General features: G+C 60.4%; 54 protein-coding genes (2 of these 54 cut by a window edge). 24 read left to right on the top strand and 30 right to left on the bottom strand.

What is annotated here, in order from left to right; translation table 11 throughout:
• The 3 genes from B2J69_RS20630 to B2J69_RS20620 all read left to right on the top strand — a co-directional run.
• Positions 1-841 carry the 3' portion of an alpha/beta hydrolase gene (locus tag B2J69_RS20630; protein WP_081141875.1) on the top strand. The gene continues 56 nt to the left of window position 1, outside the view, so 841 of the gene's 897 nt are visible here — the last part of the coding sequence; the start codon falls outside the window, past its left edge; its stop codon occupies positions 839-841.
• A gap of 33 nt (positions 842-874) precedes the next feature.
• Positions 875-1,567, top strand: a complete 693-nt coding sequence (locus tag B2J69_RS20625) for a DJ-1/PfpI family protein (RefSeq protein WP_081141874.1) — start codon at positions 875-877, stop codon at positions 1,565-1,567.
• A gap of 456 nt (positions 1,568-2,023) precedes the next feature.
• Positions 2,024-4,735: a cation-transporting P-type ATPase gene (locus tag B2J69_RS20620; RefSeq protein ID WP_081141873.1), complete on the top strand. Its 2,712-nt coding sequence runs from the start codon at positions 2,024-2,026 to the stop codon at positions 4,733-4,735.
• A gap of 63 nt (positions 4,736-4,798) precedes the next feature.
• Here the strand turns inward: B2J69_RS20620 and B2J69_RS20615 are convergent, their stop codons facing one another.
• Positions 4,799-5,503 carry an SDR family oxidoreductase gene (locus B2J69_RS20615; protein WP_081141872.1) on the bottom strand — a complete coding sequence of 235 codons (705 nt, stop codon included), beginning with the start codon at positions 5,501-5,503 and terminating at the stop codon, positions 4,799-4,801.
• A gap of 105 nt (positions 5,504-5,608) precedes the next feature.
• Here B2J69_RS20615 and B2J69_RS20610 point away from each other — a divergent pair, with 105 nt between their 5' ends.
• The 7 genes from B2J69_RS20610 (at position 5,609) to B2J69_RS20580 (ending at position 12,058) form a co-directional block, all read left to right on the top strand.
• Entirely contained in the window at positions 5,609-6,499 is an 891-nt protein-coding gene (locus tag B2J69_RS20610; protein ID WP_081141871.1) for a LysR substrate-binding domain-containing protein, read from the top strand.
• A gap of 139 nt (positions 6,500-6,638) precedes the next feature.
• Positions 6,639-7,493 (top strand): alpha/beta fold hydrolase, encoded by an 855-nt coding sequence (locus B2J69_RS20605; RefSeq protein WP_081141870.1) that lies wholly within the window; start codon positions 6,639-6,641, stop codon positions 7,491-7,493.
• Positions 7,494-7,795: 302 nt separating this feature from the next.
• Positions 7,796-8,995 (top strand): M20 metallopeptidase family protein, encoded by a 1,200-nt coding sequence (locus B2J69_RS20600; protein ID WP_081141869.1) that lies wholly within the window; start codon positions 7,796-7,798, stop codon positions 8,993-8,995.
• 10 nt (positions 8,996-9,005) lie between these two features.
• Positions 9,006-9,854 carry a transporter substrate-binding domain-containing protein gene (locus B2J69_RS20595; RefSeq protein WP_174580928.1) on the top strand — a complete coding sequence of 283 codons (849 nt, stop codon included), beginning with the start codon at positions 9,006-9,008 and terminating at the stop codon, positions 9,852-9,854.
• Between the two features lie 6 nt (positions 9,855-9,860).
• Positions 9,861-10,586, top strand: coding sequence for an ABC transporter permease (locus B2J69_RS20590; protein ID WP_081141868.1), 726 nt, complete (start codon positions 9,861-9,863; stop codon positions 10,584-10,586).
• Between the two features lie 9 nt (positions 10,587-10,595).
• On the top strand, positions 10,596-11,282 hold the full coding sequence (locus B2J69_RS20585) for an ABC transporter permease (RefSeq protein WP_081141867.1): 687 nt from the start codon (positions 10,596-10,598) through the stop codon (positions 11,280-11,282).
• Positions 11,279-12,058: an ABC transporter ATP-binding protein gene (locus B2J69_RS20580; protein WP_081141866.1), complete on the top strand. Its 780-nt coding sequence runs from the start codon at positions 11,279-11,281 to the stop codon at positions 12,056-12,058. The genes B2J69_RS20585 and B2J69_RS20580 overlap by 4 nt, the downstream gene beginning before the upstream one ends.
• Before the next feature lie 6 nt (positions 12,059-12,064).
• Here B2J69_RS20580 and B2J69_RS20575 read toward each other — a convergent pair whose 3' ends face one another.
• The 4 genes from B2J69_RS20575 to B2J69_RS20560 form a co-directional block, all read right to left on the bottom strand.
• Positions 12,065-12,484 carry an ASCH domain-containing protein gene (locus B2J69_RS20575; protein WP_081141865.1) on the bottom strand — a complete coding sequence of 140 codons (420 nt, stop codon included), beginning with the start codon at positions 12,482-12,484 and terminating at the stop codon, positions 12,065-12,067.
• Positions 12,484-13,230 carry a molybdate ABC transporter permease subunit gene (locus tag B2J69_RS20570; protein ID WP_407944757.1) on the bottom strand — a complete coding sequence of 249 codons (747 nt, stop codon included), beginning with the start codon at positions 13,228-13,230 and terminating at the stop codon, positions 12,484-12,486. Before B2J69_RS20570 ends, B2J69_RS20575 begins: the two co-directional genes overlap by 1 nt.
• 50 nt (positions 13,231-13,280) lie before the next feature.
• Positions 13,281-14,198, bottom strand: coding sequence for an extracellular solute-binding protein (locus B2J69_RS20565; RefSeq protein WP_081141862.1), 918 nt, complete (start codon positions 14,196-14,198; stop codon positions 13,281-13,283).
• A 132-nt stretch (positions 14,199-14,330) separates the two neighbouring features.
• Entirely contained in the window at positions 14,331-15,227 is an 897-nt protein-coding gene (locus B2J69_RS20560) for a diguanylate cyclase (protein WP_081141861.1), read from the bottom strand.
• A 464-nt stretch (positions 15,228-15,691) separates the two neighbouring features.
• Here B2J69_RS20560 and B2J69_RS20555 point away from each other — a divergent pair, with 464 nt between their 5' ends.
• Positions 15,692-16,216: a phenolic acid decarboxylase gene (locus tag B2J69_RS20555; protein ID WP_081141860.1), complete on the top strand. Its 525-nt coding sequence runs from the start codon at positions 15,692-15,694 to the stop codon at positions 16,214-16,216.
• 61 nt (positions 16,217-16,277) lie between these two features.
• Here B2J69_RS20555 and B2J69_RS20550 read toward each other — a convergent pair whose 3' ends face one another.
• A complete protein-coding gene (locus B2J69_RS20550) occupies positions 16,278-18,038 on the bottom strand; it encodes a sensor domain-containing diguanylate cyclase (protein WP_081141859.1) in 1,761 nt (586 codons plus the stop codon).
• Between the two features lie 762 nt (positions 18,039-18,800).
• On the opposite strand from B2J69_RS20550, the gene B2J69_RS20545 reads away from it, so the two are divergent.
• Entirely contained in the window at positions 18,801-19,208 is a 408-nt protein-coding gene (locus B2J69_RS20545; RefSeq protein WP_081141858.1) for a DUF2382 domain-containing protein, read from the top strand.
• A 26-nt stretch (positions 19,209-19,234) separates the two neighbouring features.
• Positions 19,235-20,236 (top strand): YsnF/AvaK domain-containing protein, encoded by a 1,002-nt coding sequence (locus B2J69_RS20540; RefSeq protein WP_081141857.1) that lies wholly within the window; start codon positions 19,235-19,237, stop codon positions 20,234-20,236.
• A gap of 535 nt (positions 20,237-20,771) precedes the next feature.
• Here the strand turns inward: B2J69_RS20540 and B2J69_RS20535 are convergent.
• A complete protein-coding gene (locus B2J69_RS20535) occupies positions 20,772-21,329 on the bottom strand; it encodes a DsbA family protein (protein WP_081141845.1) in 558 nt (185 codons plus the stop codon).
• A gap of 289 nt (positions 21,330-21,618) precedes the next feature.
• Here B2J69_RS20535 and B2J69_RS20530 point away from each other — a divergent pair, with 289 nt between their 5' ends.
• The 3 genes from B2J69_RS20530 to ahr all read left to right on the top strand — a co-directional run bounded on the left by B2J69_RS20530 (position 21,619) and on the right by ahr (position 23,630).
• On the top strand, positions 21,619-21,888 hold the full coding sequence (locus B2J69_RS20530; RefSeq protein WP_094078544.1) for a hypothetical protein: 270 nt from the start codon (positions 21,619-21,621) through the stop codon (positions 21,886-21,888).
• A 114-nt stretch (positions 21,889-22,002) separates the two neighbouring features.
• Positions 22,003-22,596 carry a flavin reductase family protein gene (locus B2J69_RS20525; RefSeq protein ID WP_081141842.1) on the top strand — a complete coding sequence of 198 codons (594 nt, stop codon included), beginning with the start codon at positions 22,003-22,005 and terminating at the stop codon, positions 22,594-22,596.
• A gap of 17 nt (positions 22,597-22,613) precedes the next feature.
• Complete coding sequence (ahr, locus tag B2J69_RS20520; protein WP_081141839.1) at positions 22,614-23,630, top strand: NADPH-dependent aldehyde reductase Ahr; 1,017 nt, start codon at positions 22,614-22,616, stop codon at positions 23,628-23,630.
• A 36-nt stretch (positions 23,631-23,666) separates the two neighbouring features.
• Here ahr and gstA read toward each other — a convergent pair whose 3' ends face one another.
• Entirely contained in the window at positions 23,667-24,269 is a 603-nt protein-coding gene (gene gstA, locus B2J69_RS20515) for a glutathione transferase GstA (protein ID WP_081141836.1), read from the bottom strand.
• A gap of 250 nt (positions 24,270-24,519) precedes the next feature.
• On the opposite strand from gstA, the gene B2J69_RS20510 reads away from it, so the two are divergent.
• Positions 24,520-25,053, top strand: a complete 534-nt coding sequence (locus tag B2J69_RS20510) for a sterol desaturase family protein (RefSeq protein WP_081142245.1) — start codon at positions 24,520-24,522, stop codon at positions 25,051-25,053.
• Here the strand turns inward: B2J69_RS20510 and crtB are convergent.
• From crtB to B2J69_RS20475, 7 genes are all read right to left on the bottom strand, one after another.
• On the bottom strand, positions 24,992-25,921 hold the full coding sequence (crtB, locus tag B2J69_RS20505; RefSeq protein WP_081141833.1) for a 15-cis-phytoene synthase CrtB: 930 nt from the start codon (positions 25,919-25,921) through the stop codon (positions 24,992-24,994). The two genes, B2J69_RS20510 and crtB, sit on opposite strands and share 62 nt — an antisense overlap.
• Complete coding sequence (locus tag B2J69_RS20500) at positions 25,914-27,395, bottom strand: phytoene desaturase (protein WP_081141832.1); 1,482 nt, start codon at positions 27,393-27,395, stop codon at positions 25,914-25,916. Before B2J69_RS20500 ends, crtB begins: the two co-directional genes overlap by 8 nt.
• Positions 27,392-28,549, bottom strand: a complete 1,158-nt coding sequence (gene crtY / locus B2J69_RS20495; RefSeq protein ID WP_081141831.1) for a lycopene beta-cyclase CrtY — start codon at positions 28,547-28,549, stop codon at positions 27,392-27,394. Before crtY ends, B2J69_RS20500 begins: the two co-directional genes overlap by 4 nt.
• Entirely contained in the window at positions 28,533-29,822 is a 1,290-nt protein-coding gene (locus B2J69_RS20490) for a glycosyltransferase (RefSeq protein WP_081141830.1), read from the bottom strand. The genes crtY and B2J69_RS20490 overlap by 17 nt, the downstream gene beginning before the upstream one ends.
• Positions 29,819-30,853: a type 2 isopentenyl-diphosphate Delta-isomerase gene (gene fni / locus B2J69_RS20485; protein WP_081141829.1), complete on the bottom strand. Its 1,035-nt coding sequence runs from the start codon at positions 30,851-30,853 to the stop codon at positions 29,819-29,821. Before fni ends, B2J69_RS20490 begins: the two co-directional genes overlap by 4 nt.
• 34 nt (positions 30,854-30,887) lie before the next feature.
• The gene (locus B2J69_RS20480) at positions 30,888-31,745 is read right to left on the bottom strand and encodes a polyprenyl synthetase family protein (protein WP_407944762.1); all 858 of its coding nucleotides are present in this window, start codon (positions 31,743-31,745) and stop codon (positions 30,888-30,890) included.
• A 276-nt stretch (positions 31,746-32,021) separates the two neighbouring features.
• A complete protein-coding gene (locus B2J69_RS20475) occupies positions 32,022-32,609 on the bottom strand; it encodes a YtfJ family protein (RefSeq protein WP_081141827.1) in 588 nt (195 codons plus the stop codon).
• Between the two features lie 184 nt (positions 32,610-32,793).
• Here B2J69_RS20475 and B2J69_RS20470 point away from each other — a divergent pair, with 184 nt between their 5' ends.
• On the top strand, positions 32,794-33,006 hold the full coding sequence (locus B2J69_RS20470) for a MerR family transcriptional regulator (RefSeq protein ID WP_081141826.1): 213 nt from the start codon (positions 32,794-32,796) through the stop codon (positions 33,004-33,006).
• A gap of 31 nt (positions 33,007-33,037) precedes the next feature.
• Here B2J69_RS20470 and B2J69_RS20465 read toward each other — a convergent pair whose 3' ends face one another.
• The 4 genes from B2J69_RS20465 to glsB form a co-directional block, all read right to left on the bottom strand.
• The gene (locus B2J69_RS20465) at positions 33,038-33,742 is read right to left on the bottom strand and encodes a pirin family protein (protein WP_081141825.1); all 705 of its coding nucleotides are present in this window, start codon (positions 33,740-33,742) and stop codon (positions 33,038-33,040) included.
• Positions 33,743-33,874: 132 nt separating this feature from the next.
• On the bottom strand, positions 33,875-35,593 hold the full coding sequence (locus B2J69_RS20460; RefSeq protein ID WP_081141822.1) for a DUF2534 family protein: 1,719 nt from the start codon (positions 35,591-35,593) through the stop codon (positions 33,875-33,877).
• 46 nt (positions 35,594-35,639) lie between these two features.
• Positions 35,640-36,065 (bottom strand): DUF2946 domain-containing protein, encoded by a 426-nt coding sequence (locus B2J69_RS20455; protein ID WP_081141819.1) that lies wholly within the window; start codon positions 36,063-36,065, stop codon positions 35,640-35,642.
• 119 nt (positions 36,066-36,184) lie between these two features.
• Complete coding sequence (gene glsB, locus B2J69_RS20450) at positions 36,185-37,105, bottom strand: glutaminase B (RefSeq protein WP_081141816.1); 921 nt, start codon at positions 37,103-37,105, stop codon at positions 36,185-36,187.
• A 162-nt stretch (positions 37,106-37,267) separates the two neighbouring features.
• Between glsB and B2J69_RS20445 the strand changes: the two genes are divergently transcribed.
• A complete protein-coding gene (locus B2J69_RS20445) occupies positions 37,268-37,618 on the top strand; it encodes a cupin domain-containing protein (protein ID WP_081141813.1) in 351 nt (116 codons plus the stop codon).
• 1 nt (position 37,619) lies between these two features.
• Here B2J69_RS20445 and B2J69_RS20440 read toward each other — a convergent pair whose 3' ends face one another.
• On the bottom strand, positions 37,620-38,825 hold the full coding sequence (locus tag B2J69_RS20440; RefSeq protein WP_081141810.1) for a CynX/NimT family MFS transporter: 1,206 nt from the start codon (positions 38,823-38,825) through the stop codon (positions 37,620-37,622).
• Between the two features lie 417 nt (positions 38,826-39,242).
• Here B2J69_RS20440 and B2J69_RS20435 point away from each other — a divergent pair, with 417 nt between their 5' ends.
• The 3 genes from B2J69_RS20435 to B2J69_RS20425 all read left to right on the top strand — a co-directional run bounded on the left by B2J69_RS20435 (position 39,243) and on the right by B2J69_RS20425 (position 41,247).
• On the top strand, positions 39,243-39,719 hold the full coding sequence (locus B2J69_RS20435; RefSeq protein WP_033749031.1) for a YciE/YciF ferroxidase family protein: 477 nt from the start codon (positions 39,243-39,245) through the stop codon (positions 39,717-39,719).
• Positions 39,720-39,781: 62 nt separating this feature from the next.
• A complete protein-coding gene (locus B2J69_RS20430; protein WP_081141807.1) occupies positions 39,782-40,288 on the top strand; it encodes a ferritin-like domain-containing protein in 507 nt (168 codons plus the stop codon).
• Between the two features lie 56 nt (positions 40,289-40,344).
• Complete coding sequence (locus tag B2J69_RS20425; protein ID WP_081141804.1) at positions 40,345-41,247, top strand: manganese catalase family protein; 903 nt, start codon at positions 40,345-40,347, stop codon at positions 41,245-41,247.
• Between the two features lie 70 nt (positions 41,248-41,317).
• On the opposite strand, the gene B2J69_RS24220 is transcribed toward B2J69_RS20425, so the two are convergent.
• The 4 genes from B2J69_RS24220 to fucO form a co-directional block, all read right to left on the bottom strand.
• A complete protein-coding gene (locus B2J69_RS24220) occupies positions 41,318-41,491 on the bottom strand; it encodes a hypothetical protein (RefSeq protein WP_167376598.1) in 174 nt (57 codons plus the stop codon).
• Between the two features lie 136 nt (positions 41,492-41,627).
• The gene (locus B2J69_RS20420; RefSeq protein WP_065426280.1) at positions 41,628-41,801 is read right to left on the bottom strand and encodes a GhoT/OrtT family toxin; all 174 of its coding nucleotides are present in this window, start codon (positions 41,799-41,801) and stop codon (positions 41,628-41,630) included.
• 219 nt (positions 41,802-42,020) lie between these two features.
• Positions 42,021-42,533: a 5' nucleotidase, NT5C type gene (locus B2J69_RS20410; protein ID WP_081141798.1), complete on the bottom strand. Its 513-nt coding sequence runs from the start codon at positions 42,531-42,533 to the stop codon at positions 42,021-42,023.
• 199 nt (positions 42,534-42,732) lie between these two features.
• Positions 42,733-43,881: a lactaldehyde reductase gene (gene fucO, locus B2J69_RS20405; protein ID WP_081141795.1), complete on the bottom strand. Its 1,149-nt coding sequence runs from the start codon at positions 43,879-43,881 to the stop codon at positions 42,733-42,735.
• 245 nt (positions 43,882-44,126) lie between these two features.
• Here fucO and B2J69_RS20400 point away from each other — a divergent pair, with 245 nt between their 5' ends.
• Positions 44,127-45,161 (top strand): NADP-dependent oxidoreductase, encoded by a 1,035-nt coding sequence (locus B2J69_RS20400; RefSeq protein WP_081141792.1) that lies wholly within the window; start codon positions 44,127-44,129, stop codon positions 45,159-45,161.
• Between the two features lie 33 nt (positions 45,162-45,194).
• Here B2J69_RS20400 and B2J69_RS20395 read toward each other — a convergent pair whose 3' ends face one another.
• Positions 45,195-46,262, bottom strand: a complete 1,068-nt coding sequence (locus B2J69_RS20395) for an SDR family oxidoreductase (protein ID WP_081141789.1) — start codon at positions 46,260-46,262, stop codon at positions 45,195-45,197.
• A gap of 620 nt (positions 46,263-46,882) precedes the next feature.
• Positions 46,883-51,457, bottom strand: a complete 4,575-nt coding sequence (locus B2J69_RS20390) for an ATP-dependent helicase (protein ID WP_081141786.1) — start codon at positions 51,455-51,457, stop codon at positions 46,883-46,885.
• Positions 51,458-51,636: 179 nt separating this feature from the next.
• On the opposite strand from B2J69_RS20390, the gene B2J69_RS20385 reads away from it, so the two are divergent.
• On the top strand, positions 51,637-52,194 hold the full coding sequence (locus tag B2J69_RS20385) for a YbhB/YbcL family Raf kinase inhibitor-like protein (protein WP_407944761.1): 558 nt from the start codon (positions 51,637-51,639) through the stop codon (positions 52,192-52,194).
• 45 nt (positions 52,195-52,239) lie between these two features.
• Here B2J69_RS20385 and B2J69_RS20380 read toward each other — a convergent pair whose 3' ends face one another.
• The 4 genes in view from B2J69_RS20380 to B2J69_RS20365 are tightly spaced (at most 34 nt apart) and all read right to left on the bottom strand, a layout consistent with a single transcriptional unit that may run on beyond the window.
• Positions 52,240-53,097, bottom strand: coding sequence for a PfkB family carbohydrate kinase (locus tag B2J69_RS20380; RefSeq protein WP_081141780.1), 858 nt, complete (start codon positions 53,095-53,097; stop codon positions 52,240-52,242).
• 2 nt (positions 53,098-53,099) lie between these two features.
• Complete coding sequence (locus B2J69_RS20375; RefSeq protein WP_081141777.1) at positions 53,100-53,957, bottom strand: MurR/RpiR family transcriptional regulator; 858 nt, start codon at positions 53,955-53,957, stop codon at positions 53,100-53,102.
• Positions 53,957-54,928, bottom strand: coding sequence for an ABC transporter permease (locus B2J69_RS20370; protein ID WP_081141774.1), 972 nt, complete (start codon positions 54,926-54,928; stop codon positions 53,957-53,959). Before B2J69_RS20370 ends, B2J69_RS20375 begins: the two co-directional genes overlap by 1 nt.
• A 34-nt stretch (positions 54,929-54,962) precedes the next feature.
• Positions 54,963-56,010: the 3' portion of a sugar ABC transporter ATP-binding protein gene (locus B2J69_RS20365; protein WP_081141771.1), read on the bottom strand. 452 nt of this gene lie beyond the right edge of the window; only the last 1,048 of its 1,500 coding nucleotides appear in the window; its start codon lies beyond the right edge, outside the window; its stop codon occupies positions 54,963-54,965.

Below are 56,010 nucleotides of genomic sequence, written 5' to 3'. Positions count from 1 at the left end.
CATCCCGGTCAGCCAGGCTAATGCCAGACCGCGAATGGAGCCGCTGGGCGCCAATATCGCCGATCGCGGTTCAGCCTGGTACCGCTTCACCACCCAGACCTTTACCTCTGCCGATGGCCAGCGTCATTACAAAGTCTGGCTTGGGATACCGAAGCAGGCCGCGCCAGCGCAGGGCTACCCGGTGCTTTACCTGCTGGATGGCAACGCGGCGATGGCTCGCCTGAGCGATGAACGCCTCGAACAGCTGGCGGAAAAGCAGCCGCCGATCCTTGTCGCGGTGGGGTACGATACCCGTTTGCCGTTTGACGTTCAGGCACGCGCGCTGGACTACACGCCGCCCGGCGGTCAGCCAGGCGATCCGCGTCAGGAACGCTATGCGGGCGGCGGCAGCCATGCTTTCCGCGCGCTGCTGCTCAGTCAAATCGTTCCCTGGGCGGAGAAACAGGCGGCAAGCGATGCGCAGCGCCGCGCGCTGTGGGGCCACTCTTTCGGCGGGCTGTTCGTGCTCGATACGCTCTATAAGAGCGCCTGGTTTACGCACTATTTCAGCGCGGCGCCGTCGCTCGGCTGGCGGCATCAGCGCATCGTCGAGCTGGCGCAGCAGGCGGCGGCGTCAGGCTTAAACGGTAAAACGCTCTATCTGATCGAGGGCGATGGGCAGAGCGATCGCCGCAAAGGGCATGACCTTGCCAGCATAAATGACGCCGACAGCATGCTGATCGCCACCCTGCGAGAGAAACGCGTCAGGCTGCATGAAATACGTTATCCTGGAAAGACGCACGGCGAGCTGCTGCCCCTGTCGCTCGAGGCGACGCTCGATATCGTTTCCGGCGCGAAATAGCGCCTGCGCAGCGACCATAAAAAGGAATGTGACATGACGACACCTCTGAATATCGGCCTTCTGCTGTTTCCTGACGTGACGCAGCTGGACCTGACGGGTCCCTTTGAAGTCTTTGCCCGCACGCCGGGCGTGACCTGCCATCTGGTATGGAAAACGCAGCAGCCGGTGCGTTCGGATCGCGGCTTAACCCTGTTGCCCAGCTGCACCTTTGCCGACTGCCCGCCGCTTGATGTGATCTGCGTGCCTGGCGGGCCGGGGCAGATCGCGCTGATGTCGGACAGTGAAACGCTCGATTTTCTGCGCCATCAGGCGCAGCACGCGCAGTTGATTACCTCTGTCTGCACCGGCTCGCTGGTGTTGGGCGCCGCCGGTTTACTACAGGGCTATCGCGCGACGTCGCACTGGAGTTCGCGCGATCAGCTGGCGCTGCTGGGCGCGGAACCGGTTGAGGCGCGCGTGGTACGCGATGGTAACCGGCTGACCGGCGCAGGCGTCACCTCCGGTATCGATTTTGCCCTGACGCTGGTGGCGGAAATTCGCGGCGCCGAGGTCGCTCAGGCGATCCAGCTGCAGATGGAGTACGATCCTGAGCCGCCATTCCATGCCGGTTCGCCGCAGTCCGCCACGCCTGCGCAGGTAGGCGCCGCCCGCGCGCAAATGGCGGATTTTATCGCCGTGCGCCGTCGCGCAACGGAATTAGCGGCACAAAAACTGACGCCGCTGTAACGCAGCCAACCGCACCTCCTGTCAGCGCGGCAGGAGGCGTCCAACGCCGCTAAAAACCATATTTTTGCAGGCTAACCGCCGCTATCGACATAAATGCCTGCACTTTTAATGGTTATTCAGCTTAGAAAATTCCGAATGCCCTGAATAAACAAAAGGCCGCGCGAAGCGATCTGCGCTACAAAAAATTATCCACCACGTAAAACGTCAACCAGCCTACGGCGCTGGCAGCGGAAACCGCAAAAAACACAAAAAATAACACCTTGATTATCAGGTTTTTTCTCACAGTATGCTCTCAACCAGAACGGATGGGATAAACAAATAACGCCACGACAGTTTCCCTGAAATAAACCCACGAAAATATGACCTGAATCAGGATCGGTTTATTTTACTTATCGCACTATGCTGGCCCATTTATTTAACGGCGACGAGATTGCCGTTTCCTGTTCGGGGTAAACAATGAATAACGACCGCAAGACATTGCAAAATGCCGCTTTAAAAGCGCGGCCGTGGTATCAGCATCGCGTCGAGGAGGTTTTCACTGCGTTGCAGAGTTCGCCGCAGGGACTTTCCACCGCCGAGGCGCAGGCACGCCTGGCGAAGAATGGTCCCAACACGCTGCCGCAAAAGAAAACCCAGCCGGCCTGGCTGAAATTCTTAGCCCACTTCAACGATATGCTGATCTTTATCCTGCTGGCGGCGGCGGCGATCACCGCGGTGATGGGCCACTGGGTCGATACTTTTGTCATTCTCGGCGTTGCTGTCATTAACGCGTTCATCGGCTTTATTCAGGAAAGCAACGCCGAGAAGTCATTAAAAGGCATACAAAATATGCTGTCGAACGAAGCGGTGGTGGTGCGCAACGGCGAGATCACCACGCTGCCGGGTGAGGCGATCGTCAACGGGGATGTGGTGATGCTGCGGCCCGGCGATCGCATCCCGGCGGATTTGCGTCTGTTCGAGGTGCATAATCTGCGCGTGGAAGAGGCGATCCTGACCGGCGAATCCACCGTGGTGTCGAAAAACAGCGACGCGCTCGAGGGCGAAAAATCGCTGGGCGATCGCCTCAACCTGGCCTATTCCGGCACCACCGTCAGTTCAGGCACCGCCTCAGGCGTGGTCGTTGCCACCGGCAGCGACACCGAGCTGGGGCATATCAACGCCATGATGAGCCATATTGAAACCGCCCGGACGCCGCTGCTGGTGCAAATCGACAAGCTGGGCAAAGCGATCTTCGCGCTGATTTTGCTGATGATGGCGGGCCTTTTTGTTTTCGGCTATCTGCTGCGCGACATTCCGCTGGCGTCGCTGGCGCTGTCGGTAATCAGCCTGGCCGTTGCGGCGGTGCCGGAGGGCCTGCCCGCCATTATCTCCATTATTTTGTCGCTCGGCGTGCAGTCGATGGCGCGAAAACACGCCATTATCCGCAAGCTGCCGACGGTAGAAACGCTGGGCGCGATGTCGGTGATCTGCTCCGACAAAACCGGCACGCTCACCATGAACGAGATGACGGTGAAGGCGGTGGTGCTGGCGGAGAGCCAGTGGCGCGTGAGCGGCGACAGCTATGAGCCGAAAGGCGAGCTACAGGCCGAGCGCTCCCTGAGCGGGCTGGACGCCGCGCAGGATCCGGTGATGACGCGCTTCCTCACCGCCATCGATATCTGCAATGAAAGCCAGCTGCAGCAGGACGCGGCGGGGCAGTGGCGCATCGTCGGCGGCCCGACCGAAGGCGCGTTGAAGGTGCTGGCGGCGAAAGGGGGCATCGCCGCGTCTCAGGCGACGCTCGCCAGCAAACTGCCGTTTGATTCGCTCTACAAATATATGGCGGTCAGCGGCGAGGCGGACGGCGACGCCTGGGTGCTGATGACAGGCGCGCCGGATGTGCTGCTGTCACTCTGCGCGCAGCAGCAAACCGCCAGCGGCGCTGCGCCGCTCGATCGCGCTTACTGGGACGCCGCCATCACCCGCTACGCCAGCGAAGGGCTGCGCACCGTGGCGGCAGCGTGGAAGCGGGTGCCGCAGGCGATCGCCTCGCTGGATCATAAGGATCTGCAGCAGGATATGGTGCTGCTGGGCCTCGCCTGCATGATGGATCCGCCGCGTCCAGAAGCGGTGGCGGCGATTGACGACTGCCAGCAGGCGGGCATTCGCGTCAAGATGATCACCGGCGATCATCAGGAAACGGCGATGGCGATCGGCGCGATGCTCGGCATTCGCAACAGCAGCAAAGCACTGACGGGTCAGGATCTGGAAAAAATGAACGCCGACGAGCTGGCGCAGGCGGCGCGCCAGTACGATATTTTTGCCCGCACCAGCCCAGAGCATAAGCTGCGCCTGGTGAAAGCGCTGGCGGCCAGCGGAGAGGTGGTCGGCATGACCGGCGACGGCGTAAACGATGCGCCCGCCCTGAAGCAGGCGAATGTCGGCATTGCGATGGGCATCAAAGGCACCGAGGTGACCAAAGAGGCCGCCGATATGATCCTTGCCGACGATAACTTCGCCACCATCGCCGCGGCGGTGAAAGAGGGCCGCCGGGTCTATGACAACCTGAAGAAAACCATCCTGTTTATTATGCCGACCTGCCTGGCGCAGGGACTGCTGATTATCATCGCCATTCTGATGGGAAATCTGCTGCCGCTGACGCCGGTGCAGATCCTCTGGATGAATATGGCGACTTCTGCCACGCTGTCGTTCGGCCTCGCCTTTGAGGCGGCGGAAGCAAACGTGATGCGACGGCCGCCGCGTGACGTCAGCGCGCCGGTGATGGATGGATACGCCATCTGGCGCGTGCTGTTTGTTGGGCTGTTGATCTCCATCAGCGCCTTTGTGCTGGAGGCCTGGCTGCAGACGCGCGGCTATCAGCCGGAGTTTATCCGCACCGTTTTACTGCAGACGATGGTCACCGCCCAGTGGGTCTATATGCTTAACTGCCGCAGCGCCGACAGCTTCTCGCTCGACGCCGGGCTGTTGAAAAACCGTGGCATCTGGCTGGTAAGCGGCGTGCTGGTGGCGCTGCAGGCGCTGATTATCTACCTGCCGCTGATGAATACCCTGTTTGGTACCCGACCGCTGCCGCTGAAATACTGGCTGATCGCCTTTATGGTCGGCGCGGCGCTGTTCGCGGTGGTGGAACTGGAGAAACAGCTGACGCGGCGCTGGCGCCGCGCCTGAGTCTGGTTGAAAACGCCCTGTCAGCAGGGCGTTTTTTTTGCCGTCTGGCAGGACGCAAATTCGTCACAGGCTGTGCGTCACGCCACCGTCCACGCGAATATTTTGCCCCGTAATGTAGGCCGCGCCGGGCGAGGCGAGAAAGGCGATGGTCGCTGCCACTTCGTCTACGCTGCCGTAACGCTGCATCGGCACGCTTGCCCGGCGCTCATCCGTGGCGGGCAAGCTGTCGATCCAGCCCGGCAGCACATTATTGATGCGAATCTTGTCGCGCGCGTAGCGGTCCGCATAGATTTTGCTAAAGGCCGCCAGGCCGGCGCGAAACACCGCTGAGGTCGGAAACAGATCGCTCGGCTCAAAGGTCCAGGCGGAAGAGATAGTGATCACGCTGCCACCCCCCTGTTTTTGCATGATCGGCGTCACCAGCCGCAGCGCCCGCACTACGTTAAGGAAATAGGTTTCCATGCCTTGCTGCCACTGCGCATCGGTCAGCTCCAGCACCGGCGCGCGCGGCCCATGTCCGGCGCTGTTGACCAGCACGTCGATGCGTCCCCAGCGCGCAACCGTCTCGTCAACCAGTTGCCTGAGATCCTCCTCCGACTGGTTCGAACCGGTAACGCCCAGCCCGCCAAGGGATTCGGCCAGCGCCTGACCCTTGCCCGATGAAGAGAGTATGGCGATGTGGAACCCCTCTTCAGCCAGTTTTTTCGCCGCGGCGGCGCCCATCCCGCTGCCGCCAGCGATAATCAGGGCGACTTTTTCACTCTTCATCCTTTTCTCCTGCACTCTGTGACTACTGTTTTCCTGCAGTATAATGAGCGGGAAGATGCGCAGAGAGTCAGTTGCGCTGCTATCAGACAGGAGAAAAACTACAGGATGGATCAGGGATTTAATGACCTGCCGCCCCTTAATGCGCTGCGTATATTCGAAACCGTTTCCCGCCATCTTAATTTTCGGCTGGCGGCGGATGAACTTGGCGTCACGCAGGGCGCAGTGGCGCAGCAGATTCGCGGGCTGGAGGCGAGCCTGGGCTTAAAGCTGTTTGAACGGCATCCGCGCACGCTGAGGCTTACCGAGGCGGGCAGGGGATATGCGGTAAGCGTGCGCCAGGCGTTGCTGCTGATTAACGAGGCGACCCAGATGCTGCGTCCGGCGCCGCAGCGCGTCACGCTCAGCGTCACGCCAACCTTTGCCGCGCGCTGGATATTGCCGCGTCTGCCCGCCTTTACCGCCGCGCATCCAGATATCGATCTGCGCATTATGGCGTCGGAGCGGCTGGCGCAGTTTTATCAGGACGGCGTCGATCTGGCGGTGCGTTATGGTGAGCCGCCCTTTGGCGCCGGGCTTAACGCTACCCTGCTTTTTCGCTATGAGCTGATGGCGGTTGCCTCTCCTGCGCTACTGGCGCGGCTGGGCGATCCGCAGCAGGCCGGTGAACGCTTTCCTTACACCCTGCTGCATGACGGCCATAATCTCTGGCCGCCGTTCCTGGCGCACGTTTTTCCACAGGGCGCGCCGGCCACGCCCGCGAATCTGCGCTTTAACCAGACCGCGCTGGCGATTGACGCCGCGCTTGGCGAACAGGGCATTGCGCTGACCACGCCGCGCTTTGTGCAGAACGAGCTGGCGAGCGGACGTCTGGCGCCGGCCTTTGCAACGCGGCTCCTTGTGGAGGCGGGCTGGTATCTGGTTTCTCCGCGCAGGCCGCGGCAGCACGCGCCGCTCGACGCGGTGCGCCAGTGGCTGCTTAGCGAAGCCGACGTCTAAAAGCTGGATAATGCTTTCCAAACCAGGCGCGTTGCGCCACTATAAGGAAATAATCATTTCCTAAATGGCGTTCATCTTTTAAGGCAGCCCAAAGGTGCGTGAATTTTGGAAATGATTATTCCCAAAATAAGGAAAAGCAATGAGCGCCATTCAGCACCACTATGCGCAGGTTAACGCCCTGCGTCTGCACTATCTCAGCGCGGGCGATCCACAGCGAGAACCGCTGCTATTGCTGGCGGGGTTTCCGCAGAGCAGCTATGCCTGGCGCGGCGTAATGCCGCTGCTGGCGCAGCGTTTTTACGTGATTGCGCCTGATTTGCCGGGTCAGGGGGATTCCGATCTGCCGCTGGAGGGTTTTGATACCGCCTCGCTGGCGCGGCAGACAGAGGCGCTGCTGACGCACCTTGCATTGCCGCAGGTCTGTCTGGTCGGGCACGATATCGGCGCCTGGGTCGCCTTTGCGCTGGCCGCCCAGTTTCCGGCGCGCGTGAAAAAGCTCGCCTTACTGGACGCGGGCATACCGGGCGTCACACTGCCCGATGCGCTGCCGGTTACGGCGGAAAGCGCCTGGAAAACCTGGCATTTCGCTTTTCATCTCGTCGCCGATCTGCCGGAGACGCTGATTGCCGGACGCGAGGCGGATTACCTCGACTGGTTCCTGCGACGTAAAGCGGCGAACCCGCAGGTATTCGACGCCGCCGCGATGCAGGAGTATCTGCGCATCTTCACGCGGCCCGGCGCGCTGCGCGCCGGTCTGGCCTATTATCGCGCGGTGGCGCAGTCAGCCGCGCAAAACCGCGCGCATCTGCAACAGGGACGTTTAGCGATGCCGCTGCTGGCCATAAGCGCCGCCCAGGGGTCGATAGCGGATATGGCGGCGCCGCTGCGTCCCTTCGCGCAGCAGGTCAGCGGCGTGACCATCGAGCAGTGCGGCCACTTTATTCCTGAAGAGCAGCCCGCCGCGCTGGCGCAGCATCTGCACGCCTTTTTCTGATTAACGCAGAGGCAAAGGGCGATCCCCTTTGCCTTGCGCCGCCTGATTTTGTCCAGTAACAAAATTAGGCAATGTAATAAGCGCAAAGGGATTATTAATAATCTTGCTAATCTGGCGCATTCTCAGACTACTTTGACGACTTTGCATGTAATTAATTGAAATTAATCAATTATTCATGGCAGATCGCGCGTTGCTTTCTGTCTGATGCTGTGAATAAATAAAGCCTGCAAACACAACAATATAGCCAGCGGCTCGATCCGCTGCGTTCATCGCCCGCGCTAAGGGCGTTCTGCAGGGAAATCATGACAGATGAAAAAGCACGGCTGGCGAGGGAGATCAGCGCCAGCGTCGCCGCTATTGAGCCGCAGCTGATCGCCATTCGGCGCGACATTCACGCCCATCCGGAACTGGGCTTCGACACCCTACGCACCGCAGAGATCGTCGCTGCCTGGCTGCGCGATCAAGGGCTGACGCCGCAAACAGGCGTTGGCCGTACCGGCGTGATGGTCGATATCGTCGGCGCGCATCCGGGTAAAACCCTGCTGCTGCGCGCTGATATGGACGCGCTGCCCATCCACGAGCAAACCGGGCTGCCGTTCAGCAGCACCATCGCCGGGAAGATGCACGCCTGCGGCCACGATCTGCACACCGCGACGCTGCTGGGCGTCGCCGCCATTCTGCCTCGCTACCGTCAGCAGCTGAACGGCACCGTGCGCCTGATTTTCCAGCCGGCGGAAGAGACGCCCGAGAGCGGCGCGGAAGCGATGATCGCCGACGGCGCCGCCGACGGCATCGACTGGGCCGTTACGCTGCATAACAAGCCCGAGCTGGCGGCGGGCGAAGTGGCGCTGACGCGCGGCGGCAGCACCGCATCGAGCGACGAGTTCGACGTGCGCGTGTTCGGCATCTCCACCCATGCCGCGCGGCCGCATATGGGCGTCGACCCCATCGTCGCCACCGCGCATCTGATTAGCCAGCTGCAAACCCTGATCTCGCGCGAGCGCGATCCGGCGCATTCCGCCGTGCTGACCATCGGCCATATTCAGGGCGGCGCCACCCACAATATCATTCCCGACAGCTGCCTGCTGCAGGGCACCATTCGCACCAAATCGCCGCAGGTGCGCGCCGATATGGAAACCTCGTTCCGACGCGTCTGCGCAGGCGTGGCGCTGGCGATGAACGTGCGCATTGAGGTGGATTACCTGCGCGGCGTGCCGCCGCTAATGAATGACGATCGGCTGATCGACGCGCTGGAGACGATTCTTTCACACCAGTTTGCGCGGCCCATCGTCGCGAAGCCGAGCGACAGCTTCGGCGCGGAAGATTTCTCGCTGTTTACCGAACGCGCGCCAGGCTGTCAGATCCATATCGGCTCCGCCACGCCGGGCCGCAACGACCACCTGCACAACTCCGACTATCAGCCCGATGAGCGCAGCATTGCCGCTGGCGCGCAGGCGCTGACGCGTCTGGCCGTCGATCTGCTTACTGATAATAACCACTGAGGATATTACTATGATGATGCGCAAAGGGCTGTTCACGGCCACGCTGGCGCTGGGTTTGCTGGCGCTGCCGGCGCTCAGCCAGGCAAAAGATTTCGGCACCCTGAAGTTCGCCACCGAAGGCAGCTATCCTCCTTTCAACCAGACCACGCCGAACGGTAAAATCGTCGGCTATGAGCCGGATATCGTGGCTGAACTGGCGAAACGCGTCGGCTTTAAATATGAAATCAGCGCCCAGAAGTGGTCGGGCATGATCCCTGGCCTGATCGACGGCAAATATGACGCCGTGATCGACGCGGTGACGGTGACGCCGAAGCGCGCGGAAGCGATCGACTTTACCCAGCAGTACACCGTCAGCGTCTCCAGCTTCGTGACGGCGAAAAGCTCGCCGCTGGCGACGTTGCCCGGCACCGGCACGGTGGTGACCGCCGATGACGCGGCGGCGATGCAGAAAGCGATCGACGAGCTGAAAACCACCTTCAAGGGCAAAACCATCGCGGTGCAGGTCGCCACCATTCAGGCGGACTTCCTGCAAAAATATCTTGGCGATGTTGCCACTATCCGCACCTATCAGGCCGGGCCGGAAACCTTTGCCGATCTGATGAACGGCCGCGTGGACGCGGTGATGGCGTCCCGCACCAACCTTAACGCCTTTGTGAAGAAGCACGCAGAGGCCATCAGCAGCAGCGGCTACGGCTTTAGCGGCGGCGTGCTGGGCGCGGGCTCAGCGATCGGCCTGCGCAAAGGCAACGCCGAGCTGAAGGCGGCGCTGGATGCGGCGCTGTCGGCGATGATCAAAGACGGCACGCTAAGCAAACTCTCCTTGAAATGGTTCGGCGAAGATGTCGCGCCGAAAGCCTGATAGCCTATGTTGACGCAAATCGACTGGCAGCTGATCGGCTTCGGCGACGAAGGCTGGGGCGGCGTGCTGCTGAGCGCCGCGACGGTGACGGTGACCGTTTCCCTCTGCGCCTGGCTGCTGGGCGCGGTGCTGGGCAGCCTGCTGTGCTGGATGCAAATTGCCGGCCCGCGCTGGCAGCAGCGCCTGGCGGCAGGCTATATCACGCTGTTTCGCGGCGTGCCTGAGCTGCTGGTGATCTACCTGTTTTACTTCGGCGGACGTCAGGTGCTCTCCTCTGTCGGCACCGCGCTGGGCATGCAGGGGCCGTTCGACGTGAACGGCTTTATCGCCGGCGCCATCGCCATCGGCCTGATCTCCGGCGCCTATCAGAGCAGCGTGTTTCGCGGCGCCTTCTACGCGATTCCGCGCGGCACGCTGGAGGCGGCGACGGTCACCGGCATGGGGCGGCTGATGCTGTTCCGCCGCATGATTGTGCCGCAGGCGTTGCGCACCGCGCTGCCGGGTATGGGCAATCAGTGGCAGTCGGTGATCAAAGAGTCGGCGCTGGTATCGGTGACCGGCCTGGTGGAAACCATGAACCAGATCACCACCGCCGCTAACTCTACGCAGATGTCGTTTTTCTTCTACAGCGTCGGCGCCGTCATCTATCTGATTATTACCACCTGCTCAGACTGGGTGTTTCGCGCGGTAGAGAAATTTGCCATGCGCGGCCAGCAGCGCACCAACGTGTAAGGAAAGCCGATGGATATCCCTTTTTTACAGGACACCCTGCTGGCGCTGCTCAAAGGCCTGCCGCTGACCATCAATCTGGCGCTGCTGTCGCTGCTGGGCGGCGGCGTGCTGGCGCTCGGGTTGAACCTGCTGCGTCAGACGCGGCTCGGCAGCTACGTGGCGCGCTTCTACGTCTGGCTGTTTCGCGGCACGCCGCTGCTGATCCAGATCTTTATGGTCTATTACGGGCTGGGCAGTTTGCCGGCGGTGCGCGAAAGCCTGTTCTGGCCGCTGCTGCGCGATCCCTACTGGTGCGGCCTGCTGGCGCTGATCCTCAACGACGCGGCCTACACCTCAGAGATCCTGCGCGGGGGCCTTAATGCGGTGAGCCGTCAGTCGCTGGAGGCGGCCAGAGTCTGCGGTATGCCGTCGCACAAGATCTTTACCCGGATTACCTTGCCCATCGCTATCCGTCAGGCGTTGCCCGCCTACAGCAACGAGATGATATCGATGATCAAATCGACCTCACTGGTCAGCACCATTAGCCTGATGGAGATGACCGGCATCGCCGATTCGATTGTTTCCTCAACCTTTCGCGCGCTGGAGGTGTTTCTGAGCGCGGCGGTGATCTATCTGTTGCTCAGCGTGCTGGTGAGCAAAGGCGTCTCCATGCTAGAGCGCCGCTTATCCCCTTACTATTTTGGAGCGCGTTCATGACCCAACCGACCATCATGCTGAGCCATCTGAGAAAGAGCTACGCGGGCCATGAAGTGCTGCACGACATCAGCCTGACGGCGCAGGATGGCGACGTTATCTCGCTGATTGGCGCCAGCGGTTCGGGCAAAAGCACGCTGCTGCGCTGCATTCCCTTTCTTGAAGTGCCGCAGGCGGGCGTTATCGCCGTGGGCGAAAACAGCGTGACGCTGGATAACGCCGATGAGAAGCTGAGCCGCGCGCAGCGTCAGCGCATTAAGCTGATGCGGATGCAGCTCGGCTTCGTGTTCCAGAGTTTTAACCTGTGGCCGCATAAAACCGTTATGCAGAACATCATCGAGGCGCCGGTGCACGTGCAGAAGCGGAGCGTTAAAGAGGCGACGGAAGAAGCCGAGGCGCTGCTGCACAAGGTGGGACTGTATGCGAAGCGCGATGCCTGGCCCTCGCAGCTGTCGGGTGGCCAGCAGCAGCGCGTGGCGATCGCGCGCGCGCTGGCGCAGCAGCCAAAGGCGATTCTGTTCGATGAACCGACCTCGGCGCTCGATCCTGAACTGGTAGGCGAAGTGCTGCGCGTGATCCGCGGGCTGGCGGAAGAGGGCCGCACCATGATCATCGTGACGCACGAGATGGGCTTTGCGCGCGATGTGTCAAATAAAGCGGTGTTTTTGCATCAGGGGATAGTGGAAGAAGAGGGCGCGCCGGAACAGGTGTTCCTCGATCCGGTGTCGCCCCGCTGCCGCGCGTTTGTGAACAGTCACTTTCAGCGCAACGCAAGCTAGCCGCTGCTAAATCTGCACAACCTCCACCAGCTGGAAGGTTTCGAACACCAGCTCCATCTCAGGGTGAAACGATCCTTCCTGCTGAAAAAAGCGCTGGTGCTCACGGCGCCAGCTCTCCAGGCTGAGATCGTCTTCGCCCTCCAGCATCGCCATCTCTGGCGTCACGCGATCGAAGCGGGTTAAAAACAGCCCTGTGGTGCGGATCACGCCGCGCGGCTGGCCTGCGCCATCCAGCACGATGCTGTAGCTGCCGGGCTGCGGCTTCGCCTCATCCGCCTTCCATGACTGCAGTGAGCCGCAGCTTGCCACCTTTTTACCGGCAATCACCAGGGTTACCAGACGATCGGCCAGTTCAGGCGAATCCCCAAACGCCCATGCGTGCGCATCGGGATATTTATCGGACAACTGCTCCAGCGAAACGGACATTAACTGACTCCTGGTTGAGCGCGCGATGACGGTTTCTCCTGTGCGTAACGACGGACAAGGGCAAAACAGGCCAGCGGCAAGGGCAAGGTAAACAGCAACAGCAGCCACAGCAGGACATAAACCGCATTGACGCCGTCATTCTGCAAATTGTTGTAGAGCTTAACCGGAATGCCCTGCGGGAAATAGGCAAAGATCATCACGATGCCAAATTCGCCGATGGCGCGCACCCAGGCCAGCGCGACCGCCGAGGCCAGACCCGGCGCGGCAAGCGGCAGCGACAGCCGGCGAAAACGCTGCCACGGCGACGCACCCAGCGTACGGCCCGCTTCCAGAATGGCCACCGGCACGGCGGCAAAGGCCGAGCGCGCGGCGGTGATAAAGTAGGGCAGCGCGCCGTACCACTGCGCCAGCACAAAGGCGGCGGGATTGTTGACCAGCTCAATGCCGAGACGCGCCAGCAGCGAGCCGGCCGGTCCATAAGGGCCAAAGGCGCTGACCAGCAGAATGCCCATCGCCAGCGGTGGGGTCAGCAGCGGCATCAGCACCAGCAGCTCGACCACCGCCCGCGCTCTGCCGCGCGCCTGCGACAGCCACCAGGCGACGGGCAGGCCGCTGGCGACGATCAGCAGCAGCGCGATCAGCCCCAGCCCGGTTGAGGTGGCGATGGCGTCGCCGTCGCCCCAGGCCAGATGAAAATCGCCCCAGCGGGTGATGGCGATAAGCGTCAGGAAAGGCACGGCCAGCATTAACAGCGCCGGCAGCGCCAACAGGAGCGATGAGGAGGGGAAGCGCTTCATTACGGGTAGAGCGCGTCACCTTTAGGCGCGGCGTAGCCATTCTGTTTATAGAGCGCCTGGCCCGCCTTGCTCAGCATAAAATCAACGAACGCCTTGCCCGCTTTTTCGCCGTTGGGCGCATTCTTCAGCACGGCGGCGTAATAGACCAGCGGCTGGGTATGCAGGGTTTTCTCTTTGCCTTTACTGTCTTTAATGGCAAAGGTCACGGTGTCGTACCACTGTTTCGCCTGCGCCGGGTTGCTCAGGTTAATCTCATCCGGCAGGGCCACGTAGGGCAGATGCGCGGAGATCACTTCGCTTTCATATCCTGCCGCCGCGTCAACCTGGCCGTTCTCCAGCCGCGCCAGCAGGCCGCCTTCCAGATGGGTCTGCGCCGGGTTCTGCACGCCGCCCATAATCTTGTCGGCCACGCCCGGCTGGTGGTAATACTTCTCCGCCAGCAGCAGGGTGAAAACAATATTCTGACCTTTGGGATCGTTAACCGGATCGGTGCGGCCGAACTTCAGGCCCGGCGTCGCCAGCACCTCAAGCCAGCTGGCGTCATCGGCCTTCGCGGCGGCGTCGAATTTTTGCGCATAGGGGCCTTTCGGGCTATAGGCGATCACCATGCTGGTGCTGGCGACCGGCACCGCATTGTCAATCAGGCCCGCGTCTTTCAGGATCTGCATCGGCCCAGGCGTAATAGAGACAAAGACATCGGCGGTGATTTTCTTGCTGGCCAGCAGCCGCGCCATGCCATACGCGCCCTGACCCTGTCCCTGATATTTGCCGTTGTTGGCTTTAGCGAAGGCGGGGCCCAGGCTTTCATCCATTACCTTGCCCATTGAACCGGCATAGGTGACGCGAATATCAGTCGCCAGCGCGGAGGCGCTGCACATCGCGCCGGTTACCAGCGCGAGAAAAGCGATTGTTTTCATTTTTTACTCGTTATAAACAAAAGTAGATAGCGATTATGGTGAGCCTGCACGTCTCAGGCAAGCCTCTGGCGTGCGAAAAAGGGGGAAAAGCGCGCGGCGCGCCAGTAAAGACGCGCTGCGTTGAGGAAAGGTTTAGCGTGCACGTGGCTGAAAGATGATTCGGTTTCTGCCCTGCTGTTTGCCGGCATACATCGCCCGGTCGGCTGTTTCGATCAGCGTCTGCAATTCATCATCCTGTTGCGCGCGCACGGCGCCGCAGGTCACCGTTATCTGCAGCGTGCCGGTGGGCGTAATAAATTCATGGGCGCGTATCTGTGTTATTAGTCGTTCTAATGCCGCAGTGAATGCCGCATCATTCTCGCAAAGGTAGAGCAGAATAAATTCCTCGCCGCCGAAGCGGTAGGTTTTATCCTGACTCCGGCTACTGCGAGAAAGTAAACTTCCCAGCTCTCTTAGCACCGCATCGCCAGTAGTATGGCCATACTGGTCATTAACCCGCTTAAAATGGTCAATATCGATCAGGGTCAAATAGAGCGCCGGCGCTGCCTCGCACGTGACAGCCTGCTGCAGCAGCGGGAAATCGCGATAGAGCAATTTACGCAGCGGTAATCCCGTAAGCGCATCATGATTATTGCGCAGGGCAATCAGCTCGGTCTTATAGCGATCGATAGCATCGAGAAATTCACGCTGCGTCGCGTAATACTCCTGTAGCTGCGCGCGCGTCACCGCGCTTTTTTCCAGCGACAGCAAAATCTGTCGCATCGCCGCGTGCATGGCGGCATGACGCTCTTCGATCTGTTTAACCTCCGGATGCCCGGTGCAGTCGAGCCGCAAACGCATCTCAAGCCATTTGCTGAACCGACAGTGCAGATGGGATTCGGTGTCGGTCATAACCGGGTCAGGTTTATCGTTAAACAGAGCGGCATGCGTCAGTTGGCTGGACCAGATATAATGATACGCGATCGCCTGATTAAGCTCGCCAATATCCCGTTCTAATTCAAAACCGTTAATTTTTCTTAGCGTGATCATTTTAATTTTTTCGTCAGTTAATGCAGAAAAGAAGGGTAATGATCGCGGCGTTTTAATAAGTTGATTATGATCATCACTTATGCGGGAACGGGTTATTCAAAAGTGCGTTAATTAAAAAATGATAACCAGCGGTGTGCGGCTGTGATGAAATAACACACGAGGTAAAAAGATATTGCCGTTTTAAAATAATAAGCAGAGTTTAATTAACCGCCCAAAGCGGCGTCTGCATGCTTATGGGCCGAAGCCTGAAGCAGACCATTGTCGTACCAAAACGGGTTGATGGCAGGGTTGAAATCGCGTCGCCGCCGCTCAGCCTGGGATTTAAAATCTCGCTTCGAAGTGAAGAAGTGCTGATCCTCATCAATAATAAGTGAGCCGGTAAAACATTAACATCCGGTGTCAAAAGAGAATGTGGTTGCTGTCAGCTGAACAGAACCCTCCTTATTGATCACATGAGGTAAGCCATGACTATCGCTTCGCTTAACGAATCATCCCGCGATCTTTCCCAGTTTGTCGGCACGCATTTTGTCTATACCTACGACAACGGCTGGAAATATGAGTGGTATGCGCGCAATGAAACGACCTGTGATTACCGTATTCACCAGGGGCTGGTGGGCGGCCGCTGGGTAACCAATCAGAAGATGAACGCCGTGCAGTTTGCGCCCGGCATCTTCAAAGTTGACTGGCATGAGCCTACCGGCACCTGCGTGAGCCTGCTGTTCGATTTGAATCGCAAACTGCTTCACGGCACCATCTTTTTCCCGCAGTGGATTGCCGGCGAAGGCCAGCACCCGGAAAAAACCATCTGTTATCAAAACGAATTTATCGACGATATGCATCGCTTCAGAGATGAAGGTCCAGCCTATCCCTACGTTATCATTCCGGAATTTGCCGAAGTCACCTATATGAAAAATGAAGGGGCAGACAATGACGAGGTAATTAATATGGCGCCGGGACAATTGCCGGAAAACTTCTTCGACGGGAAATAATCACGCCAGCTGGACGCTGCTCTGCCGTAGCCGGTTAAGAAACCGGGCAGGGCGGCGCTCATTAGAGCCAGGCTTCCAGCGCGGCGGAGGTCAGCGGTCTGGAGTAAAAAAAGCCCTGCGCCTGATCGCACCCATAGTTTTTTAACGCCAGCTGGGTTTGCGCGTCCTCTACGCCTTCTGCAATCACCACGTAGTTAAGTTCCTTCAGCATGGTGATAATGCTTTTGGCGATAATGCGCGCGGCGGTATCGGTGGCAATCTGGCTGACAAGGGAGCGATCCAGCTTAATCACGTCCAGCGGAACCTTGCTCAGATAGTTGATGTTGCTGTAACCGGTGCCGAAATCATCCAGCGCCACGGAAAAACCTTTCGCTTTCAGCAGCTGGAGCCCCTTGATCGCCTGCGGGCTTCCAATGATTTTTTCCGTTTCCAGACATTCAATGCCCAGCAAGCGGTTCTCCAGGCCGGCATCCGTCAGCCGTTTCGCCAGCGCGTCGGCAAAGCCGTCACGTGAGAAATCCTGCTCGCTGACGTTTACCGTGACGGGCAGCAGAAAGCGTGACTGCTTCCACTTCACCAGCTGCGCCACGGATTCGCCGATCACCCAGTCAGTAAGCGACGAAAGTAAACTGGTCTGTTCCGCCAGCGGAATAAAGCTGCCCGGCAGGAGTTCGCCGCGCACCGCATGCTTCCAGCGGATCAGCGCTTCCAGCCCGACGGGTTTTCCGCTTTGCAGACAAATCTTGGGCTGGTAGACCAGATAGAGTCCCTCACCGCTGCGTATTGCCGCCGCCAGATCGCTCATCAGGCCCAGCTCGTCTTTGTGCTGAGTATTCAACTCATCGCGAAAGCTCAGCGCCGGCACGTTGAGGTCAATCGCTTCATGCATCGCCAGCAGCGCTTCATTGATGATCTCTTCAGGCGACTGCTCGCTGGCGTTAAACAGCGTTTCGCCCGAGTGCGGCGCAAGCGAAACAGAGAGTCCTTCTCCCACATCCGCCGTAATCCCCTCCAGCCTGCCCGCCACCCAGGCGGCGCAGAGCCGGCTCTTCTCGCCGGTCAATAGCGCGAAGCGGCCCGATGAGAGCACATAAAAGAGATCGCCCGGGGCCAGTCGCAGACGCAACGGCAGCAGCGTCGCCAGATCGCGCAGCAGGGTGCTGACAGGCTCGATACCCAGTGAGCGTGCAAGGTCAAAGGCGCGCGACAGATCGAGACACTCAATAATGATCAGGCGTCGCGTGGCGTTATCCTGCGCCCTCTGCAGAAACAGCAGATCGCGCACCAGCCTGCGGTGATTAGGTAGCCCGGTTAATGGATCGGAAAGACCCGCCGCCTGCCAGGCGGTAAGAAAAGCGGTGACCAGCCCGGCGAGAATGGTCATGGTCGCGACTTTCTCCGCCGAGAAGCTGTGCGGCTCGGTGTCGGTAAGGCAGAGGGTGCCGACCGCCACGCCCTGGCTGTTGTTTAAGGGCACGCCGGCATAAAAACGAATATAGGGCGCGCCGACCACAAAGGGGTGCGTCACGAAGCGCGCATCCTGCCAGGTATCGGCAATCACCAGTGCGGACTGGCTGTCGACCACGTAGCGACAGATAGAGTCGGCACGAGAAGAGTGGGTCAAACCAAAATGGTGGGAGGCTTTAATGTACTGATTTGTATCATCAAGCACCGAAACGAAGCCGGCCGGAATCTCCAGCACCTGGCTGGCCAGTAAAACAAACTTTTTCAGAACCTGATCGCGTTCGCTGTCGTAGGCTTTAAGTTGTTGTATTTCATTTTCGCCGGGGTGGCCGGCAAAATTTTCCCACAGTTCGCGCATATTTATTAGCCAATAAATTTAAGAGTGCAGAAAACTCTCTGGCCGTAAAGGAGAGGGAGTCTAAGAAAAATCTGCTTTAGCGTCAGAATACGCATTCATCGGCCTTTTGCCAGCAATATTTACGCCGTGAAATCACTTTTATTTTCTTAAAGACAAATTTTTAACGGCCAGAAAAGAGCCGAGTGAAAAAACAGCATGGCTGCAACAATTAAACAGCAAAATAATTCATAAGCAGATGCGCGAAAAAAATTTGGCCACATTAGACAGGTTAAAGACTCTATTTGCCATACCAGAATGGCAGGCGTGGGATCTGCTGCAATGCGGCACGGCAGGCAGGATGCAAAGCAGAAGATAAGTGGCGTGACGTAGAAATTAACCCGTAGACACATTTATTCATTATTACACGCGATTTGACGTAAACCGGGAGTTTATTCTCTGTCGGCGCGCTTTTCCCAATGAAAAATAAACCGCTTTTCACTCGCTACTGATTTTACAGCAACAGAATCCTCTTAATTCATTTTTCGCTTCAGGAGTAATGAAATTGCGGCTAAGTTGCTGTGGGAGAAGGGGAAAAGTGGATTTAACCCGCAGGGAGATAATTTTTTTAATTTGCTAAATCGCCAGTAGCCAAAGGCAAATTTTGCCGTCTGGCTTGCATCGCTAGGTTTTTCAGCCAGACTTAAATTTCTTTAGATGTAAATGCTTTTGATTTGATTATATCAGGGTGTTTATTTCAACCGGGCATTTCATTAAAGGTGAAATATGGGTTCTTCTTCACATAATGGCGAACATCCAGAAAAGCAGGAAGAGATCCTGCATCTGGCTGAAGAGAAGCTGAACGTCAAGCGGGAAAAGGTGGTAGATGGACGCGTTACTGTCCGTCGTCACACTTCAACGCATGACGAGCCAGTGAATCTGCTGCTGCGCCGGGAAAATGTTGAGGTAACGCATGTGCCTAAAAATGAGCGCATCGCGTCCATGCCCGACATCAGGGAAGAGGAAGGAGTGCTTATCGTTCCGGTTGTTGAAGAGGAAGTCGAGGTCATCCGCAGGCTGGTATTGCGAGAAGAGCTACATATCCGGCGTACCGAAGAACAGGTCCCCTGGGAAGAACGCGTCTCTTTACGCAAACAGCATGTGGAAATTGACCGAGAGGAAGGCGACACCTAATCCATCCAATTACGCAGGAGAAAACCATGGCACACGAAAAAATCGTAACGATGTTCAGTACCCTGGCTCAGGCTGAAGGGGCGAAGCGCAGCCTGATAAAAGCGGGTTTTGCCGACCACGATATTGATGTGATTTCTGGCGAACGACTGAAATCGGAAGGACATGAAGCCCGCCATCCCAGCTTCTGGCAGCGTCTGTTCGGCAGCACGCTGGATGAAGAGCAAAGCGGCGTGTATGAAGACGCGATCAAATCCGGCAGCGTGGTATTGACGCTGCGCGCCGAAGAAGAGCAGCTGCCGCGCGCCTACAGCATTCTTGATGCACATGATACCGGCGAACTTCCTGCTTCAGGCGCAGCAGGCCTGACAGGCGATGACGGCTACACGGTTTCAACTGCGCATACTACGACGGGCGTAAATAGCGTCAGCGACAGCGGTCTGACTGAACCAGTACGCACCTCACTGACGGGCGACGAAACTGAAGAAGAGATCCTGCGTCTGGCAGAAGAGCGCCTGGAAGTCGGTAAGCGTCTGGTAAGCGAAGGCACCACGCGCGTTCGTCGCTATACCGTAACCGATCAGGTTTCTGAAGATATCTCTCTGCACGAGCAGCATGCCGACATCTTCCGCCGTTCAACCGGCGATCTGGCCGCGCCAGGCGAGGTTGACTGGGAAGAGAAAACGATTGAAGTTGCTGAAACCCATGAGCAGCCGGTGATCAATAAAACCGCACATATCAAAGAAGAAGTAGTAGTGCGCAAAGATCAAAGCGAACGTGTGGAAAATGTGACCGACTCCGTTCGCCGTCAGGAGGTCGATATTGACCATGCTGATAAAGATGTCACAGCGGGCGCTGCAGTCGTCGGCAACACCAGCAGCAAGACCACAGGTGCTGCAGTGCCAGGCGGCACCATCGGTAATACCGGCGGGTTCAGCGGCACCAAAGCGGATGACGATATCGTCGAGCGAAGCGGTGTTTCAGGCGTTGAAAATGAGAACAAACCCGATCCGCTGTTAAAAGGTCGATAATCGAGCTGTTGGCCTGGCATCCTCTGTCGGGCCGGAAAGAGGCTCTCTACACTGGACGGTATGGCTTGATCCCGTCCAGGCAACAAAATGCAGTGGGGAAGTTGACGCATTTGCCCTGGTGTCGGCTCGCGGTCAACCTCCCCGACTGCATGCATCAATTTATCGGCATCCCTGCAAATCTGAATGGCTTATTCTATTGCCAAATGTTACCTGAAAAGTTTTTATCCTGTTGGTAAACCGCCTGCACAAAGTAACTCACTGATAAGCTGATGCTTGCCATGCCGTCGCGTCTGTCGGTTAAATTTTTGCAGTCTGAAAATTCCTGAGTGATTTACCGCGCCGTTGCGTCTAAAAAGTTGTCATCGGCTTCTTAATCGCCGCTATGCTTTATTCAACCTGTCGCAGATATAAGGAAACGACCATGCCACAACCCCCAGATAGCCAGCCCCTGCCGGATGATGCGGAAATCCCTGCTTATGAAGACGAAGAAACGGAGCAGAAATAACTAACCGCCTGTTGCGCAGGCGGTTTGCCGTCAGGCCAGCAGGCGTTTCGCCCAGCTGGCAACCTCGTCGCCGCTACCGATATCAGCCTGCATCAGGCCGTTTATCATAAAGGTCGGCGAAACGTGAATGCCGTTCTGGCGTGCATATTTACAGTGCCACTTAATCTCATTCTGTAATTCTGCGCGATCAAAGGGCGCATCGGCGTCGACGCCGCTGTAGTGCTTCAGACGTGCCAGCAGCTCTGCCGGCGTGGTCTGCATATTGTCGCCGCGACAGTGATCGATAAACTCAAATTCTTCGCGATGGTCCGCCACCGCCCGCAACACCGCCTTTGCGGCTTCTTTGCCCTCTGGCAGGCAAGAGGCCGCCAGAATATAGCGCACGATAACGCCTGAATAGAGATGCCACGGCTGCGACTGCAGACGAATTTTCAGCGTCATCGCCTCTTCTCCCACCAAATCAAGCAACGCATCAAGCTTATTGAACGCTCTTACGGAAAATGGGCAGGTTGGTTCCAGAAAAATCTCGAAAACGCGCGGGCCTTTTCCCCATATCAGCGGGTCGGGACGTAAGTTTTCTGCATGCATGGCAACTCCTGTGTGTTTAAACTGCGGTGATAATGCTGTTGCTGGAGCCTACGTTAACCCTCTGACGCGCTGGAAGCAAACCGGCAAATAACCCGCTTTTCACCGCGCTAATACTCACTTTCTGAAAACGCTTCCACAGTAATAATTCCGCTATGTAAAAGTCGCCGATAATGGTGTGGAGCGGCTATAGTTAATGCCGTGTTAACTCTTTATTCCGCGTCGGCAATGCAGCCGGCGTGATAAAACTCCGCCAACACCCGGAGCCGGAAAGCGCTAGAAGAGGTTGATTTTGCTTACTAATCTTTCCTGGAAGATCATCCACGACGTGATCCTCAAGACCATCGAAGAGATGCTGGACGAGCAGCAGACGCTGAATGTCTTGTCGCTGCGCGCGCGGCTCAGGGAGCTGGCAGAAAGCGAAACGGACGAGGTTATGGTGCTCTGCTACTGGCAGGCGAGCAAAGTGCTCACCAGACTGCCGCCAACCGTCACCGCAGCGCAGCTGATGAGCGCAGCACGACACGCTTTTCGCACGCCGCTTAATCACGATCTCTTATAAAAATAGCCTCGGCACGCAGCGGTAAACGCTGGCGAATAAAAACGCGTAAAGTAAAACGTTTACAGTCATTTATCATCACTTATTGCGGTGCGTCTGTTTCAGTAAGGAATCGATATGTCTCATTTCCGTCCGGTGGCGCTCGAGCACGCCAGCCGTCTGCTAAACCACGGTCCTACCATTCTGATTACCAGTCAACATCCGGAAACGCAACGGCGCAACGTGATGGCCGCCGCCTGGTCGACGCCGGTAGAGTTCACGCCGCCGCGCGTGGCAATCGTCGTGGATAAAGCAACCTGGTCGCGCGAGCTGATCGAGTCGAGCGGCGCCTTTGGCGTTTGCGTGCCTGCCGCCGCCTACGCCGATCTCGCCTGGGCGGTCGGCAACCGGTCAGGGCGCGATCAGGACAAGTTCGATGCCTGGGCGATTCAGGCGATTAGCGGCCCTGAGCTGGGCGTGCCGCTGCTGGAAGAGAGCTGCGTCGCCTGGCTGGAGTGCCGACTGCTGCCGGCAACAGAGGCGCAGCAGCAATATGACACGCTGTTTGGCGAAGTCGTGGCGGCGGCGGCCGACAGCCGGGTTTTTTATGACGGTCGCTGGCATTTCAGCGCCGAAAACCGCGCGCTGCACACGCTGCATCACCTTGGCGGCGGGCAGTTCGTGACGGTAGCGGACAGCTTCAGCGCAAAGATGCCTGAAGCGCATTTATAATATCAGCGAGGAAAAGCATGAAATTTAAAAGTTACGCGGCGATGCAGGCCGGAGAAGCGCTGCAACCCTACGAGTACGATCCGGGCGCGCTGGCGGCGGAAGATGTCGAAGTCGAAGTGGATTACTGCGGCGTGTGTCACTCCGATCTGTCGATGATCGACAATGAGTGGGGCATCTCAACCTATCCGCTGATTGCCGGCCATGAAGTGATTGGTCGCGTCGTCGCGCTGGGCGACAGCGCCAAAAATAAAGGCCTGAGCCTGGGCCAGCGCGTCGGTATCGGCTGGACGGCGAAAAGCTGCGAGTACTGCGACGCCTGCATTAACGGCGAACAGGTGAACTGCGTTAACAATAATGTTCCCACCATCAGCAACAACGGCGGCTTCGCCAGCCATCTGCGCGCCAACTGGCAGTGGGTGATCCCGCTGCCTGAAAACCTTGACGCGGCGACCGCAGGTCCGCTGCTGTGTGGCGGCATCACGGTGTTTAAGCCGCTGCTGATGCATAACATCACCGCCACCAGCCGCGTGGGCGTGATCGGCATCGGCGGCCTGGGTCATATGGCGATTAAGCTGCTGCGCGCGCTGGGCGCGGAAGTGACGGCATTCAGCTCGTCGCCGGCCAAAACCGAGACCATCAAGCAAATGGGCGCCGATTACGTCGTCAACAGCCGCGATCCCGAGGCGCTGAACAAGCTGGCGGGTCAGTTCGATCTGATTATCAGCACCGTCGCGGTCGATCTGGACTGGCAGCCCTACTTCCAGGCGCTGGCGGCCAATGGCCGTTTCCACACCGTAGGCGCGGTGATGAAACCGTTTGAGGTGCAGGCGTTCAACCTGATCCTTGGCGATCGCGGCGTAACCGGCTCTTCTACCGGTTCGCCGGGCCAGCTGCGCTCGCTGCTGCGACTGGCGTCGCGCGCCGATATCGCGCCGATCGTTGAGTACTTCCCGATGTCGAAGATCAATGACGCGCTCGATCACCTGCGCGCCGGTAAGGCACACTATCGTATCGTGCTGAAAGCGGACTTCTGATTACCAGGCGCGCCCGACGGGCGCGCTTTTTGCAGATTAGATTAACCCTTCCGCTTTCATCGCCGCGATAACAGCAGGACGCTGCGCATGCGTTGCCGCAAAGCGCTGCAGCGCTGGCCAGCGATCCAGACTGAAATCGACGACGCGGAACCAGCCCAGCACGTTGAACAGGTAAGCGTCAGCGATGGTGAAGTGGTCGGCGTTAAGACAGGTGTTGTCACCCAGCGCTTCCGCCAGCCAGTCGAGTCGTTTGGTCAGGGTAGCCGTGGCCGCCGCTTTCCATTCCGGCGTCATGGCCGGGTTAAAGAAGGCACCGATGCCTTTGTGCAGTTCGGTCGAAATAAAGTTCATCCACTCCAGCACGGCGTAGCGCGCTTCGCCGCTTGCCGCCAGCAGCTGACTTTCCGGTTTTAAATCCGCCAGATATTGCGCGATCACCGCGCCTTCCGTCAGAACGTGACCGTTGTCGAGCTGCAGCGCCGGCACGTAGCCTTTGCTGTTGATCGCCAGGAAATCTTCGCCCTCGGCGGTGCGTTTGGTTTTTAAATCCACCGCGACGGAACGATGCGGCAAGCCGGTTTCATGCAGAACGATATGGGTCGTCAGCGAGCAGGCGCCTGCCTTGTAGAAAAGTTTCATGCTGTTGTTAATCCCTGATTTGTTATTTGCCGCCGCAGTCTACGGCAGCGCGGGCGAGTTGCGCCATTGCGTTTTGTGCTAACGCGGGGAATTAACGCAGGTTTTCTGACGAACAGTGACAGAACCAAGGCAAACCCTACAGCGAAACGCGGGCCATAGCCTAGACTTAAGGTTCGCCTGCGGCGCGCCGCAGCAGATGAGAACCAGCCTGAACGTGGCCGGTTTGCAGGATGCACTGACGGGAGAGATTATGCTGTGGTTGTGGAATGTTTTGATTGTGTTGCTGACCGTTGTCGCGATGGAGATAACCGCTGCGCTCTCGCACCGCTATATTATGCACGGCTGGGGATGGGGCTGGCACCGATCACATCACGAGCCGCATTCCGGCTGGTTTGAAATCAACGATCTCTACGCGGTGGTGTTTGCCGTGCTGGCGATCGCGTTAATTTATCTGGGCAGCCGCGGCGTCTGGCCGCTGCAGTGGATTGGCGCGGGAATGACGCTCTATGGCCTGCTCTATTTCATTGTGCATGACGGTCTGGTGCACCAGCGCTGGCCGTTCAAGTACATCCCGCGCCGCGGCTACTTTAAACGCCTCTATATGGCGCATCGCATGCATCACGCGGTGCGCGGACGCGAAGGCTGCGTCTCGTTTGGCTTCCTCTATGCGCCGCCGCTGTCGAAGCTGCAGGAGACGCTGCGTCAGCGCCACGGCCGTCGACCTACCGCGGACGCTGCCAAAGCGCGTCGGGACGCGGCGGCGAAGCGCCCGCCCGAGACCTGACCGCCTGCGCCGCACCGGCCGCCAGCAGCAGGAGCTTCTCCTGCTTGCTGGTGGACTGACGGCGATCCCAGGCTGTTTCCCCCGCGCCATACACCTTGACCCCAATACGACGATAGACCTCTTTCGCTGTGGCGATCGCCCAGGCGGATCGCAGCGGCAAACCCGCCAGTCCCGCTGAGGCGGAGTCGTAGTAGGGTTCCGCCTCGCTCACCAGCCGACGCGCCAGACCCGCCAGCGCCGGCCGATGGGCGCGGTCGGCAAAGTGCAGCCGATCCAGACCCGCCTCTTCCAGCCAGCTTTCCGGCAGATAGCAGCGGCCGACGCGCGCATCTTCAACAATATCGCGCGCGATATTGGTCAGCTGAAAGGCGATGCCGAGATCGCAGGCGCGATCCAGCGTCGCCTCGTCACGCACGCCCATGATTTGCGCCATCATCAGCCCGACTACGCCGGCGACGTGGTAGCAGTAGCGCAGCGTATCCTGCAGCGTCTCATAACGCGCGCCGCGCACGTCCATGGCGAATCCTTCGAGATGATCAAAGGCATAAGTCGGTGAAATATCGTGGGCGAGCGCCACCTCCTGAAAGGCGGCGAACGCCGGTTCATGCAGCTGCGCGCCGGCATAGGCCTGACGCGTTTTGCGCTCCAGACTGGCCAGCCGCTGCTGGGGCGTTTGCGCGGAGGGCGCCTCACCGGGAAAACCGAGCTGCTGATCGTCGATCACGTCGTCGCAGTGACGGCACCAGGCATAGAGCATCAGCACGCTGCGCCGCGTTTTGGCATCGAACAGCTTTGAGGCGGTAGCGAAGCTCTTTGACCCGACTTCCATGGTTTCGACGGCGTGGTGCAGCAGCGTCGGATTATTCATGCAGATCCTCCAGCATCAGGCGTGCGGTGGCTTTGGCGGAACCGATCACGCCAGGAATGCCCGCGCCGGGATGAGTGCCCGCGCCGACCAGATAGAGATTGCGGATATGGCTGTCGCGGTTGTGCGGACGAAACCAGGCGCTCTGCCGCAAAATTGGCTCGACCGAAAAAGCGGAACCCTGATATGCATTCAGCTCGTCGCGAAAATCAAACGGGGTAAACATGCGGTGCGTCATCAGCTGGCTGCGTAATCCGGGCATATAGTGCTGCTCCAGATAGGCGAAAATGCGGTCGCGCAGCCGTGGCCCCTCGACGCTCCAGTCAAGATCGGCGGTGCCGAGGTGAGGCACCGGCGCCAGCACGTAGTAGCTGCCGCAGCCCGGCGGCGCCAGCGAGGGATCGGTGACGCAGGGCGCATGCAGATAGAGCGAAAAATCCTCCGCCAGCCCGTCGTGATTGAAGATTTCGTCAATCAGCTCGCGATAGCGCGGGCCGAAGCAGACCGTATGATGCGCCAGCTGATCGTGATGATGATTCAGCCCGAAATAGAGCACGAACAGCGAGTTGCTCATGCGCTTGCCTTTCAGCTTACTGGCCTGAGCGGCCGCGGCGGGATGCTGGCCGAGCAGGTCGCCGTAGGTATGCACCACATCGGCGTTGGAGGCAACGGCGCGAGTCTCGAAGACGCGGCCATCCTGCAGGTGCACCGCCGAAATCGCCTCGCCCTGCGCCTCGATATGGCTGACGCGTGCGTTAAGCTCCAGCGTGCCGCCCAGATCCTGAAACAGCTTCAGCATGCCCTGAACCAGCGCGCCGGTGCCGCCGCGCGGGAACCAGACGCCCCATTCGCGCTCCAGCGCATGGATCAGCGTGTAGATAGAGGAGGTGGCGAAGGGATTGCCGCCGACCAGCAGCGAGTGAAAAGAGAAGGCCTGACGCAGCTTCTCATCTTCGATAAAGCTCGCCACTTTGCTGTAGACGCTGCGCCACGCCTGCAAACGCGCCAGCTGCGGTGCGGCACGCAGCATATCGCGAAAGGAGAGGAACGGCACAGTGCCAAGCTTGAGGTAGCCTTCGGCGAAGACGGCGCGCGAATAGTCGAGAAAGCGCTGATAGCCCGCGACGTCGCGCGGGTTGAATTTACGGATTTCCGCTTCCAGCCGCGCCTGGTCATTATCGTAATTGAACACCTGGCCCGACTCCCAGCAGAGCCGGTAGAAAGGCGTCACCGTCAGCAGCTCGACATAGTCGCGCATCGATTTGCCCGCCAGCGTAAACAGCTCTTCGATGGCGGTGGGATCGGTGATCACCGTCGGACCCGCATCAAAGGTAAAGCCCTGATCCTGATAAACGTAGGCGCGGCCGCCCGGCTTGTCGCGCTGCTCCAGCAGCCGCGTCGGAATGCCTGCCGCCTGCAGGCGGATCGCCAGCGCCAGTCCGCCAAATCCTGCGCCAATTACCGTGGTGTGCTTCATCGTGATGCTCTTCGTCCAGAAGGGTGAGTGAGAATAGCCTGTAACGCCGCCAGCACCGGGACCGGCGGCTTGCCGCTAAGAATGCGCGCGCGATCGGCCAGCGTCAGCCGACCGGCGTAAAACCGGGCGATCAGGCCCTCCGGCAGGCCATAAAAACGCTGCATCACGCGCCAGCGCCGATCCGCGTCGCCTGCCAGAAACAGCATGCGGTTCAGCATGCGGAAGAAGCCCTGACGCCGCCATGCCGCCTGCGCAAAGCGGTGAATGCGCGGCGCGACGCTTTCCGCAGAGAAATCAGCCGCCAGTGCGTCCGCCAGCGCCGCCGCCAGCGGCAGGGAATAACCGGTAGTGGGATGAAAAAGCCCGGCGCGCAGGCCGACGCAGGCCTGACGATGCTGCCAGAAGCGATCGAAATCGCCCGCCAGGGTAATCGGCAACGCGCCGCGCTCTTCGCGTTCCAGCCTCTCCAGCTGCCAGCCCTGACGGGCGGCGTAGTCGCTAATATTTTGCCGCGCCTGCGCCGCCGCCAGCGAGGCGTCGTCAATGTAGTGGGTATCTTCAATCAGCAGGCGCGTCGGCGAAAGCGGCAGCGTATAGACAAAACGGTAGCCGTCCTGCTGGTCGACGGTAGCGTCCATTAAAATCGGTCCGGTAAGCTGATGCGGCTGGCTGAGCGTCCACTCCTGACCGACGAAAGCCTGAAAGCCGATTTGCAGCGCGGCGTCGGGTTGATAGCCGCGGCCGTCGATAACCGCGCGCGCGCGCAGCACCTCGCCGCTGGCAAGCTGAACATGATCGGACCCGCAGCTGGCGACGGTCTGGTTGAGCCGCAGCGCGTCGCCGAGCGCCTCGCGCAGCACGTCGTGGAAGCGCGCGGAAGTAATGCAGCAGTAGCCGCTGTCGAGCTGGCGATTAAGCTGAGGAAAACGCACCTCGTAATGGGACCAGCGGTGTGCCACCAGCGGCACGATCCAGCGCTGCTGTTCGGCGCTGAGATCCTCCTCATGGAAACACCAGGTGTGATTGCCGCCCGCCTGAGCGTCACCCTCCAGCAGCAGCACGCGCAGATCCGGCCGGCAGGCTTTAAGCCGCAGCGCCAGCAGGCCGTTTGCCAGGCCCGCGCCGATCAACAGCAGATCATACTGCGAGGTCATAGAGCTTCTCCGCGCGTACCGGCTGACGCGTCAATAGCGCGCGTTCAGCGATGTCGGCGGCGCGCTCGACGCCGCCGCAGGCGTCCAGCCGCGGCTGCAGCGCCGTCATGCGCTGTTTGATCGCTTTTTCATCCAGCAGATGGCGCAGATGGCGTGCAATTTGATGGCTGGTGGCGAAGCGCGAGGCGCGAATGCCAAGGCCGTGATGCGCCAGGCGCGCCGCAATGCCGGGCTGATCGAATGCCAGCGGGATCGCCAGCAGCGGCGTGGCGTGCGCCACCGCGTCGAGCACCGTATTCAGTCCGCCGTGGGTGATCGCCACGTCAGCCTGCGCCAGCGCGGCGCGCTGATCGACAAAGGCGGCGACCCGCGTCGCGCCGGCGCGCATCAGCTTGCGCGTCTGGAAATCGCTCAACCCGCCGCAGTGGGCGATCAGCAGTTCGGCGTCGAGTTCGCGACACGCCTTCGCCAGGGTTTTAAACAGGCCATAGCGTCCACCCTGCAGCGTGCCAAGCGACGCAAAGACGCGCGGCTGCGCGCCGTCGCCGAACAGCGGCGCAGCGCAGGGCAGAGCGGCTTCGCGCAGCGGGCCGGTGGCGTGAAAGTGCGCGGGCAGCGCCCGGCGCGGAAAGTCGAGCGCGTGCGGCAGCTGGCTAATCTGCGCCAGCGGCGACAGACACTCATGGGGCAGACGGCTGCCAGAGAGGCCGAACGCCTCGGCATGGCGCGCCAGCACGCGATCGTGGCTGCGCATCAGCCAGTCGTAGATTTTTTCGCTGGAGACGTAACGCTCGCGCGCGGCGCTGCCGGTTCCCCATGCGAAAGGCATTACCGGCAGCGGGAAATGCGCTTCGCGATTGACCGGCAGGGCGCAGGCGACAGAGACAAAAGGCAGCTGCAGCGCCTCCGCCACCAGTCCGGCAGCCGGCGCCATCTGATCGACGATCAGCCCGTCCACCGCCAGCGAGCGTAGCGCCTCAGGCAGCTCGCGACAGAGCATATCGCTGCTGCTGGCCATATCGCGAATCAGACGCAGGATGCCCGGCCCGCCGGGATGCGCCGCCAGCTGCAGCGTATGGTCGAGGCTGCCCGCCGGATGGGAGAGCAGGCCAACAGGGTGAAAACCGATGGCCGCATCGCTAAGCAGCGCGGCGACATCCTGTTGTTGAATAAAGGTAATGTGATGGCCGCGCGCCATCAGCGCCTGAGAAAGCGCCTGCAGCGCGCGCACATGGCTGTAGAAAGGTGGCGCGACGACGGCAAAATGGCTCATGGCAGCTCTCCGGCGCGCAGCAGCGGCGCAAGGCGCAGCTGGCGCAGATTGGCGCTGCCGGTACAGAAACAGGCGACGCGCAGCTGCTCGATCAGCGTCTGGAAATGGGCGATCACCGCGTCGGCGGAGTGCAGGGCGCTGTTCAGCACCGCCGCTGCCTGGCCGACGATATCCGCGCCAAGGCGCAGCGCTTTCGCCGCGTCGATGCCGTCGCGAATGCCGCCAGAGGCGATAAGCGGCATGGCGGGAAGCGCGTTGCGCACCGCGCGCAGCGCATGATCGGTGGGAATACCCCAGTCAGCGAACGCCATCGCCACCGCGCGCTGCTGCGCATCGCTGGCGCGTTCGCCTTCTACCGCCGCCCAGCTGGTGCCGCCAGCGCCGGCGATATCGATCATGCTGACACCCGCCTCGGCCAGCCGCTGCGCCACCTGTGGCGAGATGCCAGCGCCGACCTCTTTGACGATGACGGGTACATCCAGCGCCGCGACCAGCTGAGAAATCGCCTGTAATACGCCGCGCCAGTCGCGATCGCCGCCGCGCTGCAGCGCCTCCTGCAGCGGATTAAGATGGACGATCAGCGCATCCGCTTCAATCATGCTGACCGCGCCCAGCGCGCGTTTGCGGCCCTGCTCGCCAAGGATCTGCGCCGCGCCAAGGTTGGCCAGCAGCGGAATATCCGGGGCGATACGGCGCAGATCGCGCGTCAGACCGAGGTTGTTATCGCTTTCCAGCGCCACGCGCTGCGAGCCGACACCCAACGCCAGGCCCAGCGCCTGCGCCGCTTCGGCGAGATGATGATTGATAGAGAGGGCGCGCGCTGCGCCGCCGGTCATTGAGCTAATAAGAAAGGGCGCCTGCATCGGGCGGTTGAACAGCCGGGTGCGCAGATCGATCTGATCCAGATGCAGTTCAGGCAGCGCGCAGTGGGTAAAATGCCAGTCCGTAAAGCTGCCCCGCGCGGGCGTAGTGTTACGCAAGACAATATCGAGGTGATCGTTTTTGCGTTTCGTCAGGTCCGTGTCCTTCATTGCTGCTCCATATACTCAGACGGGAAACGCGCGGTCAGCTGACCGTAGCGAGTTTTTTGTCGAACCAGGCCTGCACGAAATGCCGGGTGGCGTAGCCGCTGTCGCAGGCGGACGCCAGCTGCCGGTCGGCGCGCTGCAAATGGTCGCGCAGGCGCTTCTCCACTACCTTGCTGCCCAGCATATTAACCAGGGTCGATTTGCCCGCATCCTGATGCGCGTCTTTGCCGGTATCGTTTAAGCCGTCGCACAGGTCGTCCAGCAGCTGAAACGCCTGACCGAGATCCAGCGCGAAGCGGTGCAGTTTTTCGCGCGACTCCAGCGGCGCGCCCGCTACTACCGCGGCCATCTGCATCGCCGCGCTAAACAGCGCGCTGGTTTTGTAATGGTTAGTAAGCTGAATGGCGTCGGCGCTGCGCGGCTGGCCACCTTCGGTCAAATCGCGAAACTGTCCCTGCACCAGCCCCTGAATGCCGACGGCGTGGGAAAGCTCCGCCACCGCCTGGGTCTTCGCCTGGCTGCTGATGCCGTCCGCCTGGGCAATCACGCCAAAGGCGCGGCTCAGCAGGGCGACCGCCGCGAGGATCGCCACCGGCTCGCCGAACTGGCGATGAATGGTGGGGCGGCCGCGCCGCAGTTCGGCATCGTCCATACAGGGAATATCGTCGAGGATCAGCGAGGCGGCGTGCACCATCTCGATGGCGCAGGCGAAATCGAGCAGGCCGCCCGCGTCGTCGCGGTAGCCGAGATCCTGCGCCGCCATAATCAGCAGCACGGGGCGGATGCGTTTACCCGGCGCCAGCGCGCCTTCGCGCATGGCGAGACCGACGCAGTCGCGTTCGTTTTCAGCCGGCAACAGGCGGTCGAGACGCCGCTCGATATCAGCCAGTAGCATCAGGGGGTCGCTGGGGATAAGAGTGGGATCTCTTTCAGCAAAAATGGTCATGATGGCAGTCCTTACTTGCAGGTGAGCGCGTCGGCCTGTCGTAATTGCAATGAACGAAGTGGCGCAAATGGAGCCATCATTTAATAAATAGAGCTGGTTATTGTTATTGCCGCCCTGCGCTCAGCGTTCTCTTTTTTTTGACGCGACGGTGAAATAAAGCGTAGTCGAGAATTCGCCGACTGAGAGGTAAAAGGGAAATAAGTAACAATAAAACAATAATTTTGATCACGAACTAAGTGCGCCGCCGGCGGGCGCTGGCGCGGTGGTAAGCAGCTGGTTTAGCAATGCGATTGTGCTGCTCACTTCCTGCGGCGTCAGCGCGCCATCTTTGGCGAAGCGCACGATGCCCTGCGCATCAAGGATCACCACGGTGGAGCCGTGGGGAATAAGCTGCCAGCTGTGGCGCGCCACGCCGCTGCTGTCGATCACGAAGTGCTGCCAGGGCGCGTCGCGCTTGCTTGCTTTGATGCTGCGCTCGACAAAGATAGCGCTGCCGGGAATGGCGTCGTCGGTGTTCACGATGGTGGTGGTCTGAAAGCGGCTGCGTGGAAAATGCGCCTGCTGAATGGCGGCAATCAGCGGGGCGTTTTGCTCTTTGGCCGAGAGGCGTCCGGCAACGTGGATCAGCATACGGACTTTGCCGGTAAGCGACTCGCTGCTCCAGCGCTGATAGCCCAGCGTCTGCTGCTGCATCACCAGTTCGCCTTCGTTGGCGATAAACACCGGCGGCAGCGGTTTGCCTGTTTCAACGCGATGCGCGTCGGCGACGCTGGGGAGCAGTAAGCTGGCAAGCAGCAGTAGATATCCTTTCACGCATCCTCGCGCTCACAAGAAAAGAGCTTCAAGCCTGGGTGAAAAAGCGCCGCTTCGCCAGTTCAGGAAAAGGGAATTTTTACGCTTAGCTCATAAAGTAATCACTCGCTCAATGAGCCAGATCAAAAAACGTGGTGTCAAATGGTTTAAAGATGCAGGGATTCATTCGCAAAAGGAGATGGATATGAAATATGAGTTAATGACGCTGCCTGAAATCGCCCGCTATCTGGGCGTGTCGCCCTCCCGGCTGGTGCGCGCCTACTGTAACCGGGGCACGCTGGATGGCGTACCGCTGCCCGAGCCGCTGAATCACGTCTCATTTAGCCGGCGCTACTGGTCGCGAGAAGAGGTGCGTCAGTTCCGCCATACGCTGCAGCGCGCCCGCCAGCACGCATAGCAAAAAGGGAAGGTTTTCACCTTCCCTCTGCTTAACTTCCGCTAACGGTGCCGCTCATCACGCCGCTGGCCTCGGCATCCACCAGAAAACAGATCAGCGTGGCGTCGCGCTCGGCGGTCACGGCGGGCAGCGCGTCGGTATCGCCCGCCACGTCGCCTTTATGCAGGCGCTGTCCCACCAGATTGACCACGCCGTCCAGCACCGCCAGCCAGGGCGCAAAGCCAGGCAGCGTCGGCACCTCTAGGGTGCTGCCGCGCTCCAGACGAATATCGTAGATATGCACCGCCTGGCGCAGCGTCAGCGGCGCGCCGCTGCCTTCCGGTCCTGCCAGCCAGCTCCAGGCGTTGTGAGCGATGCCGTCAGCGCGCTCCAGCAGCTGGGTTTTCGCTTCACCACCGGCGTGTGCCGGACGAATAAACGCCTGCAAGACCTCGGCTTCAATCAGCGGCGCCGACTCTTCGTGGCGCAAACCCTCGCCCGCATTGACCACCATCACACGTTTGGCCGAAAGCGGCGTGCGCTCACCGTTGACGTCGGTGTGCTGCACCGAGCCGCGCCAGACGTAGCTAAGGATGTCGTCGTTCACATGCTCATGCATCGGAATGCGCGCGCCGAGCTTCAGCGTGGTCATATCGACAATCGCCAGCGGCCCGAAGCGTTCACCCGGACGCAGGCGGCGAATGGTAAAAGGGCCATATTCAAACAGCTGGCCGCGATGGGCTCGCACAACGTTCATCTTCTTCTCCTGTTATTCGGCGTTAACAGCAGGATAAACCGATTAAACAAGATGAGAAGGAGAGGGATTTGCTGAGAGGATTCAACTTTTTTGAATAAGCCGCCCGCTCAGACGAGCGGGCGGCGGAGAGCGTTATTTGCCCTGTTCGTCGCTTTCGCCGAGGAAGAAATACCACAGCGGAATCGACATCAGGCCGGTAAACACCGAGGTGTAGATGATCACCATCAGCGCCTGGGTAACATACATCAGCAGCGACCAGTCGCTAAAGGCGATGTGATACTGATCGATGACGCCGCTGATAATGGCGTTGCCCATAACCGTGCCGACGATCAGCCATAAAATCACCACGCCGCGCAGAAAGTAGCGCATCTCTTTTTGCTTCTCGGCAAAGCGGCCGCGCACAATGCCCAGCGGGGATTGCTGCTCGCGCGGCGTCTCCGGCTGCGGCGACGCGGCACGCTGCGCCCGGCGCCAGCGCAGCAGATCGAGCGCGACGAACGCCAGCAGGCTAGCGCCCATCACCGGCAGCGCTGCGCCCAGCGCCAGCGCCACCAGCAGCGAGGCGGCCTGACCGTAGCGCGGCAGCGCCAGCCAGGCGGTAAGCAGCGTTTGCGCCGGATTGCGCGTCGGCAGCGCCGGACGGCGGATCCACCACATGCGGTAGCCGAGCGCAATCATGGCGCAGAGCCCAAAGCCAAACAGGGCCAGCAGCAGCTGATTGGGCAGGCCGAACAGCACGCCCATATGGGCGTCGACGCCCCAGCGCGTCAGCTTCGCCACCAGCGGAAAGTGGGCAAACTCAACGCGATCGACGATAGCGAAACTGGCGGGATCGACCGATACGGCGTCAACCTGGCTCGGCCAGCTGCGATCGATTTCGCTCACCGTCCAGGCCTCGCCGTGCGCTTTCGGCTGGCGCAGCTCAAGTTTCGCCGCCTGGATGCCGTTGTGGCGCGCGGCGTCGAGGACGCGATCCCAGTCGGCGTCAGGCGCGTTGGCGGCCTGCGGTGCCATCGCCATGCCGCTCATATCCATGCCGTCCATCTGCGGCATCGCGTGGTGCTCGGCATGAGGATCGGCCGTGGCAGCAGGCGCGCTTTCATCCAGCGCGGTGCGCACCTGCGGCGTCAGCCAGCCGAAGTCGCTGCGCATTTTATCGATATTGCCGCCTGCCCACTGCGACCAGGTCAGCCCGGTCACCGAGAAGAACAGCAGACCCAGCGCCAGCGCCAGACCGAGCGTAATATGCCAGTGGCGGGCGAAAGCGAAGCCAGAGGCGCGCTTCTTCACCGCTCTGCGCGGGCGCGTGCCGAGCCACAACACCAGTCCGCCCAGCGCGGCGACCCACAGCCAGGAGGCGGCCAGCTCGCTATAGATACGGCCGACATCCCCCAACAGCAGCCCGCGATGCAGCTGATCCAGCCACATGCGCAGCGGCAGCACGCCGCTGGTGCCGTAAACCGTCATATCGCCTTTTACCTGCAGGCTATAGGGATCGATAAACACCGAGCGCGACTCCGACGGGCCGAGATCGCGCTGGCTGAACTGCACCCGCGTGGTAGCCTGCGCGTCAGGCGCCGGACGCACCGCGTAGATACGCGCCTGCTCGCCGATATGGCGGCGCGCCGCGGCGATTTGCGCCGAAAGCGGCTGTGGAACGCCCTGCGCCTCGGTGGTGAGCGAGGAAGCATAGAGCGCATTTTCAATCTGCGGCGTCAGCACATAGAGCGTGCCGGTTAGCGCGGCGATAAAAATAAAGGGGGCGATAAACAGCCCAATGTAAAAGTGCAGACGGCGTAGCAGGTTGAACAGCGAGCCGCGCGGCTCTGCCGTTTCATAAGATGAGGACATAGCGCATCCATTTTATTCAGTTAAAAACAGCGCTTTCTCCGCTGCGTTATGCGGCGGAAAAGCAGGCATCCTGAGTAAAAAGCTCAGCGGCGGGCGGGGCGCGAGGTCGATAAACGCGATGCTCACGTCGGCGTAACGGGGGGAAAACGCGCGGCGGCGGAGGCGCGCGGGCGATCAGCAGCATCAGCCAGATCAGCGGGGCCGCCGTCCAGATCATCAGCGGCACATGCACCAAAAGTTCGCAATAGCCGCAGGCGAAGCCCTCATCGCCCGACACCGGGTGTGCCGGGTCAGCCATATGATGCATCATCGGCATGGCGTCGGCGTGATGCGACATCATCTGCGCGGGCGGCGCGCTGCTGTGGCGCGCCATCAGATCCTGCGACACCACGGGCGCGACAAACAGCAGCAGCACCGCCAGGATGGCCAGGCAGGCGCTCAGTTGTTGTTGCTGTCGGGTGAAGAAGGTCATCAAAACATCACATGCTGGTAAAGTCGGGTGCTATTTTACCGCGTTAAGACGGCGAGCGGGGCGAAATCTGTAAATATTCTTACCTGATGCAGAGAGAGTAGCGCCCGCCGCCGTGCGGGTCACAACACCGAACTGCCCAGCTGTTCGCTGAGCAGCTCCAGCACGGCGGTGCCTGCCAGCGAATTGCCGATAGCGTCAAGACCCGGCGACCAGACGGCGATGCTCATCTTGTTGGGGATCACAGCGATGATGCCGCCGCCGACGCCCGATTTCGCCGGCATGCCGACGCGCCAGGCAAACTCGCCTGCGCCGTCGTACATGCCGCTGGTGATCATCAGCGCGTTGATCTGTCTGGCCTGGCGCGGCGTAAGGATGGTAGTACCGTCAACGGCTTTGCCCTGATTCGCCAGATAGACAAAGCTGCGCGCCAGCTCGACGCAGTTCATCGACAGCGCGCAGTAGTGGAAATAGGTCTGCATTACCTTGCTGACATCGTTATGGAAATTCCCGAACGACTTCATCAGCCAGGCGATGGCGGCGTTGCGCGCCGAATGCTCATACTCCGAGCGGGCGACGTGTCGATCGTAGTTGATGTCGGCCGTGCCGCTCAGCTGGCGGATAAACTCCAGCATGCGCTGGCGCGGCGCGGTCAGGCGCGTCTCCAGCATATCGCATACCACCAGCGCGCCGGCGTTGATAAACGGATTGCGCGGCTTGCCGTGCTCCAGCTCCAGCTGCACCAGCGAGTTGAACGGCTGGCCGGAGGGCTCTTTGCCGACGCGCTGCCAGATCTCGTCATCGCTGTAGCGCGTCAGGGCGACGCTCAGCGACAGCACTTTGGAAATAGACTGGACTGAGAATCGGGTCTGGGCATCCCCCGCCTGAAAGAGCTGGCCGTCGGAGGTGACGATGGCGATGCCGAGCGCGTGGGCAGGCACTTCGGCCAGCGCGGGGATATAGCTGGCGACGGCGCCGCGCGCGGTAAGCGGGCGGACCTGTTCAAGCAGGGTTTCCAGCAGCGCATTGCTGAGTTCGGGCACGAGTGAATCTCCGTTTCGAAGGCGTCTGACGCGGGATAATGAACGCGTGTTGTCGCTGAATCAATGCGGCACGTGCGAAACCGATAAAATTGCGCCAGACTGACGCCAACAGCCGTATGGCGCTCGCCGTCACGGCTATCCTCAGACGTCCGGGAGGCCGCAATGTTTACCAGTCTGTTTAGCGATTTTCCCCCTGCCGCTGCGCGCGGCGAGCAGGAAACTTTCGAGGATCTGCTGCGCCGGCCCGACGTGCGCATCGAACGCATCATCTCCACCGGTCAGGCGAGCCCGCCTGGCTTCTGGTATAGCCAGCCACAGGGCGAATGGGTGATGGTGGTGCAAGGGGAGGCGGGTCTGCAGCTGGAGCATGACGCGCAGGAGCGGGTATTGCGCGCGGGAGATTTTATCAATCTGCCCGCGCAGGTGCGCCATCGCGTTAACTGGACCCGCAGCGACCCGCCGACCATCTGGCTGGCGGTGCACTACGATCTGCCGGACGATGAGGACGACTGACTTACTCCATCTGCCTGGCGCTGCCCGCCAGCGGCGCCAGCACCATCTGTATAAAGCTCAGCACGGCCAGCAGGGTCAGCGGCAGCGTCCAGTCGCCGCTGTGTTCGTGCAGGATGCCGAAAAAGAGCGGACCGAGCGCCGCCAGCGCGTAGCCCACGCACTGTGCCATGCCGGAAAGCTGCGACGCCTGACGATGGTCGCGCGCGCGCATATTAAACAGCGACAGGCAGAGCACCAGCGAGGCGCCGGCACCTAAACCAGCGACGGTCAGCCACAGCGCCGCCAGCCGCGGCAACAGCAGCAGTCCCAGCACGCCGCAGAAGATGGCGGCGGAGGCGACGAAAGCGGTGAGCCGGGCGTCGCGCAGCCGTTTGAGTGCCACCATACAGCCGAGGTTAGCCAGAATGGCGATCGCCTGGTAGAGAAACAGCAGCCAGCCCGCTTCCGCCTGGCTGTATCCGGCGGCCTGCGCGTAGGGGGTGAACCAGTCGATCAGGGTGTAAAACGCCAGCGACTGAAGCGCCATAAACAGCGATACCTGCCAGCCGATTGCCGAGCGCCAGGGAGAGTGACCGCGAGGCGAGACAGCGGCGGCGGAATGTGCCGGCGCGGCGGCGCGCGACCTCAGCAGCGGCAGCCAGGCGAGTAGCGCCACCATGCCGGGCACTGCCCAGACGCCGAGCGACAGTCGCCAGTCCGCTGGGGAAAGCGCGGCGAGCGGCACGGCGACGCCTGACGCCAGGCTGGCGGTCAGCGACATGGTGGCGGCGTAGAGTCCAATATATTTCGCGGTGTGCTGCGTAAAGTCGCGTTTGATCAGCGGCGGCAACAGCACGTTGGCGGCGGCGATGCCGGCGCTCAGCGTAAAGGTGCCGAACCAGAGCGCGGCTTCGCTATTCAGCCAGCGCGCCACCGAACCGAGCGTAATCAGCAGCAGCGCCGTCCACAGGCTGCGCTCCAGGCCGAAGCGGTTGCCGAGCACGGCGGCGACCGGCGCCAGCGCGGCGAACATGATCAGCGGAATAAAATTGAACAGGCCCGCCGCCGCTGCGCTCAGGCCAAAGGCGTGGCGAATGTTCTCCAGCACCGGGCCGACGGCGGTAATGGGCGCGCGCAGGTTGGCGGCGGTGAGCAGTAAAACCAGCAGAAAGAAGCCAGCGTGGCTAAAGCGCGAAGCGCGTAGAGAGGAAGTTTGTCGCAGGGTCATAAGATCCGCATCACAAAGTGCAGCAAAGCTGCTGTGGTGCGTTGGTTGACGTTAACGCTTACGCACCGGGCAAGGGCGCCGGTGTCTGCGCGCTACTTTAATGGCTGAGGCCGCGGCTGTAAAGGCAGAGCGGCGTAGCCCTCATCGTCTCATTTATTTTCCGGCGGGGAATACCTTTCGCAATAAATAAGCGAGGCGAGGATCCATTTGTGTTTTTTATATCGATCAGGCTATCTGAACGCTATTTAAGGGAAGCGGCAGCGCCAGCGAAAATAAGAATAATCTTTAATAATCAAAACTGTTTTGCGCCGCGCTTCGTTTTTATTAAATTTGCGCAATTGTACTTAGCAACTATTATTAATTTCTGTAGCGTCCTGGCCAGGAAAGCAATCACCTAAACGAAAAGAGGAAACGGTAATGGCGATTAAAACACTGGTGGATCTCTTTATTCATGATCTTTCTGATGTCTACAGCGCAGAAAAACAGATCACCCGCGCACTGCCTAAAATGGCGCGCGCCGCCACAGACGCCTCGCTGAAAGCGGCGTTTGAAGCGCACCTTGAAGAGACGCGCGGTCAAATTGAACGTCTGGATCAAATTGTTGAAAAAACAGAAGAACTGCGCATTCGCCGTATGAAGTGTCACGCGCTGGAAGGTCTGGTGGAAGAGGCGCAGGAAATTATCGACTCGGTTGAAGCGGGTCCGGTGCGCGATGCAGGATTAATTGGCGCGGCGCAGAAAGTCGAGCATTACGAAATTGCTACCTACGGCACGCTGACGGCGATGGCGAAAAGACTGGGCTTTGACGAAGCGGCGAAATTACTGGCCGAAACGTTGCAGGAAGAAAAAGCCACGGATGAAAAACTGAATGTGATTGCTGAGAAAACCAGCTAATTATCCGACGTGATAACTCTGTCTTTTACTGCATTCTCATTTTTCAAAGAGGTAAATAGATTATGACACACGAAGAGAATTATCTTGCCTGGCTGAAAGATGCACACGCTATGGAAAAGCAGGCAGAAAGCATGCTGGAAAAAATGGCGTCGCGTCTTGAACACTATCCCGATTTAAAAGCGCGTATTCAGCAGCATATTGAAGAGACGCGCCAGCAGCAGACGCTGTTGCAGTCCGTCATCGATCGTAACGACACCTCGCGTTCCGCTTTCAAGGATGCGATGGGCAAACTCTCCGCGATGGGTCAGGCGATGGGCGGCATGCTCGCCGATGACGAAGTGGTAAAAGGCGCGATCAGCGGATATGTCTTTGAGCAGTTCGAAATTGCTAACTACACCTCGCTCATCGCGGCGGCGCAGCTGGTGGGCGACCAGGAAGGCGTACGGATTTTTGAGCAGATCCGTGAGCAGGAGATCGCCATGGCGGAATGGTGCCTGACGCACCTGCCAGATGTCACCCAGCAGTTTATGACGCGTGACGCAGCTGACGGCGTAGAAGCGAAAAAATAACGCTAAAGCTTAGCCCTCCTCAGAGAGGGCAACATCTAACTGGAAAGGAATGAGCCATGTTCAGACACGTAAAAAAATTGCAGTACACCGTTCGTGTTGAAAAGCCCAATCCCGGACTCGCCAACCTGCTGCTTGAGCAGTTCGGCGGTCCGCAGGGCGAACTCGCTGCAGCCTGCCGTTACTTCACCCAGGGTCTCGGCGACGACGATCCGGGTCGCAAAGATATGCTGATGGATATCGCGACCGAAGAGCTGAGCCATCTGGAAATTATCGGCTCGCTGGTGGGGATGCTAAACAAAGGCGCGAAAGGTCAGCTGGCTGAAGGCACAGAGGAAGAGGGCGAGATTTATCGCAATATTACCGGTGCCGGCAACGACAGCCATTTGACCTCGCTGCTTTACGGCGGTGGACCGCCGCTGACCAACTCCGCTGGCGTACCCTGGACGGCAGCCTATGTCGATACCATCGGCGAAGTCACTGCTGACCTGCGTTCCAACATCGCCGCTGAGGCGCGCGCCAAAATTCTCTATGAGCGTCTGATCAATATGACCGACGACGTCGGCGTAAAAGATGCGCTGGGCTTTTTGATGACGCGTGAAGTGGCGCATCAGATCTCGTTTGAGAAAGCGCTCTACTCAATCCGCAACAACTTCCCGCCGGGTAAATTGCCGCCGATTGAGCAGTATGCCAACGTCTACTACAACATGTCGGCAGGCGAAGGCGATATGCGCGGCAGCTGGAACTCGGACGAGAACTTTGAGTTTGTGGCCGATCCGGCGCCAGCGGTTGACGGCGGCGACGGCAGCGCGTCGGTGACGTTGCCGTCCGATCAGGCGACCGACCTGGCCAATATGGCGAGCCGCACCGCGTCCGATCCTGGCCTGAATCCAACCACCGGCGCTGAGCTTGGCTCGACGCTGGGCGAAGCGAATCAGATCAAAGATAAACCCCGCTCGTAATCCCTCTCGCGTCAGTCACCGTGCTGACTGACGCGATATCTCCCTTCCTTTATCTGATCAACTGCCGCGCTTAGTGAAATTCCGGTTCGGGAAAATGTCCGCAGTCGTTCTGGCTGGCGGTAGTGCCCGGCTGGCAGGTTTGCTGTCGCGTTTCGGCCGAGGGCACCGGTTTTTCCGGCGCCATAGGGCCTGACCGACAGGCGCTAAGCAGAGTAATAAACAGGGCTAAGGCAAAAAAACGCATATCCGCTCCTTGTGATGGTGAAGTAAGCAAACAAACGTCGGTGATCGGCAGCGCGACCAGAGGCGTACTGCTAAGTGTAGCTGGCGGCGGGAAAAGGTCGATAAATCAGTATGAAGCCGCAGCGCGGCTTGCAGCATCAGAACAGGGCGAACATCAGGGCGACGGGAAAGCTCATCGGCCAGGTCGCGCCGACCAGAAAGGCGCTGAGCGCGCGAATGGTCAGCTTATCCTTTGCGATAAAGAAGGTGATTAGGGTGGCAATCGACGCCATGACCGCATAGAACACCAGCATATGTTGATAGAGGCTCATCAATACTCCGCATCGTTATAGTGGTTTTGCTGCGCACTATGCGGAAAATAGTGATCCAGATCAAGTAAAAGGCGCACTGGAAAGTAAAGAAATCGCTCGCGCAAAAAGCCGTCGCCGTGCGTCGGCGATTTCAGGCTGAAATTGAGGGCGGAAAACGCGCCAAATCCTTCAGGCGCGGGAGGTTGCACGCGTCAGAGCGCGTGGCGAAGTCAGGCAGGATCAGAGAAAGCGCTGCTCAATGTCACGCCAGTTATCGACGCGCGCATAGCCGGTTTCCTGCTGATTTTTCGTGGTGGTGAACAGCACGCTTTCGCCAGGGAACTGCGCGAAATGCTGCGGATCCGCATCAATCAGATAGTCTGCGTTCAGGATGCCTTTGCTGCTGCAGCAGATAATATTCATCGGGTTGATAAACGGGAAGTTGGCTTTAAGCCACTCCAGTTTTGCCGTCAGCGAGCGCGGGAACTCCACCGCTGCCGTGGTGATAAAGATTTCATACTGCTGCGACAGGCGTTCGATTACGCGCTGCGCATCCGGCAGGGCGGGCAGCCCGGCGTAAAAACTCTCTTCGCCAATCAGCTCTTCAATTTCCTGAAACAGCGCAGGGCGAACCTGTTGTGGTTTTGCCGTGTCCAGCGTGCCTGTCAGCGCTTCAGTAGAGGCGGCGTCATGGCTTAGTGTGTGGTTCAAGTCGATAATGACTTCATCCATCTCAATGGCGATACGTTTCATGGTTTCCCCTCGTCAATCATCATGCCAAGAGCGGCTAGGATAACAGCCGCGCGGCTCCGCTTGTAGTCTCAGGATAAACGCCAGTCAAACAGCTCATAAAATAAACAATTGAAGCCTGTTATTGCGCTCAATACTGTGAGATTCGCCCGAAGCGAGAATAAAGAGAGGAGAATGCCGCCGGAAAGGGCGGCATGAGGGGTCAACTTTGCAGGTAGAGCGCGGCAATGGCGTCCAGAGTCGCCTCACGCGGGTTGCCGCCGGTGCAGACATCGTCCAGCGCCGCCTGCGCCAGCGCCGGCACATCGTCTGGATTCAGGCCCACCTCGCGCAGCGAAGCGGGAATGCCGACGTCGCGGCAGAGCTGTTTCACCGCGTCGACCGCTGCCTGACGCGCCTGCGCCAGCGTGAGCGAATCCACTTCTGTCACGCCCATGGCGCGTGCGATATCGCGATATTTCTCGCCGGTATAGTCGGCGTTCCAGGCCATCACCGTGGGCAGCAAAATGGCGTTGGCGACGCCGTGCGGCACGTTATAAAAGGCGCCCAGCGGGTGCGCCATGCCGTGCACCAGTCCCAGCCCAACGTTGGAGAAGCCCATGCCCGCCACATACTGCCCCAGCGCCATCTGCTCCACCGCCTGCATATCGCCTTTCACCGAGTCGCGCAGCGACTGGCTGATAATCTGAATGGCGTTGAGGTGCAGCAGATCGGTGAGCTGCCAGGCGCCGCGCGTAATATAGCCCTCAATGGCGTGCGTCAGCGCGTCGATGCCGGTGGCCGCCTTAAGCGCTGGCGGCATGCTTGCCATCATCTCCGCGTCGATAATCGCCACTTTAGGAATGTCGTGCGGATCAATACAGACGAATTTACGGCGCTTCTCTTCATCGGTGATGACGTAGTTAATGGTGACTTCGGCCGCGGTGCCCGCCGTGGTGGGAATAGCGATCAGGGTGACGCAGGGGTTACGCGTCGGCGCAAAGCCCTCCAGACTGCGCACGTCCGCGAACTCGGGATTATTGATAATGATGCCGATCGCTTTGCTGGTGTCCTGCGGCGAGCCGCCGCCAATGGCGATCAGGTAGTCTGCGTCCGCCTGTTTGAACACCTCGACGCCGCGCTGCACCACCGCGATGGTTGGATTGGGCACCACCTCGTCATAGAGCGCCCAGTGCAGCTGGTGCGCATCCAGCAGATCGGTGACGCGCTTCACCGCACCAGCGCCCACCAGCGCTTTATCGGTCACGATCAGCGCTTTAGACAGCCCGCGCCGCTGCACTTCGTCCGGCAAATTGCGAATGGCGCCCGCGCCGAAATAGGCGGTCTCGTTAAGAATCATACGTTGTGTCATGGTCACATCCTTGATTTACAAAATTCCTCCTACCTTCCCGCGTTAAGGTGCCTCATTTCTGCTGCACAGGTCACATTCTGCACGGTATACAATTGATAAAAATCAATAGATTAGCTTTTTTGGCCCCCATCTTGCGCGGCAGGCGGCGTGAAGGCCGCACAGGCAGAGCCATTCCTGCCAGGCAAGATTCTCATCCTCTGTTAGCCTCAAGGAGGACACTAACGCCTTAACCACTGGAGGAAACGATGGCGAAACCGCAAAATCAGGGCTGGACGCTGGCCTCGCGCCCGCACGGCAAACCGGTACAGGAGAACTTCGAGTTTGGCGAGCTGCCTTTGCCGTCCCTGGAAGAGGGCGATCTGCTGCTGCGCACTATTTACCTGTCGCTCGATCCCTATATGCGCGGACGCATGAGCGATGCGAAATCCTACGCTGAACCGGTGAAGCTGGGCGATGTGATGGTCGGCGGCACGGTCAGCCGCGTGGTGGAGTCGCGCCACGGCGATTTTCAGCCTGGCGACTGGGTGCTGTCGAGCGGCGGCTGGCAGGCCTATTCGGTCGCGCCGGCGACGGCGGTGAGAAAGCTGGGCAACGATCTGGCGAATCCCTCATGGGCGCTTGGCGTGCTCGGCATGCCGGGCTTTACCGCCTATATGGGCCTGCTTGATATCGGCGAGCCGCAGCCTGGCGAAACCCTGGTGGTGGCCGCCGCGACCGGCCCGGTGGGCGCCACGGTTGGACAGATCGGCAAGAAAAAAGGGTGTCGCGTGGTGGGCATCGCCGGCGGTGAAGAGAAGTGCCGTCATGCGGTCGAGGTGCTGGGCTTTGATCTCTGTCTCGATCACCACCGGGACGATCTGGCGGCCGAGCTGGAGAAAGCCTGCCCGGACGGCATCGACATCTATTATGAAAATGTCGGCGGCAAGGTGTTCGATGCGGTTCTGCCGCTGCTGAATACCAAAGCGCGCATTCCGGTGTGCGGTCTGGTCTCCGGCTATAGCGCCACCGATCTGCCGGAAGGGCCGGATCGCCTCTCGCTGCTGATGGGGAATATCCTGAAGAAACGCCTGCGCGTGCAGGGCTTTATTATTTTTGACGACTATGGCCACCGCTATGGCGAGTTCCTTGAGGTGATGGAGCCCTGGGTGGAGAAAGGCGAAATCCGCTATCGCGAGCATGTGGTCGACGGCCTGCAGAACGCGCCGGAGGCATTTTTCGCCATGCTGGAGGGGAAAAACTTCGGCAAAACCGTGGTGCGCGTTGCGCAGGACGACGCGTAAAATCAGGATCCCGCCTGCAGGCGGGATCGTTATTCAGGCCGGGATCAGTTTCTCCTGCTTCAGGCGATCGAACAGCGCAAAAAGGTCGTCGCGCGTGCTGTGATAGCCATTGAAGCCCGCCTTACGGCTTTTGCTCATATCGGTGAAGACCTCCATTGGGCGACCCAGATCGGCGTCGGTGTGCCACCAGGAGACCAGCCGGTTGATATCCGCTTCTCGCAGCTGATAGTGCTGCGCCACCGCTTTCCACTGCGCCTCAGCGTCGACCATGCGCTGCTCCAGCGGCTGGGTCTCTTCCGGCAGCGGCTGCGCCTGGATATCGAAATAGCGCGCGATCTCGCCCCACATCCACTTCCAGCGGAACACGTCGCCGTTCACCGTATTGAAATCTTCATTTTGCGCGCCCGGCGCGCTGGTCGCCCATTCCAGCTGCTCCGCCACCAGCGTCGCGCTGCTCATATCGGTCACGCCGTGCCACTGCGCGGCCGAGCCGGGGAAGATAAACGGCAGGTTATGGTATTTACACAGCGAGGCGTAGACCGCCAGCGTCTGCCCCATATTCATCGCGTTGCCCAGGGCAAAGCCGATCACCGTATGCGGGCGGTGCACGCTCCAGCGATAGCCATATTTCTCCGCGCCGGCGAACAGCTCATCTTCCTGCGCATAGTAGAAGTTATCGACCGGCTGACGCCCCTGTTCCTCGCGAAACGGCGTCATTGGCACCGCGCCTTTGCCGTAGGCGTCAAACGGGCCAAGGTAGTGCTTAAGGCCGGTTACCAGCGCGACATGGCTGCCGTTCAGGCGATCGCCCAGCGCCTCGATGACGTTGCGCACCATGCCACCATTGACGCGGATGTTCTCTTTTTCCGTCTCCTGGCGCGCCCAGACGCTGAAAAACAGCGCGTCGGGCGCCAGCTCTTTCAGCGCGTCCCTGACCGATTCCGCCGAGGTAAGATCCGCCGTCAGCGCGTGGCAGCCCTGCGGCACCGGCGTCCGCCCGCGCGAAAGGCCATAGACTTCCCAGCCGTCCGCCAGTAAACGTTCCGCCGTAGCGGTTCCGATAACGCCGCTGATCCCGGCGATAAGCGCTTTCTTCGACATGCGTGTCTCCCTTAATGTTAACTTTGTCACAAAAGGGAAGTGTAGCCGCTGATCGCCAGGTAAGCTCAGCGCGAAGGGGATTAAGCCGGACCGCAGCATGCGCCGCGCTAAATAATCATTCTGCGCCCGGCGAGGCAAAATAGCTATTTATCCATAATTAAGCCGACGACGGGAAAATAAAAAAAACCTGACCATCAGGTCAGGCTGCTAAGGTAGCAAACACCAGGGAAAAATAAGCAAGGTTTAGTGCAAAACATATTTCGCAATGCGAATTTAGTAATTCTACTGCAGCCGGAGCCTGATTCAACAGGTTATTTTACACCGGGCGGAAAAAAAGGAGAGGGTCAACAGGCAAGGGAGGATATTCATCCATAAGAATAGCAACTCGCTGATTAAGTGCGCTAAATCCCTGTGCTGCGGCACGACTTTCCGGTGTAATTCACCTTTTTGCTATTAACATTGATTATCGTATGGGAGTGAATTAAAAACGAACCCCGGCAGAGGGTCAATCGTAAAATATCCAATTCACGCATCCGATAAAATCAGGCGCAGAAAAACAAATAAGCCTGGCCGCCATATCCGTTTTATTCTGACGCCCCGGATAATATGACGAGGCATCGCTAGCCGTACCAGCTATAGCCCTTCGGCACGCGTGAAAAACCTGCACGGCGCAGCGCGTCGATTAGCGGCGACTGACCGGCGGGTTTGCCGTCAATGCTCTCCAGCGTAAAGCCTGAGGCTCGCTCCCGACGCAGCGCACCCGCCAGCGCGGCGACCGCGGCGGCGTCACTGCTGCCGTCGCCGAAGCGCAGCAGCTCTTTACCGCCCTGCGCCAGATAGAGCGTCAGCTGTCCCTGACAAATCACCACCAGGGCGCCGCTGCGGCGCACCGGCCGTGTGGCGGCGTCGTGGGCAGGCCAGCGCAGAGTGACGCCGAAAGGAGAGGCGGGATCGACGGCGGAAAGCGCCACGGCGAGCGGCTCCGACGCGCTGCTTTCCGCAATAAGGCGCAGCCGCTCAATGGTGGCGTTGTCGGCAAACTGCGCCCCGCCCAGGCCGACGACAAAGCGGCCGCGCAGCACGCGTCCGGCATCCTCCAACCCGCGCATCACCGGCTGCAGCGCGGGAAAACCGCCAGGCACCTGCTCAGCCATCGCCGCGCCGCGCGTCACCACGCCCCAGCGGTCCAGCATATTTTCAGCCAGCGCCAGTGCCAGCTGCGCTGGCGCGCAGCCGGGCCGATCGAGGCGCGACCAGCGTCCGGGCAGCGCGAGCGTGGTGGGTCGCCCTGGCGGCAGGCTGATGCGGCCGCGCCTTGTGCGCAGCGCGCGCGTCGGTCTGGCGCGCGTGCTGTTCGCCAGCCCGGTCAGCTGGCGCAGCGCCGCCCAGGTATCAGAGGTGATATAGCCGCTCCAGGCCAGCTCCCATAATGCGCTGTGGATCTGCGCCTCGTCGACGTCAGGCTGCGCGGCGGCGATCTGATGCGCGAACCAGGCGCCGCCTTCCTCCAGCAGCGCCAGAATAGCACTGTGCAGCGGCGTCAGGCGCAGCGCGTCGCCGCTTTGCGCCAGCGGCGGCAGCGTTTCCGCGGCATAGTCGCGCAGATGCAGCGACACCAGGCCGTCGTTGTGGCCCAACGCGCGTTCGCCCACCCAGAGTACCTCGCCGGAGGAGAGCAGCTCATCCAGCATCGCCGGCTGATAGTCATGCACGCGCGGCGGCAAAATCTGCGTCTGCCAGACAGAGGCCGGCAGCGCCAGCCCGGCAAGCTGTTCAACCACGCGCGCCACGCCGCTGACGCCTTCATATTCGCCCTGCGCCACCGGCGGCGACGAGGAGCCGGTTAAGCCGTGCCGCTCCAGCAGCAGCGCCACGTACGCCTCCGTCGGCACCGGACGAGTCGCCTCGCGCGCGGCCTGCAGCGAACGAATGCGCAGGCGTTTAAAGACCTCATCGGCCACCCACTGCTCATGCCAGCCAGAGCCATCGTCGGCGAGGCCAAAATCGCCCTTCAGCAGCTTGCCCTGCTGGCGCAGGCGTTCCAGCGCATCGGCGACCACCGCTGGCCCCAGCCCGAAATGGCGCGCCGCCTCGCCGGTGGTAAAAGGCGTATGGGTGCGCGCGTAGCGGCTAAGCAGATCGCGCAGCGGCTCAGCGACCGGCGCTAAAAAAGCGGCGGGGATGGCGTCCGGCAGCCTGACGCCCAGCGCGTCGCGCAGGCGGGCGGCATCTTCCACCGCCGCCCAGCGCCGCTCGCCGGCGATCAGCACCGCGATGGCGCGATGCGCCTGCGCCAGCGCAGCCAGCGCCGGGGATAACGCCTCGCCGCTGAAGCGCGCGGCGACCGCCGTCTCGCTGAGCGGCCCCAGCTCGCGCAGCAGATCGGCGACGCCCTCTTTGTCAGCCGCGTGATAGCGAGCGGGCAGGCGTTGCAGCTCTTCGCCGACGCGCGCCGCCACCTGCGGGTCGAGCAGCTCGCGCATATCGACCTGGCCGAGCAGTTCGCTCAGCAGACCGCTGTCGAGCGCCAGCAGGGAGGCGCGACGCTCGGCCAGCGGCGCGTCGGTGGCATAGATAAATTCCGCCACGTAACCAAACAGCAGAGGCGCGGCGAAAGGGGACGGCGTCTCGGTCGTGACCTCGGCAAACTGCACGCTGCCTGCCTGAATGCGCTGCATCAGCCGGTGCAGCGCGGGCAGATCGTAAACGTCCTGCAGACACTCGCGCGCGGTTTCGATCAGAATGGGAAAGTCAGCATAGTCGCGCGCCACCGCCAGCAGCTCGCCGGCGCGCAGCCGCTGCTGCCAGAGCGGCGAACGCTTGCCGGGATTGCGGCGCGGCAGCAGCAGGGCGCGCGCCGCGCATTCGCGAAAGCGGGCGGCGAACAGCGCCGAGTGGCCGATCGCCTCGGCGACCACGCGCTGCAGGCTATCGGCGTCGAACTGAAACAGCTCGGCGCCCGGCACGCGGCCCTCCATATCGGGAAAACGCGCGACGATGCCGTCATCGCTCGCCACGATGGCGGGATCCAGCCCCATGCGATGGCGAATGCGCTCCGCCACGGCCAGCGCCCAGGGCGCGTGTACGCGCTGTCCCCATGGCGAATGCAGGATCACGCGCCAGTCGCCGGTTTCATCGCGGCAGCGTTCAATCAACAGCGTGGCGTCGGTGGGCAGCAGTCCGGTGGCCTCACGCTGTTCGGCGATCAGCGACTGGATATTATGCTGCGCGTTGGCGTCGAGGTCTGGTATCTGAGCGCCGCCGCCGGCGAGCTGCTGCGCCTCCATCTCACGCAGAAAGCGCCCGATGCTTTCGCCCAGCAGCGCCGATCGGCCCAGCCCATCGCCGCGCCAGAAGGGCAGACGCGCCGAACGTCCCGGCGCGGGCACCACCACCACCTGATCGTGGGTAATCTGCTGGATGCGCCAGGAGGTGGCGCCCAGGGTAATGATGTCGTTGACCCTGGATTCATACACCATCTCCTCATCCAGCTCGCCGACGCGCCGCGAGCCAGCCTGCTCTTCGCCCTCTGGCAGCATTACGCTAAACGCGCCGCGATCGGGAATAGTGCCGCCGCTGGTGACGGCAAGATGCTGCGCGCCAGGGCGCGGGCTGAGCAGGTTCGCCTCGCGATCCCATATCAGACGCGGACGAAACTGGGCGAAGGCGTCGGCGGGATATTTTCCCGCCAGCATATCCAGCGTGGCGTCAAACACCGTGCGCGGCAGATCGCGAAAGGGATCGGCGCGGCGCACAGTGGCGAACCACGCCTCCACTGAAAGGGTATCCATCGCCACGGCGGCCACCGTCTGCTGCGCCAGCACGTCGAGCGGGTTGTGCGGCGGCGCGACCGGCTCCAGCTCGCCGCTCAGCATGCACTGCACGATCACGGCGGCGTCCACCAGGTCGCGCCGCGTGCGCGGAAATACGATGCCGCTGGATACGCCGCCGACCTGATGGCTGGCGCGGCCGACGCGCTGTAGCGCGCTGGCGACGGAGGGCGGCGCGCCGACCTGGATCACCAGATCCACCGTGCCCATATCAATGCCCAGCTCAAGACTGGAGGTAGCAACGACGCAGCGCAGCTCGCCGCTTTTTAACGCCTCTTCGATTTCGCGGCGCTGCTCTTTCGAAACCGAGCCGTGATGCGAGCGGGCGATAGCGATCGAGGCGCCGTCGCTGCGTTTTTCCGTTCCGCCGTTAAACGAGCCGTAGGCCTGGGCGGGCGCGCTGCCTGAGTCGTCTGCCTCCAGGCCTGCGGCGTAGCGCTCGTTGAGTCGCGCCGTCAGCTTTTCCGCCAGGCCGCGCGAGTTGGCGAAGACGATGGTGGCGCGCCGCGCCAGCACCAGCTCCAGAATGCGCTGTTCGATGTGCGGCCAGAGGGATCCGCCTGCGCCGCCGCTTTCCGGCGCGCCGCTGGCGTCCGGTCGTCCTGCAATATCGGTCATATCCTCGACCGGCACGGCGATGCGCATCTCCAGCGCGCGGGAAGCGGGCGGATTGACGATGGTGGTCTTCTGCACGCCGCCGAGAAACTGCGCGACGCGCTCGATAGGCCGCACCGTGGCAGAAAGGCCGATGCGCTGCGCCGGACGCGGCAGCAGGGCATCGAGCCGCTCCAGGCTCAGCGCCAGCTGCGAGCCGCGCTTGCTGCCCGCAACCGCGTGCACCTCATCCAGAATCAGCGTTGTGACGCCGCGCAGCGCCTCGCGGGCGCGCGACGTCAGCATCAGAAACAGCGATTCAGGGGTGGTGATGAGAATATCGGGCGGGGTGCGCTGCAGCTTCGCCCGTTCGGCGTTGGGCGTATCGCCAGATCGCATGCCGATGGTCAGCGCGATATCTTTCGCGCCGCGCGCGCGCCGCTGCTGGTAAACCCCTTCCAGCGGCTGCTGCAAATTGCGCTGCACGTCTGCTGCCAGCGCCTTCACCGGGGAGATATAAAGAATACGCGTGCGCGTGGCTTTTTCCGGCGTCTCCTGCTGTTCACGTTCGCGAAACAGCGCGTCGATGGCGTGCAGAAACGCCGCCAGGGTTTTGCCCGATCCGGTTGGTGCGATCACCAGCGCATGCTCGCCGCTGGCGATCGCCTCCCAGGCCGCCGCCTGTACCGGCGTAGGCGCGGCGAAGGTGGCATGAAACCAGCGTTGAGTGGCGGGGGAAAAGCGGAGAAGCGCAGCAGCCGTGGCGGACATAAGAGATTGAAATCACCCTGTTTGCAGAGAATGCCTAAGCGTAGACCCAACTGCCGCGCGCTGCGCAATGAAGAAGGCGCGCGCCACCGCTTTTTTCGCCTGTCGCGGCGAGTTTTCACGCCTGATCCCGCTCTCTCTTCCATACTCAGGACTCAGCAACCGAAACGGAGACCCACTTGATGAGATTATTAAGCGCCTTTCTACTGGCGGCGCTGCCCGCCGCGAGTATGGCGGCCGCGCCGATATTTAACCTGCAATCGCAGGATTTTACCGACAACGCCTTTCTGGCGAAAAAGTTTGCCGGCAATAACAAAAGCAGCGCCGCCTGTACCGGCGACAACGTCTCTCCCGCGCTAAGCTGGTCGAACGCGCCGCAGGGCACACAAAGTTTCGCGCTGCTGGTTACCGATCCGGTCGGCGGCAAAGGACTCGGCGTGACCCATTTAGTGGCCTACAACATTCCCGCCGCCACCACCGGCTTCGCTCAGGGCGAACTGACCCAGGGCAAGGGCTACACCGGCGGAAAAAATTCGCCCGGCACCCAGGCCTGGTACGGTCCGTGCCCGCCGGTCGGCAGCGGCATGCACCACTATAACTTTGTGGCGATCGCCACCGATCTGCCGCCTGAACAGCTGAAAGCGGGCCTGACGCACGATGAACTGGTGAAGCAGCTGAAAGGTCACGCGCTCGGCGCTGCCTCGCTGGTGGCGCGGTTCAGCAATGATACGCAGGAATAGAGAGAGGGCGCGCAGGCCGGGAACGGCCTGCGCGATGCCGGCGCGTTAGCCGCCGGAAACGTGTTTCGCCGCCGCCGCGTTCGCCAGGCGGACGGCGTCGGCGAGGCTCTGCTGCTGCGACAGCGCGCGGCAGAGCATGCCGGTAAAGCAGTCGCCCGCGCCGTGGGTGCTGACCAGGCGGATCTTCTCGGCGGGCTGGCTCATCGCCGCTTCTCCTCGCTGGCAGAACGCGACGCCGTGCTCGCCGGCGGTCACCACCACCTGCGGGAAACGCCGCGCCAGCGTCTCGGCGGCCGCAATTGCCGAGGCGAGATCCTCTACCGCGACGCCGCACATATCACGCGCCTCTACCGCGTTCACCACCAGCAGATCGATAAGGCGCTCCAGCGCCGGGTCCAGCGGACGCGCGGGCGCCGCGTTGATGCAGACGGGAATGCTGCGCGCTTTCGCCGCCGTGGCCGCCAGCAGATTTGTCTCTGCCGCGACTTCATTCTGCAGTATCAGCATTGCGGCCTGCTGCCACAACGGCTCGCGCCGCAGCGCCGACGGCGCAATATGCTGATTGGCGCCCGACACCACCACCGCGCCGTAATCGCCTTCGGCGTCGCTGATCGCCACGCTCATGCCCGACGCCACGTCCTTAATGACCTGCACGTCGGCGATCGCGACGCCTGCTCCCTGCAGGGCTGCGAGCAGAAAGCGGCCCGGCTCGTCCGCGCCGACCGCGCCGATAAACTGCACCTCTGCGCCGGCGCGTGCAGCCGCCAGCGCCTGGTTGCCGCCTTTACCGCCGAACTTATAACGGCAGGCGCTGCCCATAACCGTTTCGCCTTTTTCCGGGCGATGGGGTGCGTCCAGCATAATGTCGTAATGCAGGCTGCCGACGACGACAATTTTACTCATGGTTAGAATTCCCGAAGATCCTGAACCGCATGCTGAGTTTTCATTAAATTCCGTTCCGCGCGCTTGAGGTCTTTTTTGGCGATCGCCACAAATAAGGCATCAAGAATATTAAGCTGCGCAATACGCGAAGCGGCGTTTTCCCCGAGCAGATGCGATCCCTGAGAGGTTGAATTAAGCACCACATGCGCGTTGCGCGCCACAGGCGACTCAGCGTAGTTGGTGATGGCAATCACTTTCGCCCCATTGCGCGCCGCCAGTTTTACCGGGTCGTTTACCGCGCGCGTGGAGCCGGAATGGCTGATAGCGATGACAACATCGTCATCGGACAAGACGGCGGCAGACATCAGCATGATATGGGCATCATCGTAGGCGGTGGACTTAATGCCGATCTTCAGCATTTTGTGCGAGAGATCGCGCGCGACCGCTGCCGATCCGCCCACCGCATAGAGATCGATATGCCGCGCTTTGAAAATAATATCCGCCGCGCGATTGAATTCAGAGATATCCAGGATCGACATGGTCTCTTCGATGGCCTGAATAGAGGTTCTGAATACTTTCGCCAGTAATTGTTCCGACGAGTCGTCTGGTTCGATTTCCGCATGCAGCCCGGCCACTTCAGAGTCGTTGTAATAAATTAACCCGCTTCTGAAATCCCGGAATCCGGAGAAGTTAAGCTTTTTGGCGATCTTGACCACCATCGCTTCGGAAACGCGGTTCTCCTGCGCAATCTCTTTAAGAGAGGTGCGCTCGCTGATGTCTGTGCGTGCAAGGATCGCTTCCACCACGCGACGCTCAAGGGGCGTCAGCTGAGGAATGCGCATGCGGATTTGAGCGCCAATGGCTCGCGGATCTAGCTTCATTAATTGCCTCGGGTCGCTCTGTCGATCAACATCGCTATGATAATAATCAGACCTGTGGCAAGCAATTGATAAAAAGCCTGAATATTTAGCAGCGTCAACCCGTTACGCAGGGCGCCGAGAATAATCACGCCGATCAGCGTGCCGAAGATGCTGCCTTTGCCGCCCATCAGCGAGGCGCCGCCGATGGCCGCCGCCGCAATGGCGTCCAGCTCCCAGAGGTTGCCGATGGTGGGTTCGGCCGCGCCCAGACGGCCAATCAGGATCAGCGCGGCCAGCGACGCCAGCGCGCCGGAAATGACGTAGACCGTCACTTTGGTGCGCTTGACCGGCACGCCCGCCACGCGCGCCGCCTCTTCATTGCCGCCGATGGCGAGAATATATTCGCCCAGCGGGGTTTTGTTCATCACCGTCCACAGCACCAGCGCAATCACCGCGACGATCACGATCGGCATGGGCACGCCAAACAGCGTGCTGTTAATCAGGCTGCGAAACGAGAGCGGAATGCCGAATACCGGACTGCCGCCGGTGTAGATCAGCGCGATAGCGCGAAACAGCGACAGGCCGCCGAGGGTGACGATAAAGGGCTGAAGGCCGGCGTAGGCGATCAGCGAGCCGCTAAAGATGCCGCACAGCGCGCCGATGCCGAGCGTCGCAAGGATCGCCAGCGGCACCGGCACGCCGGCGATCATCAGCGTTGCGCCCAGCACCGCAGAGAGCGCCGCCGTCGGCCCGACGGAGAGGTCGATGCCGCCGGAAATAATTACCAGCGTCATGCCTAGCGCAATTAAGGCGTTAATCGAAGACTGCTGCAAAATATTCAACAGGTTCGGCAGGGTAAAAAAGACCGGCGACAAAAAAGAGAAGGTGATAATAATTATCAGCAGCCCGATTAATGTGCCTGCGTCGCGCAGATTAAATTTTAACCGCGACGAGGCGATCGCCGTCGCGTGTGGGGTAGTTTGCGTCATCATAGTCAGGACCTTTTTAACTCAGCAGGTGAAAAGGTTAAACGGCTTCAAGATCGTTAATGGCGTAACGGGCGATATTCTCTTCCGTTATCGCGTCGTCAGTTAATTCTTGGGTTATTTTCCCTTCGCGCATCACCAGCACCCGATCGGCAATGCGAATAATTTCGGTCATCTCCGACGAGACCACAACAATAGCCTTGCCAGCCTGCGCCAGTTTTTCAATCAAATTATAAATTTCCGCTTTGGCGCCTATATCAATTCCCCGAGTGGGCTCGTCGAATAAAAAGACGTTGGCATCGGCGGCGACCCAGCGTCCGATAATCACTTTTTGCTGATTGCCGCCGCTTAGAGTGCCGATGGTTTTCTCAATATCGAGCGGACGCAGTTTTAAGTCGCTCATTACGCTGTGCGCCGCCTGGTTGAGCTTCTGCTGATTGACGATGCCTGCGCGGGTGAACTGGCGCAGCGAGGGCAGCGCCATATTCATCTTTACCGCGCGCGCTTTGATAATGCCCTCTTTTTTGCGGTCTTCTGGCACCAGGCCGATGCCGGCGCGGATCGCCGCGCTGACGTTGTGGTTGCGCACCGGTTGACCGTTAACAAACACGCTGCCGCCGCTGCGTTTGTCGAGTCCGGCAATCAGCTTCAGCAGCTCGGTGCGGCCTGCGCCGACCAGCCCGGCAATGCCCAGCACCTCGCCGGCGCGTACGCTGAAGCTGGCTGGCGCAATATCGCTGCCGCGCGCCAGATCCTCCACTCGCAGCACTTCGCGATCGGTCACCCAGGCGTTATGGGCGAGCTTGTCGATTTTGCGTCCGACCATACGCGCGACGATGCTCTCTTCGTTTTCATCACAGATATTGACCACGCCGACCTGGCGGCCGTCGCGCATGATGGTGGCGCGATCGCAGACGCGGAAAATTTCGTTCATCTTGTGGGAAACGTAGATAAGCGAAACGCCCATCGCTTTAAGGTCGGCGATCAGCTCGGCAAGGCGATCGAACTCGCGCGGCGTCAGGCTGGAGGTCGGTTCATCCATCGCGATGATCTTCGCGTCATCCAGCAGGGCGCGGGCGATTTCGACA

This window comes from Pantoea latae (assembly GCF_002077695.1).
Taxonomy (GTDB): domain Bacteria; phylum Pseudomonadota; class Gammaproteobacteria; order Enterobacterales; family Enterobacteriaceae; genus Pantoea; species Pantoea latae.
Note: the sequence above shows the minus strand (reverse complement) of the source record. Positions and strands in the feature narration are given on the sequence as shown.

Bases quoted from the DNA above. Each gene is read 5' to 3' on its own strand.
- B2J69_RS20625 (WP_081141874.1), top strand. From the start codon at position 875: ATGACGACACCTCTGAATATCGGCCTTCTGCTGTTTCCTGACGTGACG.
- B2J69_RS20620 (WP_081141873.1), top strand. From the start codon at position 2,024: ATGAATAACGACCGCAAGACATTGCAAAATGCCGCTTTAAAAGCGCGG.
- B2J69_RS20615 (WP_081141872.1), bottom strand. From the start codon at position 5,503: ATGAAGAGTGAAAAAGTCGCCCTGATTATCGCTGGCGGCAGCGGGATG.
- B2J69_RS20610 (WP_081141871.1), top strand. From the start codon at position 5,609: ATGGATCAGGGATTTAATGACCTGCCGCCCCTTAATGCGCTGCGTATA.
- B2J69_RS20605 (WP_081141870.1), top strand. From the start codon at position 6,639: ATGAGCGCCATTCAGCACCACTATGCGCAGGTTAACGCCCTGCGTCTG.
- B2J69_RS20600 (WP_081141869.1), top strand. From the start codon at position 7,796: ATGACAGATGAAAAAGCACGGCTGGCGAGGGAGATCAGCGCCAGCGTC.
- B2J69_RS20595 (WP_174580928.1), top strand. From the start codon at position 9,006: ATGATGATGCGCAAAGGGCTGTTCACGGCCACGCTGGCGCTGGGTTTG.
- B2J69_RS20590 (WP_081141868.1), top strand. From the start codon at position 9,861: ATGTTGACGCAAATCGACTGGCAGCTGATCGGCTTCGGCGACGAAGGC.
- B2J69_RS20585 (WP_081141867.1), top strand. From the start codon at position 10,596: ATGGATATCCCTTTTTTACAGGACACCCTGCTGGCGCTGCTCAAAGGC.
- B2J69_RS20580 (WP_081141866.1), top strand. From the start codon at position 11,279: ATGACCCAACCGACCATCATGCTGAGCCATCTGAGAAAGAGCTACGCG.
- B2J69_RS20575 (WP_081141865.1), bottom strand. From the start codon at position 12,484: ATGTCCGTTTCGCTGGAGCAGTTGTCCGATAAATATCCCGATGCGCAC.
- B2J69_RS20570 (WP_407944757.1), bottom strand. From the start codon at position 13,230: ATGCTGGCCGTGCCTTTCCTGACGCTTATCGCCATCACCCGCTGGGGC.
- B2J69_RS20565 (WP_081141862.1), bottom strand. From the start codon at position 14,198: ATGAAAACAATCGCTTTTCTCGCGCTGGTAACCGGCGCGATGTGCAGC.
- B2J69_RS20560 (WP_081141861.1), bottom strand. From the start codon at position 15,227: ATGATCACGCTAAGAAAAATTAACGGTTTTGAATTAGAACGGGATATT.
- B2J69_RS20555 (WP_081141860.1), top strand. From the start codon at position 15,692: ATGACTATCGCTTCGCTTAACGAATCATCCCGCGATCTTTCCCAGTTT.
- B2J69_RS20550 (WP_081141859.1), bottom strand. From the start codon at position 18,038: ATGCGCGAACTGTGGGAAAATTTTGCCGGCCACCCCGGCGAAAATGAA.
- B2J69_RS20545 (WP_081141858.1), top strand. From the start codon at position 18,801: ATGGGTTCTTCTTCACATAATGGCGAACATCCAGAAAAGCAGGAAGAG.
- B2J69_RS20540 (WP_081141857.1), top strand. From the start codon at position 19,235: ATGGCACACGAAAAAATCGTAACGATGTTCAGTACCCTGGCTCAGGCT.
- B2J69_RS20535 (WP_081141845.1), bottom strand. From the start codon at position 21,329: ATGCATGCAGAAAACTTACGTCCCGACCCGCTGATATGGGGAAAAGGC.
- B2J69_RS20525 (WP_081141842.1), top strand. From the start codon at position 22,003: ATGTCTCATTTCCGTCCGGTGGCGCTCGAGCACGCCAGCCGTCTGCTA.
- ahr (WP_081141839.1), top strand. From the start codon at position 22,614: ATGAAATTTAAAAGTTACGCGGCGATGCAGGCCGGAGAAGCGCTGCAA.
- gstA (WP_081141836.1), bottom strand. From the start codon at position 24,269: ATGAAACTTTTCTACAAGGCAGGCGCCTGCTCGCTGACGACCCATATC.
- B2J69_RS20510 (WP_081142245.1), top strand. From the start codon at position 24,520: ATGCTGTGGTTGTGGAATGTTTTGATTGTGTTGCTGACCGTTGTCGCG.
- crtB (WP_081141833.1), bottom strand. From the start codon at position 25,921: ATGAATAATCCGACGCTGCTGCACCACGCCGTCGAAACCATGGAAGTC.
- B2J69_RS20500 (WP_081141832.1), bottom strand. From the start codon at position 27,395: ATGAAGCACACCACGGTAATTGGCGCAGGATTTGGCGGACTGGCGCTG.
- crtY (WP_081141831.1), bottom strand. From the start codon at position 28,549: ATGACCTCGCAGTATGATCTGCTGTTGATCGGCGCGGGCCTGGCAAAC.
- B2J69_RS20490 (WP_081141830.1), bottom strand. From the start codon at position 29,822: ATGAGCCATTTTGCCGTCGTCGCGCCACCTTTCTACAGCCATGTGCGC.
- fni (WP_081141829.1), bottom strand. From the start codon at position 30,853: ATGAAGGACACGGACCTGACGAAACGCAAAAACGATCACCTCGATATT.
- B2J69_RS20480 (WP_407944762.1), bottom strand. From the start codon at position 31,745: ATGCTACTGGCTGATATCGAGCGGCGTCTCGACCGCCTGTTGCCGGCT.
- B2J69_RS20470 (WP_081141826.1), top strand. From the start codon at position 32,794: ATGAAATATGAGTTAATGACGCTGCCTGAAATCGCCCGCTATCTGGGC.
- B2J69_RS20465 (WP_081141825.1), bottom strand. From the start codon at position 33,742: ATGAACGTTGTGCGAGCCCATCGCGGCCAGCTGTTTGAATATGGCCCT.
- B2J69_RS20460 (WP_081141822.1), bottom strand. From the start codon at position 35,593: ATGTCCTCATCTTATGAAACGGCAGAGCCGCGCGGCTCGCTGTTCAAC.
- B2J69_RS20455 (WP_081141819.1), bottom strand. From the start codon at position 36,065: ATGACCTTCTTCACCCGACAGCAACAACAACTGAGCGCCTGCCTGGCC.
- B2J69_RS20445 (WP_081141813.1), top strand. From the start codon at position 37,268: ATGTTTACCAGTCTGTTTAGCGATTTTCCCCCTGCCGCTGCGCGCGGC.
- B2J69_RS20440 (WP_081141810.1), bottom strand. From the start codon at position 38,825: ATGACCCTGCGACAAACTTCCTCTCTACGCGCTTCGCGCTTTAGCCAC.
- B2J69_RS20435 (WP_033749031.1), top strand. From the start codon at position 39,243: ATGGCGATTAAAACACTGGTGGATCTCTTTATTCATGATCTTTCTGAT.
- B2J69_RS20430 (WP_081141807.1), top strand. From the start codon at position 39,782: ATGACACACGAAGAGAATTATCTTGCCTGGCTGAAAGATGCACACGCT.
- B2J69_RS20425 (WP_081141804.1), top strand. From the start codon at position 40,345: ATGTTCAGACACGTAAAAAAATTGCAGTACACCGTTCGTGTTGAAAAG.
- B2J69_RS24220 (WP_167376598.1), bottom strand. From the start codon at position 41,491: ATGCGTTTTTTTGCCTTAGCCCTGTTTATTACTCTGCTTAGCGCCTGT.
- B2J69_RS20420 (WP_065426280.1), bottom strand. From the start codon at position 41,801: ATGAGCCTCTATCAACATATGCTGGTGTTCTATGCGGTCATGGCGTCG.
- B2J69_RS20410 (WP_081141798.1), bottom strand. From the start codon at position 42,533: ATGAAACGTATCGCCATTGAGATGGATGAAGTCATTATCGACTTGAAC.
- fucO (WP_081141795.1), bottom strand. From the start codon at position 43,881: ATGACACAACGTATGATTCTTAACGAGACCGCCTATTTCGGCGCGGGC.
- B2J69_RS20400 (WP_081141792.1), top strand. From the start codon at position 44,127: ATGGCGAAACCGCAAAATCAGGGCTGGACGCTGGCCTCGCGCCCGCAC.
- B2J69_RS20395 (WP_081141789.1), bottom strand. From the start codon at position 46,262: ATGTCGAAGAAAGCGCTTATCGCCGGGATCAGCGGCGTTATCGGAACC.
- B2J69_RS20390 (WP_081141786.1), bottom strand. From the start codon at position 51,457: ATGTCCGCCACGGCTGCTGCGCTTCTCCGCTTTTCCCCCGCCACTCAA.
- B2J69_RS20385 (WP_407944761.1), top strand. From the start codon at position 51,637: ATGAGATTATTAAGCGCCTTTCTACTGGCGGCGCTGCCCGCCGCGAGT.
- B2J69_RS20380 (WP_081141780.1), bottom strand. From the start codon at position 53,097: ATGAGTAAAATTGTCGTCGTCGGCAGCCTGCATTACGACATTATGCTG.
- B2J69_RS20375 (WP_081141777.1), bottom strand. From the start codon at position 53,957: ATGAAGCTAGATCCGCGAGCCATTGGCGCTCAAATCCGCATGCGCATT.
- B2J69_RS20370 (WP_081141774.1), bottom strand. From the start codon at position 54,928: ATGATGACGCAAACTACCCCACACGCGACGGCGATCGCCTCGTCGCGG.